We start from the raw sequence: 56,978 nt of genomic DNA on the forward strand, positions 1-56,978 counted from the left end.
CAGCGGCCGCTCGCGCCACGGCGGCCCCGCCGAGGGCGGCCCGGAAGGCGGCACCCCGGTAGCCGGATGAACGCGTCCGCCTGGCAGGTGGCCTGGGTGGGACTGGGCGCCAACCTGGGCGATCCGGCCGCCACCCTGCGCGAGGCCCTGGCCGCGCTGGCCGCCCATCCCGAGGTGCGGCAGGACGCGCTCTCGCGCTTCTACCGCACCGGGCCGATCGACTCCAGCGGCCCGGACTACGTCAATGCCGTAGTGCGCCTGCGCACCACGCTGCCCCCCATGGGGCTGCTGGACCTGCTGCAGGACATCGAACAGCGCCACGGCCGCGAACGCCCCTATCGCAACGCTCCCCGCACGCTGGACCTGGACCTGTTGCTGTACGACGGCCAGCGCCTGGACTCACCCCGGCTGACCCTGCCCCATCCCCGCATGCACCAGCGCGCCTTCGTGCTGCGCCCCCTTGCCGACATCGATCCCGGCATGGTGTTGCCGCAGGGCCGGATCGACGACCTGCTGCGGGCGTGCGCCGACCAGGACGTCGTCCCGCTGGCGGACTAGCGCCTGTTCGCCCTGAAAGCAGCCTCACAAGGCTGCAACGCTTTTTTACCGCCTTTCCGCGCCACCGCCGCCCGCGTGGCCGCCGGGACGCGCTATTCTGGCGTCAAGGGCAACCACCCGACATTCCCGCCATGATTTCGACGCCGCTCTTCCCCCTCAGCCGGGCGCTCTATCCAGAGGGCATCCTGCACCTGCGCATCTTCGAGATACGCTACCTCGACATGATCAAGCAGTGCATCGCCGAGCAGAGTGAATTCGGGGTCGTGCCGCTCCTGGCCGGCAACGAAGTCCGCACGCCGGAAGGCAAGGAGGTCCTGGCCGACTTCGGCACCATGGCGAAGATCGAGCAATGGCAGGCCCCCATGCCGGGCCTCCTGCAGTTGCGCTGCGTGGGAACGACGCGCTTTCGCCTGGCATCCAGCGAACAGCGCAAATACGGGCTGTGGGTGGGGCAGATCGAGCCGCAGGCCGAGGACCCGGCGATTCCCGTGCCGGACTCCCTGCAACCAAGCGCCAACACGCTGGGACGCCTGATTGCCGACATGCAGCATGAACGGGTTCCGACGGCCGAGATGCCGATCGCGCCGCCGTTCCGCCTGGACGAATGCGGCTGGGTCGCCAACCGCTGGGCCGAGTTGCTGCCGCTGCTTCCTCCCCAGCAGCGGCACCTGCTGGCCGACGGCGACCCGCAGAGCCGGCTGGGCCAGATCCAGGACATCCTGAGGCGCCGCAAACTGCTGGTGGAGTGAGCTTCCCCGGGGCTCAGCCCGCCGCCAGCTCCATGGCGGGCTCGACGCCCCGCTGACGCATCGCGGCTTCGAGCCTCGCGCGCACCTGCGGCCATTCCTCGTCGACGATGCTGTACATGGCCGAATGCCGCCTGCGCCCATCGGGCATGATGCGGTCATTGCGCAAGATGCCTTCCAGCCGGGCACCCAGCCGTTCGATGGCGCGGCGGGACTGCTGGTTCAGCTCATCGGTCTGCAACTGCACGCGCTGGCAACCCTGCCCTTCGAACGCGTGGCGCAGCATGAGGTACTTGGCCTCGGTATTGACGAAGGTCCGCTGCCATGAACCGCCTATCCAGGTGTAGCCGATTTCCCGCTTGCGATGCGCGGGTTCGATGCGGCAGTAGCGGGTCGAACCGACCACCCGGCCATCCTCGCGCAGCGTAGTGGCAAAAGGCATGGATTCGCCGGTGTCGCGGGCACGCAGCGCGGCCTCGATGTACGCCTCGGCCGCGGAGAGCTCGGCGGGGATCTGGGTATAGACGGTGCGCCACGCGTCGCCGTCTCGCGCCGCGGCCACGAGCGCCGCGGCGTCCTCGCGCGCCAGGGGCCGGAGCGCGACCAGGTTGCCGATCAACGAATACTGCGACGCCGCCATGTCCGCCCTTGCGTGAACCCTCGACCCCGCATTGTAGACAGGATGCCGGACCGGGCACTCAGCGGAACCTTCGTCGCCCGGCCTTGCCGTTCACCCTCCACGGACCCCGACGGGCGCGCCCGCCAGGTAGGCCTGCACGCCCGCCACGCTGGCCTGGTAGAAGCCCGCGATCGTCTCTCGCGTCGCATAGCCCAGGTGCGGCGTCAGGACCACGTTGTCCAGACGGGTCAGCGGATGACCGGCCGGCAGCGGCTCGGTCTCGAAAACGTCCAATCCCGCGCCGCCCAGCCGGCCTTGCGCCAGCGCCTCGACCAGCGCCGCCTCGTCCACGATCGGCCCCCGGGCGGTGTTGATCAGCAGCGCATCGCGCTTCATCAGCGCGAGTTCGCGCCGTCCGACCAGATGGCGGGACCGCTCGCTCAGGACCACGTGGATGCTGAGCACGTCCGACTGCTCGAACAGCGCGTCCTTGTCCACGCGCTGGACGCGGAAGGCGGCCGCCGCCTCGTCGGTCAGGTTGGGACTCCAGGCCACGACCCGCATGCCGAAGACCTGGCCGATGGCGGCCATGCGCTGGCCCACCCGCCCTAGCCCGAGCAGCCCCAGGGTCTTGCCATCCAGCAGCATCCCGGCAGTACGCTGCCAGGCCCCCTCGCGCACGCCGCGATCCTCGTAGGCGATGTGGCGGGCGGTAGCCAGGATCAGCCCCCAGGCCAGTTCGGGCGTCGCGTTGGATCCGTGGACCGCCGAGGACACATGGGACACGACGACGCCGCGCTCGGTCGCCGCCTGCAGGTCCAGCGTACGATGCGCCTTGCCCGTCACGGTCATGAACTCGAGGTTGGGCAGCCGCTCCAGCAGCGCGCGCGGCATGGGCGTGCGTTCACGCAGGTGGCACAGGATGTGATAGGGCTCGAGCACGGCCGCCGCCTCGTCCGGCACCTGCAGCTTGCGGTCGATCACGTCGATGCGGCACTGCCCTTCCAGCACCGACCAGTCGGCCGAACGCAGCGCCAGGTGCAGGTAGTCGTCCAGGATGGCCAGGCGCTTCATGGCAGGCGCAGGACGCCCACGTCCCCCTCGATGTCCAGGCGGGTGCCGAAGGGGCGGGACAGCCGGGCGACGCGGTCCAGGATGCGCCGTGCGTCGTTCCCTCTGGCCAGCATGGGCCGGCCGCGTTGGCCTCGTGGCCGGCCGAACCCCATGTCGACGGGGTACAGGGTGACCGACACCAGCTTCCCGGCATCGAACTGGCAGGTGGCCAGGCAGCCTTCCCAGAACTCGCGCGTGGCCGGGAAACCCCGGCTGTCGTTGCCGGTGCGCGCGTCCAGGAACTCGGACGGCGTGGCGGCGGCGTCCAGGCCGAAGCGGTCATAGGCCTCGGCGGGGAAAGCGTTGATGGTCTCGTTCTGAAAAATGAAGTTGCCCAGGCTGTGGAAGATCGGCGCGCCCTTGTAGATATCGATGCCCATCGTCAGGTGCGGACCATGGCCCGCCACCACGTGCGCGCCGGCGTCCACGGCCGCACGGGCGAACTCGATGGCGAACTGCGCGGATTCCTCCAATTCCACGTCGGTGGCCGCGGTGCGCCGGCCGGCGCTGCCGAACTCGTGACAGTGGAACGAAAACACCACCCAGTCCGCCTGCTTGCGCGCCTCGCGGATGAAGCGCAGGTTGGCCTCGGCGTCCCTGGCGTCGACCTTGGTCGACATGGCGAAGCCCTTGCCGCGGCGAAACTTGGCGCCCAGAAACGCCACGCTGTCGTCGTCGTTCTTCGGCACCTCGTGCGGCGCGTAGAACTGCGAGCGATGCCGCACCTGCTCCTGCGCCAGGCCCAGTTCCTCGCTGATGCGCCGCAGCGTCGCCAGCGATTCGTCGTCCACCGTATAGGACGTGGAGAACCCCAGGGGATTGATGCCCGGGCGGCCGGCGCTGTCCGAGCGCGCGTCGGCCGCGCGGTTCCAGGGCCGGAAGAACGACGTGGCCGAGACCAGGCCGACACGGCCGGCATTCGTGTCCAGGTAACCCGGCCGGCGCGCCTCGGCCAGCGTGCGGCCCGCGCCGGAGTACGGAATGCCGGCGCGGTCCAGGTGCGCCAGGCTGGCCAGCACGCCCGACACGCCGTAGTCGGTGGCATGGTTGTTGGCGATGGACACGATGTCCATGCCCATCCACTTCAGGTCCTCCAGCAAGGCCGGCGGGGTGCTCATGGGCGTGCCCTGCGTGAAGTTGGGCACGCCTTCGCCGGCCTCGCGTACGGTGGTCTCCAGGTTGCCGAAACTGGCATCGGCGTCCCGCAACAGATCCACCAGCGCCAGGTAGTCGTCTTCGGCGTAGGGCTTCAGGGCCCTGGACAACATCATGTCGCCGACCAACGCCAGCTTGATACGGCCCCGCTCAGCTTCGTACGACATAGGCCCTCCGCCTTACTCGATGCTGCCCACGGTCTCGTAGATCAGCTTGCCCGTGCGCGACGGGAAGCCGCCCCGAACCGCGCCCGCGCGCTGGTCGCGGTAGATGGTGCCGAGGGCCGGGCTCAATGCGCGGCTGTTCGGCACCGACAGCCACATGCGCAGCAGGTGGCGCTTCTTCTCCGGCTCGTCGAAATCCTCGAACGCGGTGCGCGAATGCAGCATCATGTGATTGTTCAGAAATTGCAGGTCGCCCGGCTGGAACATCATCGAGAAATGAAAGTCGGTGCTGCCCGCCAGGCTGTCGAGGAAGTCCAGCGCTTCCTCCTGGATCGGCGTCAGGCGCGGCACGTCGGGAAAGCGCTGGGCAGAACGGATGTGCGTGCGCACGTAGCGGCACGAGAACTTGCCCTCGTGCATCGAGAAGATGGGCTGCTGGTAGTACGGCAGCTGCCCGGGTTCTTCCTGCCCCTGCCAGCTCCAGTAGAAGGGCTGGTACAGGACCTCGAGCAGGTCGGGACGCTGCTTCAGGATCTCGTTGTGGATGGCCTGCGAGCTGGCGATCATGCTCAGGCCGCCGCTGCGGGCAGTACGCAGCACGAACAGCGCCACGACATCGCAGGAATCGGTGTGATAGGTCAGCTTCTGGTTCGAGGTATAGCCCCGGCCCTGCGGGCTGTTGATGTCGATGCCGAGGTTGCGCACGTCGCCCAGGATGTCGCCTTTGGCGCTCTGCGAGACGGCCGTGCCCATGTGCTGGCCGATGCCCCAGTAGATGATGCGCAGGTCGTCCTTGCTGTAGCGCTCGGCCTGGATGCCGCGCAGCAGCTGCAGGCCCAGGCCGTTCTCGATCTGCTCGCGGGTATGGTCTATTACCTTCGACACCGTCGGCAGCGGGAAGTCCTCGCGAGTCATGGTCGAGATGAGCTTGCCTCGTGCGCGCACGTTGCGCAGCGCGGCGTCGATTTCCTCGATCTCGGCGGGGGCGAATTCGTAGATCCAGTCCTTGCTGTCCTTGATTTCAGGGCCGCGCCAGGTGGCCGGTCCCGTGATGGCTGCACGCATGTAAAGCTCCTGAAATGACCGGCGTCAGTCGAGGCTGATGCCGGTCGAATGGATGACCTTGCCCCAGCGGGCCACTTCTTCCTTGATGAAGCGTTCCGCCTCGGCCGGGCTGCTGGCGATCAGGTCGCGCGCGTCCAGGCCCTTGATGTCCTTGCCCGCGCCGTTGACCATCAGTTCCTCTCGTATCGCGGCCGACACCTTGGCGGCGATGTCGGCGGGCGTGCCCGGAGGCGCCACCATGCCGGTCCACGACACCGAGATGAAGCCCGGCATGGTCTCGTTCAGCGTCGGCACGTCCGGCAGCGCGGGATGGCGCTTCTCGCTGCCGATGGCCAGCACGCGCAGCTTGCCCTCGCGGATCTGCGGCAAGGCGGTGGCCAGTCCCTGGAACATCACCTCCACCTGGCCGGCGATCAGGTCCGCATAGGCGGGCGGGCCGCCCTTGTAGGGAATGTGGACCATGTCGATGCCGGTCATCATCTTCAGCAGCTCGCCCGCCAGATGGGGCGTGGACCCCGTGCCGCCCGAGGCGAAGTTGAGCTTGCCAGGGTGAGCCTTGGCATAGGCGATCAGTTCCTGCAGCGTCTTCGCCGGCACCTTGGGATTGACCAGCAGCACGTTCGGATTGGCGGCGATGATCGACACCGGCACGAAGCGGTTGGGGTCGTAGGCGAGCTTCTTGTAGAAGCTCTGGTTGATCGCGATCGCCGTGGGCGGGGAAACCAGGAAGGTGTAGCCGTCGGGCTCGGCGCGGTAGACCGCCTCGCCGCCGATGTTGCCGTTCGCGCCGGAGCGGTTCTCCACCACGACCGGCTGGCCCCATTTCTTCTGGATGCCTTCGCCGGCCAGGCGGGCCAGCGTGTCGGCCGCGCCGCCGGCAGGCACCGGCACGATGATCTTGATCACCCGGTCGGGATAGCCGGCCGCCATCGCGGCACAGGGCAGGACCAGCGATGCGGCCGCCAGCAGCCGTCGCACGATGTGCTTGAACATGAGTGTCGTCTCCTTGTGTGTCGGCGCGTTCATGCGCCACGTTCGTTTTCGGCTGGCGTCAGCCGCCCAGCACCTGTCCGCGCAGCCCGCCGCCGCCCAGCACCAGCGGCGCGCTGTGGTACCAATGGCCGCCGCCATCCAGCGCCGCGTGAGCGGAAAACACCGCCAGGCTGCCCGGCGGCAGATGCACGAATTCCTGCTCGTGGGTGCGGGCCAGCGTCAAGGGCTGCACGCCCACGCACGACTCCAGCGACCAGCGCGACTGGCGGGCCGGCATGGCGGCCAACCCGTCGGCGCCGGTTTCGGCCAGCCGCGACAGGCTTTCGCCGACCCAGGCCTCCACCGCGTCCCAGCCCGCCGGTCGTGCGCCCCGCGCATGGCTGCCGCCCAGGCGGACCCAGTGGCCCTTGTAGGCCACCGACAGCTCCAGCGCATAGGTCGGGCCGAGCGGGAACTCGCCCTCCAGCCGCCGCAAGGCGCCGGCGCGCGAGAGGTCGGGCGCCACGCGATGAAGCACCTCCTCGGCGCCGGCGGCGCGCGCGCTGGCCTCGATGGCGGCCGCGAGTTCCGACGTATTCCGGACATCGCCGGGCACCCCGGCCACGGCGGCCAGGCCGATGGCCAGCGCGCGATTCGCCAGCGCCAGCTCTTCCTTGCCGCAAGGCTGGCGCAGCGCGGTGAACAAAGGCCCGGCATCGACAACCGACGCGGTTCCCCAACCCTTCATCAGAGGCCCGGCTACCGCCGCCGGCAGGCTGTCCAGTCCCACCACGCCGATGCGCGATCCGGACCGCACGCCCTTGCCGGCCAACATCTCCAGCGCGCCCTGCGCGAGCCTGGGCGCGGACACGACCTCGCCCAGGTGCGAGACCTCGCGTATCCAGCCGTGCACGCGCGGCGTAAGCGATGCCAGCAGGATCGGCGCCTCGGCCGGCAGCACCAGGAGCATGGCCTCGCTCCAATAGGGCGTGAAGTTACTCAGCCAATGCACGGCGGCCGGCTCGGCGAACGAGGTATAGACCAGCACCGCCGCCAGGCCATCCCGTTCCATCCCGGCCCGAAGGCGGGCGACACGCTCGTCCAGCACCGAGGCCGGCAGTTCTTCCCGCGACCAGCTCATGAGTCCGCGACGCATAGAACGAATCCTTCTGTGGAATACCGATACCGGATCAGGCCGAGACGGCCGGGGCGCTGCGCAGTTCGCGCGGCGTGCGGGTCAGCACCTTGCAGCCGCCGGCGGTCACGCGCACGGTGTCGCCCAGCACGATGTAGCCGGCCACCGGATGGTAGGTGTTGGGATGGACCACCAGGGTCATGTCGGGCTCCAGCACCAGATCGACATCCTCCAGGACATGTGGGCCGTCGACGTAGAGCCCCATGCCATGGCCGCGCACGCGGGTGTACTTGGAGGTCACGTATTCCCCCAGGCCATGGCGGCGGAATACGTCGTTCTGCGCGCGCGCCACGTCGCCATGGGTATTGCCCGGCTTCACAGCGGCGATGCCGGCCTCCAGCGCGTCCAGGTACACCTGGTAGGCATCGAGCTGCTCGCGCGTGGGATCGCCCAGCACCAGGGTGCGGCAGATCTGCGCGTAGTATCCGTCCAGGCAGGGCGTGAGTTCGGTGGTGACCAGATCGCCCGCGGCCAGGCGGCGTTCGCCCGGCGGGCGCATGGTACGGACTTCCTTGCCGCCCGACCCCATGATCATGAAATTCTCGGGACAGCCCTGGGTCCGCAGCCAGGCCTCGAGCTCGCCCACCAGCTCGAATTCCTTCCTGCCCACCCTGGCGGCCGCGCGAAAGATTTCGTAGCCCTCGTCGGCCAGGCGCACCGCCTCTTCGACCCGGTCCGCCTCGGCGGCGGTCTTGCGCACCATCAGGTCGTCCAGCAGGGCGGTAGACGCCCGCATGCCCGCGCCCGCGGCGCTGCACGCCAGCAGGGCCGGCGTCGAATGCGCGGGCGCCAGGCCGGTGCGTTCGGGCCGCGCGGCATCCAGTGCCTTCCGTACGCGAGCCAGCAGGTCGGCGTGCCACGCCACATTCAAGCCGGGTTGCTCGGCCGCGATTCGCTCGGCCTCGGCCGGCGTCTCGACCATCAGCCAGGCGTCGTTCGCGGTGACGAAGGCCACGGCCTGGCCTTCCATCGGCGTCACGTCCAGCACGTAACGCAGATAGTCGCTGCGCCAGGCATTGCCCGTTACCACCATCAGGTCCAGGCCCGCCTGTTCCATGGCGGCTCGCAAGCGGGCGCCCCGCTCCTGCCCGAGCTTCGTACTCATGCTGTCTCTCCACCGGCCGGGCGGCGGACCGGCCTTTCATGTTCTGGTGCCCACTCCCGCGGGCTCTCGTCATGGCGACAGAATACGTAGGCTAGCTATAGGCAACAAATACAATTTTCTCTACCAGATATCGGAAATATTGATATGCTGGCGCCATGAACCTGCGCGCACTCAAACGCTTCCTGGCGATCGCCGAACTCGGCAGCATCAACAAGGCCGCCACCCACCTGAACGTTTCGCAGCCGTCGCTGACGAAAGACCTGCAAGACCTGGAAGAAGCGCTGGGGGTAGAACTATTCACCCGCAACGCGCGGGGCGTGAGCCTGACCTCTTTCGGCGAAACCATCTATACCCGCGCCAAGCTGGTCGACGCCGAGTTCCGCAAGCTGGAAAGCGAGGCGCGCGCCCTGCGCGACGTCTCGATGGGCGAGGTGAACGTGGGCGTGGTCCCGGGCCTGCTGCAGAACCAGATCCTGCCCAAGGCCACCTTGAACCTGACGCAGCGCGCCCGGCGGCTGACGGTGAACTACCGATTCGGCCATCGCAGCAGCATGCTGGGTCCGCTGCTGCGCGGCGACCTGGATTTCGTCATCGTCGGCATCGAAGACGACGAATACGCCGACGAACTGGTGTCCGAACCGCTCTTTCCCGACCGTACCGCCCTGTTCGTGCGCGCCGACCATCCGATACTGGAAACCTTCGATGGCATCGGCGCCCACCTCGCCGACTACCCTTGGCTGGTGCTGTCGGAATGTTCGCAACTGGAAGTCATGCTCAGGCAGATGATGCGGGCGCAGGGCACGCCCTTCGCCAACAGCGTGATCCGTACCGATTCGTTCTATTTCTTCCGCTCGACGCTGGTGGCGAGCGATTGCATCGGCCTGGCCCGCTACGACTCCGCGCGGCTGGAGAAACATACCGGGAACATCGTGGAACTGCCGCTCCAGCCGGCGGTGCGCAAGAAGCTCTTGAGCACGCACATGATCGGCGTCGCCTACCGGCGCGATACCATGCTGTCGACCGCGAGCAAGGCCTTGATCCAGGAGATTCGCCACCTGACGGACGATTTGCTGCAGCAGGAAATCACGACCGACATGCGAACAGGGGCCGCCATTGCTCCAGCTTCTGCTCGAAGCTATACATCGCTGCCGCCGGCGACGAAGAAGCCAACCGGAACACGCGGTAGCCGTAGTCGGCCAGATGATGGCCCAGCTTCCAGGACAGGCCACCGTTGAAGCCTATGCGTTCGAGCCGCGGCGCGTGTTCCTTCAGGTAGGCGGCAAGCGGATTGACCTCGGCCTTGGTCACGGCGGCATCGAGGCTGCCCTGGCGCCGGCAAGTGGCGACGACGTCCCAGATGCCCACGCGGTGCCGGATGGCAACGCGCAGTCGTTCCTCGTAAGGCATCTGGTGCAGAGCCTCGACATCCAGGCAAGCGCCCAGCAGGCGCCAGAACTGGTTGCGCGGATGGGCATAGTACTGGCCCATGTTCAGCGACGCCACGCCCGGGAAGCTGCCGAGCACCAGCACCGTGGCATCGGGCGCCAGGACCGGCGGAAAGCCGCTGAGCTGGGGCCGGACGGCGGCGCTCACAATCGCCCCAGGCCCGGCACCAGCGAACGCGCCCATCTGCGCGCCGGCAGGCCGTAGCGCTGTTCCACCTCGTCGGCCCGCGCCAGCAGCGTCCTGGCATCGATGCGCAGGGGCGGGCCGGCCAGCGCGATCGCCACGCGATTGCCCTCCTCGATCTCGGGCAGCACCAGTACGCGGCCATCGAATGCCTCGTCGAGATGGCGCCGGTTCAATTCGAAACTCTCGTGCGCGCCGAACAGGTTGACGGTCACCACGCCGGCCTGGTGCGCGTGGGCGCTGACGACCTGGCGGCAGCCCCGGTAGAACGCCACGGAATCGCGCACCGGGCCGCGCGCCTGGTGGTCGTACAAATCCACCATGAGCGCGCGGCAACTGCCGCGATGGGCGATGTCCTGCACCCACTCCCCCGCATCCGCGTGCGTCACGATGAAGCGGTCGCTCTCGGCCGGCAACCGGAAATAGGCGCGGCACGCGGCCGTGACTCGGGGATTCCACTCCACGGCGTGCACCAGGCTGTCCGTATGCTTGAGGCAGAACCGCACCAGCGAGCCGGCGCCCAGGCCCAGCGTGCCGATGGCCTCTTGCCCTTCCGGCGGGTCCAGGAACAGCAGCCACGCCATCATCTGGCGCGTGTATTCGAGCACCAGCGAGAACGGGCTGCGCACTTTCATCGCGCCCTGTATCCAGGGGCTGCCGAAGTGCAGGTAGCGCACGCCCTGCTCTTCGGAGAACGTGGGGTCGTCGAACTCGCTGGGGCCCGCCGCGACAGGCCGGCCCCGCTCGGCAGGACGGCGGCCGCGGCTCAAGACCGGCCCAGGAGCAGGCTGTTCATGCGGCGCACGAAAGCCGCCGGGTCCTCGAGCGTCGCTCCTTCGGCCAGCAGGGCCTGGTCCAGCAGCAGCTTGGCCCATTGTTCGAAGTCGGCGTCCCCGGCTTCTTTGATGCGTTCGATCAATGCGTGATGCGGATTGACCTCGAGGATGGGCCGCGACTCCGGCGCGGCCTGCCCCGCCGCCTTGAGCAGTCGCTGCAGGTGCTGGCTCATATCCTGGCTGTCGACCACCACGCAAGCGGGCGAATCGACCAGGCGGAAGGTCACGCGCACTTCCTTGACCGCATCGCCCAGCGCGTTCTTCAGTCGCTCGACCACCGGCTTGAAGGCCTCGGAGACTTCCTCCTGCTGCTTCTTCTCTTCCTCGTCGGCCATTGCGCCGAGGTCCAGCCCGCCCTTGGCGATGGACGCCAGGGGCTTGCCGTCGAATTCGCGGACGAAAGAGAGCATCCATTCGTCGACACGGTCGCTCAAGAGCAGCACCTCGATGCCTTTCTTGCGGAAGATTTCCAGGTGCGGGCTGCTGCTGGCGGCGGCGAACGTCTCGGCCGTCACGTAATAGATCTTGTCCTGCCCTTCCTTCATGCGCGACACGTAGTCGGCCAGGGAGACGGCCTGGTCGGCGACGCCCTCGTGGGTCGACGCAAAGCGCAACAGCTTGAGGATGCGCTCCATGTTGGCTGCGTCCTCGCCCACGCCTTCCTTGAGCACCTGGCCGAATTCGTTCCAGAAGGCCGCATAGTCTTCCTTGCGGTTCTCGGCCAGGTCTTCCAGCAGGCTCAGCACGCGCTTGGCGCTGCCCTCGCGGATCGCGCGCACGTCGCGGCTTTCCTGCAGGATCTCGCGCGACACGTTCAGCGGCAGGTCGGCCGAATCGATCACGCCCCGCACGAAACGCAGGTAGGCCGGCAGCAATTGCTCGGCATCGTCCATGATGAAGACGCGCTTGACGTACAGCTTCACCCCGTGCTTTTTGGTCCGGTCCCACAAGTCGAACGGCGCACGCCTGGGCACGTACAGCAACTGGGTATATTCGCTGCGGCCCTCGACCCGGTTGTGGGTCCAGGCCAGCGGCGCCTCGAAATCGTGCGCCACGTGCTTGTAGAACTCGACGTATTGCTCGTCGGTAATGTCGGACTTGCTTCGCGTCCACAGGGCGCTCGCCTGGTTGACGGTCTCTTCCTCGTCCTTGGTCACGTACTCCGACTTCTCGGCGTCCCACTCCTCCTTCTTCATCCGGATCGGGATGGAGATGTGATCGGAATAGCGGCGCAGGATGTCGCGCAGCTTCCACGACGACAGGAATTCGTCTTCCCCTTCGCGCAGCGTCAGGATGATGTCCGTGCCGCGCCCCGCCTTCTCGGCCGCGGAGATCGTGAATTCCCCGTCGCCGGCCGACTCCCAGCGGATCGCCTGATCGGCCGGCACCCCGGCACGGCGGCTGATGACCGTGACGTTCCTGGCGACGATGAACGACGAATAGAATCCCACCCCGAACTGGCCGATCAGCTGCGCATCCTTCTGCTTGTCGCCGGTCAGTTGCTGGAAGAATTCGCGGGTACCCGAACGGGCGATGGTCCCGAGGTTGGCGATGGCCTCGTCCCGGGTCATGCCTATCCCGTTGTCGGAAATCGTGATGGTGCGCGCGGCCTTGTCGTACCCCACGTGTATCGCCAACTCCCCGCCGCCTTCCAGCAGCTCGGGCCGGTCGATGGCCTCGAAGCGCAGCTTGTCGCAGGCGTCGGATGCATTGGAGACGAGCTCGCGCAGGAAGATTTCCTTGTTGCTGTACAGCGAATGGATCATCAAGTGCAGCAACTGCTTGACTTCGGTCTGGAAGCCCAGGGTCTCGGAGGTGTGTGCGGTCTGGCTCATGGCAATGGGAAGGCCTCCTGCCCCGCCCCGGAGGACAAACCGCGGCCCGGCAGAACCGGCCACGCGGCGCCCGCCAGGGGCGGCGCAGAAAATGGCACTGTGATGAAAACGGAAGTTCTTGCTAGCGGACAAAACGCCCTGGCGCCCAAGTGGGGATGCCATGGCATTTTTCAAGTGTAGGCGATAAGGGGAGACCACCCCCTACGCCCTTCGGGCGCCCCCTCAAGGGGGCGGCGCTGGAAGGAGAGGCCACCCCACGCGGCTTACGCCGCGCCCCTCAAGGGGCGGCGCTGGCGGACCGGCAAAGCCGGATCCGCGGCGCCCTGGGTCTAGTGAGAATTTCTTAAGTTGTCACACCGCTGCTACCGCTGGCAGCCAGCGAAGCACCAGCGCCACACTTCAAGAAAGCGGCCCTAGACCCAGGATGCGGCGGATCTGGCTTTGCCTGTCCGCTCGCATCGCCCCCTGGGGGGCGCGCGTCAGCGCGTAGGGGGGGCCTCTACCCCGCCAACCGGCTCGTAGTCGGGACGCCGGCCATGAGGAACTCCATCTGGTCGGCCAGGATGCGGCGATTGCGCAGGATCATGCCTTCCCAGCGATTGGGCCGGTACGGCAGGTAGAGCAGCGGCATGCCGGCCTGTTCGGGCGTACGGTTGCCCTTGCGCTGGTTGCACGAGCGACACGCCGTGACGACGTTCTCCCAGGTGTTGGCGCCGCCGCGGGACTCGGGCCGGACGTGTTCGATCGTCAGTTCGGCCTCGGGAAAACAGCCGCCGCAATAGCCGCAGATATGTTTGTCGCGCGCGAACAATCGTTCGCGGCTGATGCTGATGGACGCCGAGCGGTCGCCCCGGAACTCGCGGCCGCGCACGGCGATGATGCTGGCGGTGCTGACCGTGGAGACGAGCCCGGTCAACCGACTGGTGCCGCCCCGATAGGTGACGGTGTTCTCCCCCAGTTCCCAAGCCACCCGGCCCGCGACATGCAGGCAGATGGCCTTTTCGATATCCACCCAGTGCACCGGCGTGCCGGCGACATCGAGCGCGAGAACCAGATGAGCCACAGTTTTCTCCTATGTGGATTGCCTATCGCTATCTTTCACTGGGTTTTTATACAGCGCATCAATGACCAAATCAAGACAAACGCTGATTCCGCATTACGGGAACCCCTAGCGGGAATTTCCTAAATTGCAACACCGTAGCTACCGCTGTCAGCCAGCGAAGCACCAGCACCCCAGACGGAGAAAATCGTACTAGACCCAGGGCGCTGCGGATCCGGCTTTGCCGGTCCGCCAGCGCCGCCCCCTCGAGGGGGAGCGGCCAAAGGCCGCCAGGGGGTGGGCTCCCCTCGCGCGCCAGCGCGTAGGGGAGTCAATTCCCCGGCGCCCGCACCAGCCACCTCTCGTCGCGCCACACCCGGCTCTCGCCGTGGCGCATGACGAAGAATTCGTCCGGCCCCATCCCGGCGTAGCGCCGGGCACGCGCCAGCTCGCGCGGCGGCTGGTCCAGGGCCTCGTCGGTCAGCTCGAAGGTGCCCCAATGGATGGCCACCGAAGCCTTGGCCCGCAGCTCCTGGTGCGCCTGGACTGCCTCGGTCGGATTCATGTGGTGGCCACGCATGAACCAGCGCGGCGCGTAGCCGCCTATGGGCAGCGCGGCCAGGTCGAAGGGGCCCATGCGCTCGCCGATGGTGGCGATGTCGCGCGAGTACCCGAAATCGCCGCCGAACAGAAAGTTGAAGGCCGGCTCGCGGGTCTGGACGGCCCAGGCGCCCCATAGCGTCGCGCTGCGGTCGAATGGCGTGCGCGCGCTCCAGTGCTGGACCGGCAGCAGGGTCAGGATCGCGTCGCCCACGATGGTCTGGCCCCACCAGTCCAGGGGCCTCAGGTCGGTGGCCTCGGGCACGTTCTGGCGGAACCAGACGTCCACGCCCAGCGGCACCATGAAGACCGGCGGACCGCCGCGCTGCGCCGCCAGCGCCTTGACCGAATCGAGGTCCAGGTGATCGTAATGATTGTGGGAAATGACGACCGCGTCGATGTGCGGCAAGTCGGCCAGCGCGATGCCCGGCGGCTGGTGGCGCTTGGGTCCGGCGAAGGTAAACGGCGAGGCCCGCTCCGAAAACATCGGATCGGTCAGCAGGTTGAACCGGCCCAGTTGCACCAGCAGCGTCGAATGTCCGATCCAGCTTACGCGGACTTCGGACGACGGCTCCTTGAGCCACGCCGCGTCGGCCACGACGGGCGCCAGCAGTTCCGTGGGCGCCGGCGGCAGATCCTGCATCCAGCGGTCGAACTGCCAGCGCCAGAAGTCCAGCGTCCCGGGCGTGGAATACGAGTAGAGGTTGCGGAAACCGTGCTCGGTATGATGCGGCTGGGCGGGGTCATAGTACGGGTTGACCGGAGAGCACCCCGACAACGCACCCGCCGCCAAGACCGCCGCCAGCCACTTGCGCATCATGGGCTACAACACAGGCGAAAGCACGGGTTGCTTGGCCTTGGCGTCGAGCAGCCGGCCCTTGCGGGCTCGCTTGCCGACGTAGGCGGCCAACGCTTCGCCGGCGAGGATCTCCTCGTGCGGTTTGTTGCGGTAGATGCCGCTCACGCGCAACCCCGCCGCCCCGACCGGCACGACCTGCGCCAGGCTGTCCTTGGCGTCGACATCCATCAGCGTCGTGCCGCGGCCGCCGGAAGACAGTGCCTTGACCTCGCCCAGGCCGAATACCAGGAAGCGCCCCTTGGCAGACAGCAGCGCGATCGACGCCGCGCCCTCGAATACCGGCACCGGCCGCAGCGGTCGATCGCCTTCGTCGAGCGTCATGAACTGCTTGCCGCCGCGCTGGCGCGTGGCCATGTCGCCCAACCGGGTGACGAAGCCCATGCCGCGCTCCGTGGTCAGCAGCCAACGGCTGTCGGACGCCGCGGCAATCATGTGGAGGATGTGGGTTCCCGCTTCCAGGTCGATGAGCGTGGTCACCGGCACGCCATCGCCGCGCGCCGAGGGCAGCGCGCTGACCGCCACGGAATAGACGCGCCCATTGCTGCCAAGGGCGACCAGCGTATCGGTGGTGCGGCATTCGAAGGCGCCGTAGAGCGCATCGCCTGCCTTGAAGGTGAACAGGCTGGCATCGTGGCCGTGGCCCTGGCGCGCGCGCAGCCAGCCCTTCTGGGACACGATGACGGTGACCGGCTCGTCGATGATCTTGGCCTCGACCGTGGCGCGTTCGGCGGCCTCGATCAGCGTGCGGCGATCGTCGCCGTACTGCTTGGCGTCGGCCTCGATTTCCTTGACGATGAGGCGCTTGAGCGACGACGGGTTGGCCAGCAGCTCTTCCAGCTTGGCCCGCTCGTCCTTCAGGTCCTTCAATTCCTGCTCGATCTTGAAGCCTTCCAGGCGCGCCAGCTGGCGCAGGCGCATCTCGAGGATGTCCTCGGCCTGCCGTTCGGACAGGTTGAAGGCCTGCATCAGCGCGGGCTTGGGCTCGTCCGACTCGCGAATGACCTTGATCACGGCATCCACGTTCAGGTAGACCACCATGCGGCCTTCCAGCACGTGGATGCGGTCCAGCACCTTGTCCAGGCGGTGGCGCGAGCGGCGGGTGACGGTCTGGGTGCGGAAGGCCAGCCATTCGTCGAGGATCTCGCGCATCGATTTCTGGCGCGGCCGGCCGTCGTTGCCCACCGCCACCAGGTTGATGGGCGCGCTGCTTTCCATCGACGTATGGGCCAGCAGCGTATTGACGAACTCCTCGCGATCCACGCGCGAGGTCTTGGGCTCGAACACCAGCCGCACGGCGGCATCCTTGCCCGACTCGTCGCGGACCGCGTCCAGCAGGCTGAGCAGGGCAGCCTTGGTCTGTTGCTGCTCGTTGGTCAGGCTCTTCTTGCCTGCCTTGACCTTGGGATTGGTGAGCTCCTCGATTTCCTCGAGCACCTTCTGGCCGGACGTGGAAGGCGGCAGTTCGGTCACCACCAGCTGCCACTGGCCGCGCGCCATTTCCTCGAACTTCCAGCGCGCGCGCACCTTGATCGAGCCGCGACCGGCGCTGAAGATCTGCGCGATCTCGGGCTGCGGCGTGATGATCTGGCCGCCGCCCGGATAGTCGGGCCCCGGCAGCAGCGCGTAGAGCTCCTCGTCGGCGATCTTCGGATTCTTCAGCAGCGCGACCGCGGCCTGGGCCACTTCGCGCAGGTTATGGGGCGGGATCTCGGTGGCCATGCCCACCGCGATGCCGGAGGCGCCGTTGAGCAGCACCACGGGAAGGCGCGCCGGCAACTGCTTGGGCTCCTGGTAGGAGCCGTCGTAGTTGGGGATGAAATCGACCGTGCCTTCGTCCAGTTCGTCCAGCAGGAGGCGGGCGATGGGGGTGAGCCGCGCCTCGGTGTACCGCATGGCCGCCGCGCCGTCGCCGTCGCGCGAGCCGAAGTTGCCCTGTCCGTCGATGAGCGGATAGCGCAGCGAGAACGACTGCGCCATGCGCACCAGCGCGTCGTAGGCGGCCTGGTCGCCGTGCGGATGGTACTTGCCCAGTACGTCACCCACCACCCGCGCCGACTTCACGGGCTTGGCGTTGGCGCCCAGCCCCATGGCCTGCATCGCGTACAGGATGCGGCGCTGCACCGGCTTCTGGCCGTCGCTCACGTCGGGCAGCGCGCGCCCCTTGACCACCGATACCGCGTAATCCAGATAAGCCTGTTCGGCATAGCGCGCCAGCGTGATCGCGGCGTCGCCGCCCGGCGTCTCGAACAAGCCGGGTTGTCGTTCGTCCGTCATTAAATATCCACCTCGGCCAGATCGCCTTTTTCTTCCAGCCACGAGCGCCGCTGCGCGGCCTCACCCTTGCCCATCAGCATGTCGAACATGCGCGTGGTCTCGTCCGCCCCGAGTTCGCCGTAGGCGACCGGCAGCAGGCGGCGGGTATCGGGGTTCATCGTGGTTTCCCAGAGCTGTTCGGGGCTCATTTCGCCCAGGCCCTTGAAGCGGCTGATGCTCCAGGAGCCCTCGCGCACGCCCTCCTTGCGCAGCTTGTCTTCCACCGCGGTGAGCTCGCCCTGGTCCAGGCAGTAGAGCTTGCGCGGCGGGCGTTTGCCCTGCGCCGGCACGTCCACGCGGAACAGCGGCGGCCGCGCCACGTACACGTGTCCGGCCTCGACCAGCCGGGGGAAATGCCGGTAGAACAGCGTCAGCAGCAATACCTGGATGTGCGAACCGTCCACATCGGCATCGGACAGGATGCAGATGCGGCCGTAGCGCAGGCCGGATAGGTCGGGATCGTCGCCCGGCCCATGCGGATCGACGCCGATCGCCACCGCGATGTCGTGGATCTCGTTGTTGGCGAACAGGCGGTCGCGCTCGACCTCCCAGGCGTTGAGCACCTTGCCGCGCAGCGGCAGGATGGCCTGGAACTCCTTGTCGCGCCCCATCTTGGCCGAACCGCCGGCCGAGTCGCCCTCGACCAGGAATACCTCGGTGCGCGAGGCATCGTTGCTTTCGCAGTCGGTCAGCTTGCCGGGCAGCACCGCCACGCCGGAGCTCTTGCGCTTCTCGACCTTCTGCGTCGCCCGCACGCGCGACTGCGCCTGGCGGATGACCAGCTCGGCCAGCTTCTTCCCGTATTCCACGTGGGAATTGAGCCAGAGCTCCAGCGCCGGCTTGGAGAAGCCTCCCACCAGCCGCACCGCGTCGCGGCTGTTCAGCCTTTCCTTGATCTGCCCCTGGAACTGCGGATCGAGCACCTTGGCCGACAGCACGAAGCTTGCACGGGCGAAGACGTCCTCGGGCAATAGCTTGACGCCCTTGGGGCTGAGGTTGTGCAGCTCGACAAAACTCTTGACCGCGTTGAACAGGCCATCGCGCAGCCCGGCCTCGTGCGTGCCGCCGGCCGGCGTCGGGATCAGGTTGACGTAGGACTCGCGCACCACGTTGCCGTCCTCGGTCCAGGCCACCACCCATTGGGCGCCTTCGCCCTCGGCGAAGTTCTCGTTGTCGGCGCCGGCATACTGCTCGCCTTCGAACAACGGGATCAGCAGCTCGGCGCCGGCCAGGGCCTCGGTCAGGTAGCCGCGCAGCCCCTGTTCGTAGAGCCAGGTCTGGGTCTCGCCCGTCTTCTCGACCCGCAGCGTGACTTTCACGCCGGGCAGCAGCACGGCTTTGCTGCGCAGGAGGCGGGACAGCTCGCCCATCGGAATGGCGCCGCTGTCGAAATACTTGGGATCGGGCCAGCAGCGCACACGGGTGCCGGTCTTCTTGCGGGTGGGCTCGGAAACCTGCGCGAGTTCCTCGACCACGTCGCCATGCTGGAAGACCAGCCGGTGGGCGACGCCGTCGCGCCAGACCGTGACTTCCAGCCGCGATGACAACGCGTTGGTGACCGACACGCCCACGCCGTGCAGGCCGCCGGAAAAGGAATAGGCGCCGCCGCCCTGCTTGTCGAACTTGCCGCCGGCGTGCAGGCGCGTGAAGACCAGCTCGACCACCGGCGCGTTTTCTTCGGGATGCAGGCCGACGGGTATGCCGCGGCCTTCGTCCTCCACCGTCACGCTGCCGTCGGTGTGCAGCGTGACCTGCAGGTGCTTGCCGTAGCCGGCGAGGGCCTCGTCGGCCGAGTTGTCGACGACCTCCTGCACGATGTGCAGGGGGTTTTCGGTTCGGGTGTACATGCCCGGGCGCTGCTTGACGGGTTCCAACCCTTTCAGCACCCGGATGGAAGCTTCGTTGTAGCGAGTGGCCAAGTTATCCCCAGCAACTGTGAAAAATGAAGGCTATTGTACGGATGGAGCGACGATCCATGCCCGCCGGGCCGGACACGTCCGCCTCAGAAGCCGCACAAGGCCATGAGCGCATCCCAGCCGACGACCAGCTCGGGACGCAAATAGCCCAGGAAGGCTACAGCAAGCACGGCGGCAAGCAAAGCGTAGGCCGGCAACGCGCGCCACCGCCGGCGCCTTCCGGGCGGCCGCGCGTTCATGCTGCCCCCGCCGGCGCCAGCGCCCGTTCGCGCACGGGCAGGCACAGCGCAGCAGCGGCCAGGCCCAGGGCTACGGACAGCCACCACACGACGTCGTAGCTCCCGGTGGCGACGTACAGCTTGCCCCCGAGCCAGACGCCGACGAAGCTGCCGATCTGGTGCCCGAAGAATACGATGCCCGTGAGCGTGGCGGCATAGCGCATGCCGTAGATGTGGCCGACCAGCGCGGTGGTCAGCGGGACCGTGCCCAGCCAGACCAGTCCCATCAGCGCCGAAAACGCATACAGCACGGCCGGCGTGAGCGGCAGGAAGATCAGCAGCAGGATCGCCGCCGAGCGCGTGGCGTACAGCAGCGCGAGGAGATGCTTCTTGCTGTGGCGCCCGCCCATCCTGCCGGCCCAGTACGAGCCGAACACGTTGAACAGGCCGATCAGCGCGATCGCCAGCGCGCCGTTGGACGCCTTCAGGCCGCCGTCGACGACGAAGGCCGGCAGGTGCAGCGTGATGAAGGCGGTGTGGAACCCGCACACCGCATAGCTCCAGAACAGGAAATGATAGGAGCCGTCGCCCACGGCCTGGCGCACGGCGGCGCCCAGCGATTGCGCGCCGGCCGCGTGCTCCGGCTTGCCGGTCAGCCTCGTCGCCAGCGGCAGCGCGAGCAGCATCAGCGCGGACAAGGCCCACAATGCGCCGGTCCAGTCGAAATGGTCGATCAGCAACTGGCCCGCCGGCACCACGACGAATTGCCCCATCGACCCGCCCGCGCTGGCGATGCCCATCGCGGCGCTGCGCCGCTCCGGGGGCACCGACCGCGCCACTACGGGGAGCAGCACGGCAAACGTGGTGCCGGCCTGGCCCAGCCCCACCAGCACGCCGGCACAGAGGTACAGCATGAGTTCGGACCCGGCGTAGCGCGTCCCGATCAGACCCAGCGCGCACAGCAGCGCCGACACGACGATGGTGCGTCCCGAGCCCCATTTGTCGGCCACCGATCCCATCAGGATCGCCGCGACGCCCCACACCAGGTTCTGGATGGCGAAGGCCAGCGAGAAAACGTCGCGTCCCCAGCCATGGACGAGCCCCATGGGCTGCATGAACAGGCCGAAGGTGGCGCGCACGCCCATGGCGAAAAGCAGCACCAGCGAAGCGCAGACGACGATGCGGTCGGCGTGGGACGAAGACGGGGAAGAAACTCGCGACAACGGCATGGGGATGATGACCTCGACGCCAAGGCGGCGCGCCGGATGCTCGCGCCCACGGCCGTGGCCCGGGCATTGTAGTCGCCGGGCCCGGTCGCAGCGCGGCAACCGGCGCGTGCGCCTTCAGTCCTGTTCCGCCGCGTGGTCCAGCAGGCGTCCGACGATGGACAGTATCTGCTGTGCCGCATCCGCGATGTGGCGCTCCAGGACGGCCTGGGCCTCGCCGGCCCGGCGGGAGCGGCACAGGTCGATCAAGGCCATGTGCTCGTCGTGGGCTTGCTGCCGTATCGGGGCGTTGACCACCTGGAAGCGGAAATAGCGTTCGGACTTCTCATGCAGCGCGCGCACGATATTCAGTGCGGCGGGCCGCTGCGCCGCCTTGTAGAGCCGCTCGTGCAACTGCCAGTTCAACTGGCCCCATTGCTGCGGTCCCGCGGTATCCATGCGCGCCACGCATTGCTCGGCCTGCGCCAGTTCGTCCGGGGAAATCAGCAAGGCCGATTCGTGCAGCAGCCAGGGCTCGAGGCGCAGCCGGATATCGAACAGCTCCTGCACTTCGGCCCGCGACAGCATGGAGACGAAGGCGCCGCGATGGGGAATGGCGTCCACGAATCCTTCGGCGCTGAGTTGCCGGATGGCTTCCCGCACCGGTATCCGGCTCACCCCCAGTTCGTCGGCGAGCACTTCCTGGCGCAGCGGGGAACCGGGCGGGAGGTCGCCGGACAGGATGCGATCGCGCACGGCTTCGGCCACCAGTTCGGAAGTGGTCCTGCGCACGAGCCGGGTACCGGCGGCTTGCCCGGAAGCCGGGCGGGAGGGCGAAGATGAATCGTTTTTGGGCATGGGCTGAAGATCGCATGGCGTCGGGGACGGCGCATCGGGAATTCCGGTGCGTACGTCCGGCATCCAGGTAAACCCGGACAGACGCGCTAAAGGGGAAACGATTTAATAGCAGTATATTGGATCCACTATCCAACCGCATATTCCGCTTCTGAAAGCATCCGGTTCATCCGGTTTTTTAATGGCCCAAGAAATTGGATCCAATATACATTAATCAATATCCGAAATTTGGATGCGGCAACCAGGAGTTCCAATCATGACGATCCGATGGCAAGGCGTATTCCCCGCCGTCACCACCAAGCTCAAACCCGATCACTCGCTGGACGCCGAGGCCATGCGTGCCGGACTGGAGCGCCTGATCGCCAGCGGCGTGAGCGGCGTGCTGATGATGGGCATGGTAGGCGAAAACGCGCAGTTGTCGCCGCAGGAAAAAATGGAGGTACTGCGCATTGCGCTGGAAACGGTGCGCGGACGCATACCCGTGCTCTCGGGCGTGGCCGAGACGAGCACGGACCGCGCCGCGGCGTTCGCCCGGGACGCGCAGGCGCTCGGCATCGACGGATTGATGGTCTTCCCCGGCCTGACCTACAAGTCGGACGACGAGGAAACCGTCGCCTTCTACCGCACCGTCGCCCAGGCATCGCGCCTGCCCATCCTGCTGTACAACAATCCGCGCGGCTACGGCGTGGACCTCACGCCCGACGTGGTCGCCCGGCTGCTGGAAGAACCGACCATCGTGGCGATCAAGGAGGAATCGTACGACACCACCCGCGTCACCGATCTCATCTCGCGTTTCGGCGATCGCCTGTCGGTCGTCTGCGGCGTGGACGATCTGGTGCTCGAAAGCGCCGCGCTGGGAGTCAAGGCCTGGGTATCCGGCATGGCCAACGCGGTGCCACGCGAATCCGTCGACCTGCTCGACATGGCCGTGGCCGGAGACTTCGTCCGGGCGCGGGCCCTGTATGCGGTGCTGACGCCGCTCTATCACCTCGACACGGTGGTCAAGCTGGTGCAGCACATCAAGCTCGCCGAACACCTGATCAGCGGTAGCGCGGAAACCGTCAAGCCGCCCCGGCTGAAGCTATCGGGCGCCGAACGGGAACGCACCATCGCCATCGTCCGCGACACGCTGGCCGGCCTGCGCCGGCTGGGCTACGACTACTGACCTCCCCGCCCCGCCGTGCGACGCGCACGCCGGGGCCCACACGACGGAAGGACCGCACCATGAACCTCGCCCGCCTTCTTTGCGCCTCACTCGCCAGCCTCTGCGCGCTGGCATCGTCCTGGGCCGCCGGCTATCCCGCCAAGCCCATGGAACTGGTCGTCGCCTACCAACCCGGTGGCGGCAGCGACAACACGGCCCGCGCCATCGCCGAAGCCGTACGGCCGCTGCTTCCGCAGACGGTCTTCGTCGTCAACAAGCCGGGAGCCAGCGGATCCATCGGCTGGTCCTACGTCGCCACGGGTCCGGCCGACGGCTATCGTCTCGTGCTCATGACGCCCGAGATGCTGGTCGTGCCCCTGATGGGCATAGGCAAGACGACGGCGGACGACTTCCAGCCCATCGCCCGCTTCACCGACGACCCGTCCTCGATCACGGTGCGGGCCGATGCTCCCTGGCGCACCATCGAGGAGTTCCTGGCGCATGCCAAGGCCAATCCCGGCCGCGTGGCGATCTCGAACGCCGGCAACGGCACGGTGCCCCACATGGCGGCCGCGGCACTGGGAGACGCCGCGGGCATTGAATTCGTCCACGTCCCCTACCAGGGCTCCGCGCCGGCCATCATGGGCTTGCTGTCGGGCGACGTGCAGGCCACCACGGTGGCCTATGCCGAATTGCGCCAGCACGTGGAAGCCGGCAAGCTGCGCACGCTCGCGGTCATGTCCGACAAGCGGATCGAAACATTGGCCCAGACGCCCACGTTCAAGGAACTGGGCCATAACCTGTTGTTCAGCGTCTGGCGCGGCATAGGCGTACCCAAGGGCACGCCGGCCGAAGCGGTCGAGAAATGGCGGGTGGCCTCCCGCGCGCTGGCCCAGTCCGCCGAGTTCCAGGCCACCATGCGCAAGCAGAACCTGACTCCCGCCTATGCCGACCTGCCCGAGTTCGCGTCCGACGTGGGGCGCCAGGGCCAGGCGTTCAAGGCGCTGGTGCCGAAGCTGAATCTCAAGCAGTAGCAGGAGAAGCCGGCGCGTGGCCCGCGCCGGCAGCCTGCGATCAGTCGATGATGATGTTGGCCTTCTGGATGACCGGCCGCCACAGCTGGATCTGGTCCTTGATGTACTGGGCGAACTCCTCGGGCGTGTTGTACATCGGCTCCAGCCCTTCCTTGCGGAACTGCTCCAGCGTCTCCGGGTTCTTCAGCGCGGCGACGATCTCCTTGTTCAGGCGATCGACGATGGGCTTGGGCGTGCCGGCGATCGTCAACAGGCCATACCACTGGCTTGCCTCGAAGCCCTCCAGCCCCTTGGTCTCGCTGATGGTGGGCACATTGGGCAATTGCGGCAGGCGCTTGGCGGTGGCGACGGCGATCGGGCGCAAGCGGCCTGCCTGCAGGAACGGCGCGAGCGGCGGATAGCCGGTCAGCACCATCGAGGTCACGCCGCCGACCAGGTCGTTCAGCGCCGGCGCCGTTCCCTTGTAGGGCACGTGCTGGATCTGGATGTTGGCCTTGAGCTTGAAGTACTCGGTCGCGAGATGGGCCGCGCTGCCGTTGCCGCCCGAGGCATAGTCGTAGCCATTGGGCTTGGCGCGGGCCGCCTTGATCAGCTCATCCACGTTGTGCACGTCGAGCTTGGCCGGGTTGACCGCCAGCACGTTGGGCACCCCTGCGACCAGCGAAATGGGCGCGAAGTCCTTCACGGGGTCGTAGGGCAGCCGGCGATAAAGCGTGGCGTTGGCGCCGAAGGTGCCGATGGCGCCCATGATCAAGGTGTAGCCGTCGGCAGGCTGCGACTTGGCATATTGCGTGCCGACGATGCCCCCCGCGCCTGGCTTGTTCTCCACCACGATGGGTTGCCCCAGCGCCGCGCCGAGCTGCTTGCTCATGACGCGGGCGATGATGTCGGTGCTGCCGCCGGGCGTGAACGGCACCACCAGCGTAATGGGCCTGGACGGATAGTTGTCGGCCGCGTGCAGCGGTCCTCCCGCGATACCGGCGCTGGCGAGCGCCGAGGCAACGACGACTTTCTTGAACATGATGGCAGGTCTCCTTGGTATGTGCTTGTGTGATGTCCATCGGGGCTCGCGCCCGCTTGCCTGGCGGCCTAGGGCCTATTCACCCTACGTACGGGCGGCCCGCGCCTCGATGCGCCGCTGGCGCGCGAGCAGCCGGCGGGCGCGTTCGACGACCGGGATGTCGATCATCTTGCCGTCCAGTTGAAACGACGCGCGCCCTTGGGCTTGCGCCTGATCCGCGGCCTCGATGACGCGCACGGCATGCGCCACCTCCTCTGGCCGCGGCCCGTACTCCTCGTTGACGATGGCGACCTGCCCCGGGTGGATGCAGCTCGCTCCGTCGAAACCGAACTGCCTCGACCGCCGCACCATGGCGCGAAAACGGTCCCAGTCGGAAAAATCGGCAACCGTGCCGATATAGCCCAGCGGCATCACGCCGGCGGCCCGCGCCGCCAGGATCATGCGCTGCTTGGGCATCAGCAAGGCTTCGTCGGTCGGCTCGAAACCGCCGTTCAAGGCGAAATCCTCGCCCCCTATGTTGATCGCCGCCACGCGCGGCGATGCGCGGGCGATGTCGGTCATCTGCTCGAACGCCTCCGGCGTCTCGATCATGAGCAGGAAGCGCGTCTTTCCCAGGGCCAGGCCGCGCGCGGCCTCCAGGTCCGTCACCAGTTCGTCGAGCAGCCTGACGTGCGACGGGCCGTCGACCTTGGTAATGGCGATCGCATCGACCTCGCCGCACACGCTGGCCTCGATATCGCGCACGCACGACGCAAGCGGACGGTTCACGCGCACCAGCACGTCGGCGCCGCCGCGCCGCACCTGGGCCGCGGCACTCGCCACGGCGGCGCGGGCGGCGTCCTTCTCGGCCGCCGGCACGCTGTCTTCCAGGTCCAGCATGATGGCGTCCGCCCCGCGGGTGTGCGCCTTCTCGATGAAGCGCGGCACGTTCGCCGGCACGTAAAGCAGCGAGCGCCACACCGGCAGATCGCGTTGTTTGGCCAGCTCGGCCATGCTCGTGGTCATGTTTCCTCCGCTCGTCAGGCGGCCGCGCGGGGCGAGGCATGGTCCACGGTCGCTCCGCTCGCCACCATGGCGTCGATGGCCCGGTCGTCGACGCCGACGCTGCGCAACAGCTCGATGCTGTGCTCGCCGATGTGGGGGGCCGGCCACTTGAGCGCCGGCTCGTAGGTCGAGAACCGGACCGGGTTGCGCAGGTTGGTGATCGTGCCTTCCGTGGGATGCTCGATCTTCTGGAACAGCCCCGTCTCGGCCAGATGCGGGTCCTCCAGTACGGAATCCAGCGTATGCAGCGGCATCGCGGGAATGTCGGCCGCCTCCAGGATCTCCAGCCATTGCGCGGTGGTCTTGGTGGCGAACACCTCGTTGCGGATCCGGAACATCTCGCCGATGTTCTCGAAGCGCGCGCGCTTCTCGGCAAAACGCGGATCGGTCCGCAGCTCGGGGCGTCCCATGGCGTCGAACATGGCAAAGACCTGGGCGTCGGTATTGGCCGTTACGCAGATATAGCCGTCGGCGGTGCGTATGGGCCGCGAGTTGGGATCGAGCAGGCGGGAATCGCCGGCCGCGCCCAGCGGCGGGTCGAAGGTCTTGAGGAACATGTGCTCGGCCAGCACGAAGGCCGTCATGCTCTCGAACATGGGCACCTCCACCACCTGCGGGCCGCCGTGCCGCAACCGCTGCACCACGGCCATCAGGATGCTGTTGGCCACCATCACGCCGACCGTCCGGTCGGCGATGACCATGGGCACGAAGCGCGGCTGGCCATCCCCGCCGTTGTTGATGGCGGCGAGCCCGGAAGCCCCCTGGATGATGGAATCGTAGGCGGGCTTGTCGCGATACCGGCCCTCCTGTCCGAAGCCCACCACGCTGCAATAGATCAGGTCGGGCTTGAGCGCGATCAGGTCTTCCGCGGCGAGTCCCAGCCGCGCTGCGGCCGGGGGCCGCATGTTGTGCACCACCACGTCGGCGGTGGCAATCAGTTTCCTGAGCGCATCGAGCGCGCCGGGCTTCTTCAGGTCCAGCGCCAGGCTTTTCTTGTTGCGGTTCAGGTGCAGGTACTTGGCGGCCATGCCCGGCGTCGGCGAACGGCCGCCGATCCAGCGAGCCAGGTCGCCCGAAGGATGTTCGATCTTGATGACCTCGGCGCCGAAATCGGCCAGGAACTGCGTCGCATAGGGGCCGACCACCACTTGCGTCAGGTCGACCACCCTCAGCCCTTCCAGCGGAGCGCGGGCGCCAGCCTGGCCGCCGTTCTGCATGCCTGTATTCATGCCGCCTCCCGCTGGGCCGATCCCTGCAGGGTGGTCTTGCCGGCCTCGGTCACGACGCGAAACTCGATCGTGCCCGGTTCGTCTCCCGTCCGGCTTTCGATGCGGAACGGGTCTCCCTCGAACAGGGGGGCGGTATTGCGCGTGGTCACGCGGGCCAGGCGCGGGCCGCCCCAGGCCTGGTGCAGGTGCTCGGTGGCACACAGCGCGGACAGGCCGCCGTTGACCACCAGGCCCGGATATCCCTCTACCTGCGTGGCATAGGGAAAGTCGTAATGGATGCGGTGGCCGTTGAAGCACAGCGCGCTGTAGCGAAAGATCATCACGGCATCGGCCACGATGGGGTCGGACCTGCGCTGCGCCTCGAAGGCAGGCGCCGTCGCGGCCTTGGCCGAACCGCTTCCCTTGCCGAGCGTACTGTTGCGGTACACGACGTCCTGCTCCTCGATCACCGCCGTGCCGGCCGCACCGCCGATGGTGTGGCGCACGGTAACGAACACCAGAGGCCCGGAGCTGCCCTCCTTGGGGGTGATCGACGCGATGGTGGATACCCGCTCCAGCTCGTCGCCGACACGGATGGGCGCGACGAACTGGATGCGCTTGCCGGCGAACATGCGCTTGGGCAACGGCACCGGCGGCAGGAAGTCCCCCAGCGCAGGATGGCCGTCGCGGCCGAGCTGCGAACGCGGTACGACACGCGGGAAGAGCACGCTGTACCACATCTGGGGAAACTCCGAGCCACGCGCGAACGTGGCGCCGCGGGCGGACTCCAGGGTGGCGGACAGGCGCTCGGCCAGTTGCGGGGTGACGACGTCGGTGGAGGTTTCGCTGCGGCCCACCCAGGCTTGCAGGTCTTCCAGGGCCGCGGGCGTGGTATCGGGAGTCACGATGCTGTCTCGCTGATGTTCTCGTCTATGTAGCCATCGTAGTGCGGCGCGGGTTTTCCAGGAAATGATAAATTGCGGAGGTCTATTCTAAAATGGAATACCCGGATGAAATTGCAGCAGATACGGGCGTTCTGCGCCGTGGTGGACCACGACATGAGCGTGTCGCGGGCGGCACGGGCGCTGCATACGACGCAGTCGGCGGTCAGCAAGCAGGTGGGGCAGCTGGAAGACAGCCTGGGCGCGGCGCTGCTGATCCGGTCCAAGAGCCGGATACTGGGATTGACCGACGTGGGACGCCAGGTGCTGCGCTGCATGCGCAGCATGCTGGCTTCTACCGAGGACATCGCCCATATCGTGGCGGATCACCGGCGCGAGGCGGGCGGACGGCTGGCGATCGCCACCACCCATACCCACGCGCGCTACGCCCTGCAGGACATCGTGCCGGGATTCGCCAAGCGCCATCCGGGGGTGGGCCTGCACCTGGTGCAGGCCACGCCCTCGGAAATCGCCAATCTGGTCGCCACGGGCGAAGTGGACCTCGGCCTGTCGACCGCGCCGCAGATCCTGCCGCCCTCGCTCGCCACCATTCCCTGCTACGAACTCAAGCACGTCCTGATCGGCGAGCGCGGCCACCCGGTGTTCGCCGCCCAGGCGCTGACCCTGCCCGTCATCGCCCGCTATCCGCTCATCACGTATAGCGAGCAGCACGCCATCGGCCGTCGCGTCAACGAAGCCTTCGCCGCGACAGGCCTGGCCCCCAAGATCGCAATGCGCGGCACCGACGTGGAGATCATGAAAAGCTATGCCGCCACCGGCGTGGGCCTGGCCGTGATCCCGCTGATCGCCTATTCCCGGTCGCGCGACCGCAAGCTCGATGCGCGGCCCGTGGACCACCTGTTCCCGACCAGCACGGTCTACGCCCTGGCGCGGCGAGGCGCCTACTGGCCGCGCCACCTGTACGAATTCGTCGGCAAGCTGGCCCCCGGGCTGACCCGGGCGGCGATCGAAGAGGCGCTCCTGAGCACCGAACCGCCCGCGTGAACCCGGCCCGCGCATCGGCCGGCGCCCCTCCCCGGGCGGCCCCAAGACGGGCGTAAAAGCGCAAAAATGAAAATGGTTTTTGAAAACGGTTGTCTTCGCGAACAGGCGCTCCTAGAGTGAGCTTCGACGGCGGACACTCCGGTCCGCCCCGCCGGATACCGCCAACACGATGCGACGCCGCTCCAAGCCGCCCGCCAACGTCACCGCCCTCGAGCGAGGCTTCGCCGTGCTCGACTGCTTTGCCCGCGCCCGTGGCCCGCTGGGCAACGGCGAGGTTGCCGAAGCGACGGGCATACCCCGCCCCACTGCCTATCGCCTGATTTCCACCCTGGTTGCGCTGGGGCAATTGCGCCCCTGCCCGGACTCGGACAAGTACGAACTCGCGGCCGGCGTGGTACGCCTGGCGCAGTCCTTCCTCGGGGCCATCGACGCCCGCCGGATGGTCCGGCCGCACCTGGTGGCCCTGGCCGAAGCCTGTGGCGCCTCGGCCTTCCTCGGACTGCGCGACGGGATCGACATACTGGTGGTGGAGGCGGCGCGGGCGCGTTCGGCGGTTGCCTTCCTCGGCGCCGACGTCGGTACGCGCATGTCGCTGGCCAGTTCGGCGCTGGGCCGGGCGTGGCTGGCGGGCGTGGATCCCGTGACACGGGCCACGGTAAGCGCCGACACACTGCGCGCCGGCAGCGCCGTGCCCGGGTCGCGGCTGGAGGCCGCGCTGCGCAAGGCGCAACGGCTCGGCTATGCGGCCTCGCTGGGCGAGTGGCACACCCAGATCAACGCCGTCGCCACGCCGGTACAGGCCCCCAGCGGCGAAGTGTTTGCCATCAATTGCGGCGGCCCCTCGTTCCTCATCACGCCCGACAAGCTGCAGGACCTCGTCATTCCCCGGCTGCTGCGGGCGGCGGCCGACTTCGCCGCCGAAATCGGCGGCGTATCGGGCGCGGCCTTGACCTCGTCCACCGCGGCCGCGCCGCCCGCGGCGACCGCCGCCCCCCCACGCCGGCGAACCGCGCCCGCCTGAGCGTTCCGCCGGCTCTTCACGATAAAGAAAGGAGACAACCATGCCCGACTTCCTGCCCCATCCCCGGCGGCGCACGGCCCTCGCGGCCCTGCTCGCCGCCGCGGCCGGCCCGCGCCTGGCAGGCGCGCAGCCCGATCCGGCCTGGCCCAGCCGGCCGGTCAAGCTCATCGTGCCCTTCGCCCCGGGCGGCCCCACGGACACCATCGCCCGCATGCTGGCCGAAAAGATGCAGGCCGCCTGGCAGCAGCCGGTCGTGGTGGACTACAAGCCCGGCGGCGGCACCATTACCGGCACCAACACGGTCGCCAAGGCGCCTCCGGACGGCTACACCCTGGGCATGGCCATCAGCGCGCTGATGATCAATCCGAGCATGCAGGCCTCGTTGCCCTACGACACGCGCAAGGACCTGGCTGCCGTCTCCCAGGTGGCACTGACGCACTTCGGCCTGTTCGCGCATCCCTCGCTGCCGGTCGACACCGTGCCCGAGCTCATCGCCTACGCCAAGCGCAACCCCGGCAAGCTCAGCTACGCCACGCCCGGGGTGGGGACGGGCACGCATCTGGCCGGCGAACTGCTCGCCCACATGGCGGGCATCGAGTTGGTGCACGTGCCGTACAAGGGCAGCAGCCCCGCGCAGCAGGACGTGATCGGCGGCCGTGTGCCGCTCCTGTTCGACGTCATGTTCTCGGCCATGCCCTACGTCGAGGACAAGCGCCTCAAGCTGATCGCCCTGGCCAGCCCCAAGCGCGCCGCGAGCCAACCCGACGTGCCGCTGATCGCCGAGACGGTGCCGGGGTTCTCGGCCATGAGCACCATAGGAATCATCGAACCGGCCGGCGTGCCCGCCGAACTGCGGCGGCGAGTGGGCGCCGACATCGCGCGCATCGTCAAGGCGCCCGACCTGTCGGCGCGCATGGGGCAACTGGGCATGGAACCGGTGGGCTCCACGCCCGAGCAATACGCCGCGCTGATCGACGCGGAAATCGACAAATGGGCCAAGGTGGTCAAGACCGCCGGCATCAAGATCGAGTGACTTTCAAGGAGCGACTCTCATCATGGCACTCTCGCTTACCCCCCTGACGCCAGGCTTCGTCGCCGAGGCATCCGGCCTGGACATCAGCCGCCCGCTGGACGAGGTCTCGGTCCGCGCCATCGAAAAGGCGATGGACGACTATGCCGTGCTGGTATTCCGCGACCAGCCCCTGGACCAGGACCAGCAGATCCGCTTCGCGAAGTATTTCGGCCCGCTCGATCTTGGCCTGCGCAAGGTCAAGGGCGGCGCCCACCGGTTCGACTACGCGGAGCTGGCCGACATTTCCAACGTCACGGCCGACGGCGCCGTCGCTGGCCGCGAACATGCGAAGATCGTCGGCAACATCGCGAACCAGCTCTGGCACAGCGACAGCTCGTTCCAGCGGCCCCGCGCGAAATATTCGATGCTGTCCGCGGTAGTAGTGCCCGGCCACGGCGGCGAAACCGAGTTCGCCGACCTGCGCGCCGCCTACGACCACCTGCCCGCGGACATGAAAGCGACCATCCGCGACCTGAAGGCCGTGCACTACGCGCTGCATTCGCGCTTCCTGCTCGGCGATACCGACTACACCGAGGCCCAGCGCCAGGCCATTCCCGCAGTGCAATGGCCGCTGGTGCAGACCGACCCGCGTTCGGGGCGCAAGATCCTGTTCGTCGGCATCCATGCCTGCGAGGTGGTCGGCATGACGGTGGCCGAAGGCCGCATGCTGCTGCTCGACCTGCTCGAGCACGCCACCCAACGCGAGTTCGTCTACCGCCACCACTGGCGCGTGGGAGACCTGGTCATGTGGGACAACACCGCCACGCTGCACCGCGGGCGGCGCTTCGACTTCGGCCAGCGGCGCGAGCTGCGGCGCGCCACGACGGAAGAGGTGCAGACCTCCATCGAAGCCGCGGCCTAGGGCCTGTGGGCGGCCCGGGCCTCCGGTTGCCAGAGCGCATCCTGCGCGCCCGTTTGCGCGGGAATGCCATGGGCGCGCAGGATCTCGGCCAGGATGTGGGGAATCTCGAAAACGGCCTGGTTGTCGATGCTCGCCACGTTTGCGCGGAAGGTGGCCAGCGAGCGGATCATCTCGGCCGCCGCCGGGCGGATCGAGCGGAAACTGTCCAGCACCATGCCCGCCCCCGCCTCGCGCACCCACTGCGCGTTGTAGCGCTCCTGCGGCATGGTGGCCCGGTTGCTGACCACGATGACGGGCAACCCCCGGCGTACCGCTTCGCTGATGCTCCCGGGCCCCGGCTTGCCGATGAAAAAGTCGCCCAGCGTCATGAAGTACGGGATTTCCGAGGTGAAATCCTGCACCAGCCGCGGGGCGCGGGCTGGCTGCGCGCGCAGCCGCTCGGCCAGCGCCCGGTTGCGCCCGCACAGCAGGATGAGCTGCGTGTCGGCCAGTTCCTGGGCGATGCGCAGCATGGCCCTGGACCCTTCCCCGCCGAACATCACCACGCCGGTGGGCTGTGCCGGATCGAGTCCGTGCCGGCGCCGCTCCTGCGCCCGGTCAGCCACGGCCTGCCTGTAGAAGTCCGGCCGGATGACCATGCCCGACGTGGCATGGATCTGGCGCTCGGCATACCCCATCGCGCGTGCCTGCTCGACTGCCTTCGGCGTGCCGCATATCACGTGCTGCTGCAGGCCGCGCTCCATCCAGAACCGCGGCGGATAGTCGGCGAGGTCGGTCAGGATGGTCACATAGGGCGCGCCCGGCCGCGCCTCGGCCAGGCTTTCATACATCACGCGGTTGAAGTTCGGCACCATCGACACGACGGCATCCGGAAGGGTCTCGCTCCAGTGCCTGCGCAGCTTGCGCGCCATCAGCCGGTGCCCGAGGCGGATGCCGCCTTGCAGCAATCTCAGCTCGTGCCGCATGGCGAGCGTCCAGCCGCGTGCCAGGCGCTTGTTGTAGATGTCTTCGGGGCGCATGCCGACCACTTTGCGGAAAATATCGCGCGAATCGAGGACTTCGAAGAGATTGACCAGCCGTACGGTCCATGGCCAGCCCAATTCGCCGATGGCGGCTTCGATCGCCAGCGCGGAAGCGCGATGGCCGCCTCCGGCATTGAAGTAAACGAGATCTATGGTGGTCATCGTCGCGTCGTGTAGCCAGTTCGCCGAGAGACAAAACAGTGACGAGAATGCGGCAATAGTGTGAACGGACCATGACAACCCCTATCCGCCGCGGTCCGGCGCACCGCGGGGCCCGCCGGCCGGCGCGCGGCCGGCGGGCGATGCTAGAATGCGGGGTTTGCCGGACCTGCATCGCGGATCCCGGCAAGGCTCGCCATAGTTCAATGGATAGAACAGGGTCCTCCTAAGACTCAGATGCAGGTTCGATTCCTGCTGGCGAGGCCACCATCGAGCATGCCGCAGCGCCGGTCCCGGCGCCCTATACCGCAGCGGAGGCGACCATGGACCTGTTCCGAGTCAAGAGCATCGACAGCATGATGGAACAGCGCCAGGCGGCCGGCCTGCGCAAGAGCCTTTCCACCTTCGACCTCGTCATGCTGGGCGTGGGCGCCGTCGTGGGATCGGGCATCTTCATCCTTACCGGCACGGGCAGCCTCATCGCCGGCCCCGCCCTGTCGCTCTCCTTCGTCCTCGCCGCCGTCGCGTGCTTCTTCTCGGCCCTGTCGTATGCCGAGTTCTCGTCCTCGCTCCCTGTCTCGGGCTCCGTCTACACCTACGTCTATGCCACCCTGGGCGAACTGCCCGCCTGGCTCATAGGCTGGATACTGATACTCGAGTTCGGCCTGGCCGCCTCCGCCGTGGCGGCCGGCTGGTCAGGCTACCTCCAGTCGCTGGTCGTGAGCCTGGGCATACAGTTGCCCGAGGCGCTGCGCGCCGCGCCGGGCGCGATGCCTGACCGCGCCACGCTGTTCAACCTGCCGGCCTTCCTGGTCATCGCCGCCGTCACCGCCCTGCTCTCGGTCGGCATACGCGAGTCCAAGCGCGTCAACAACATCATGGTCGTGATCAAGATCCTGGTGGTCGTCCTGTTCATCGCCGCCGGGGCGATGCACGTGCGCACCGAGAACTGGACGCCCTTCATGCCCTACGGGATGAGCGGCGTCTATGCCGGCGCAGCCCTGATGTTCTATGCCTTCATCGGCTTCGACGCCGTGGCCTCGTCGGCCGAGGAAGTCAGGAACCCGCAGCGCTCGCTGCCGCTCGGCATCCTCGGCTCGCTGCTGATCTGCACCGTGCTGTACGTGCTGGTGACGCTGGTCATGACCGGCATCGTGCCCTACGGGGACTTCGCGGCCAACTCAGACCATCCGGTTTCGCTGGCGCTGCAACGCACCGGCCAGATGGGCCTGGCCGGCGTCATCGACCTGGGGGCCATCCTGGGCATGACGACCGTCATCCTGGTCATGAGCTACGGCCTGACCCGCATCCTCTACGCCATGGCGCGAGACGGCCTGCTGCCTCGCAAGCTGGCCGCCCTGCATCCGCGCTATGCGACGCCCTTTTCCCTAACCTGGTCGGTGGGTCTCATCTTCGCGCTGATCGCCGGCCTCGTGCCGCTGGCCGTGCTGGCCGAGCTCATCAACATCGGCACCCTCACCGCATTCTCGCTGATCTCGCTGGCGGTCATCGTGCTGCGCAGGACCCACCCAGACCTGCCGCGCGGCTTCCGCTGCCCCGGCGTGCCCTATGTCCCGCTCGCCGCCGTCGCCTGCTGCGTCTTCCTCATCGCGCATCTGGGCAGCTTCACCTGGCTGGCCTTTTGCCTGTGGATCCTCGCGGGTCTGGCGGTGTATTTCCTCTACTCGCGCCGCAAGGCCGTTCTGGGCGCGTCCGTGGCTGCTACAGAGTCTGGGCGCTGATCCGCGACGCGAGTCGCGCCCAGACGGGGCATACGTTCGGACACAGGCAAGTCCACGCCACCGGCGAGCGCGCAAGGCCAGCGTTGCGCTCAAATCGACAAAACCCTCTTCTGTTCGTGCAACCCGGACCGCCATTCGCGCCGCTAGCATCTTGCACAGTCCGACGCCCAGAGCGGCAACGCCTATAACGATACGAGGAGACAGCCGATGCCACGGTCCAGTCATCGAAGGCAGATCTTGGGATTAATGGCCGGCCTCGGCATTGCGCCCTTCGCCCGGGGGCAGCCCACGCGTCGGCCCTTGAAGATCGGCATGGGCATGGGACTGACAGGCAGCGTGGCCGCCAACGGCAAGGCCGCCCTTCTGGCCATGCAGATATGGGCCGAGGACGTCAACGCGCGCGGCGGGTTGCTGAACCGGCAGGTCAAACTGGTCTACTACGATGACCAATCCAACGGATCGTTGGTGCCAGGCATCTATACCAAGCTGCTCGACGTCGACAAGGTCGACCTCATCGTATCGGGGTACGGCACGAATTTCATCGCGCCCGCGCTGCCGGTGGCGATGCGCAGGCGCATGGTCCTGATGTCGCTGTTCGGCACCAACTCGAATGCCCAGTTCAAGTACGACCGGTACTTCGAGATCAAGCCCAATGGGGCAGATCCCGCGGTGGACCTGACCGCCGGATTCTTCGATGTAGTGGCAAGCGCCAAGCCGCGACCCACGTCCATCGCGCTGGTGGGCGTGGATAACGAGTACGGAGCGATGGTGCTGCAAGGCGCCCGGGCCAACGCGAGGAAACACGGATTCAAGGTTGTCTACGACAAGACCTATCCTCCCAACACGACTAATTTCTCGCCCATGCTCGGGTCGGTCGCCGCGACCGCGCCGGACGCCGTGTTCGTCGCGTCATTCCCTCCCGATACCGTTGGCATAGTGCGGGCAGCCCATGAGGTCAACCTGCGCACCACCGTATTCGGCGGCGGCATGGTCGGACTGCAATATGCCGCCGTCAAACAGCAGCTCGGCAATCTGATGAATGGCCTCGTCTCTCCGGAAATGTACGTTCCGGAGCCGACACTGTCCTTCAAGGGAATAGAAGCTTTTCTGTCGAAATACCAACCCAGGGCGGAGAAACTGGGCGTGGATCCCCTGGGATATTACGTGCCGCCCTTCGCCTACGCCATGATGGAGATCCTTGGTCAGGCCGTAGAGAAGACCGGCGGTACGGATCAAAAGATGCTGGCGGACTACATCCATGCGACCCGGTTCGACACGGTTGTCGGCTCGGTGAAGTTCGGCGCCAACGGCGAGTGGGAAAAGGGTCGTACGTTATGGTCCCAGTACCACAGCGTCCAAGGCAACAGCATCGACCAATTCAAGCGTGCGGGCCGCGTCCATATCCTGGCTCCCGCTGAATTCAAATCCGGCGATCTCCGCTATCCGTATCCGCCCTCGGTCAGCTGACCCTCGCGCGCTTGCGCGATGAAAAACGTCTTTCCCACAATGGCATGGACTTTCCATGGACGATACCTTGAGCCTGACGGTCAACACGCTATTTGCCGGCATCATGCTGGGGGGCTTCTTCGCAGCCACCGCCCTGGGGGTGACCATCGCCTTCGGCATGCTGAACATTGTGAACATCGCTCACCCCGCGTTCGTGCTGCTAGGCGCTTACCTCGCCATCTTGCTCAATCGATGGTTGAGTATGGATCCGTTCGTGGCGGGCCTGGCGCTGGCACCGCTGTTTTTCCTTGCCGGATACGCGGTCTATCGGATCTATTACCTGTGCTTCGAGCGCTCAGGGCAGGATGCGCTGCGAGGGCTGGTATTCTTCTTCGGCCTCCTGTTCCTGATCGAAGCCTTCCTGATCGTGGCGTTCGGCGTCGACTACCAATCGGTGCACGCCAGTTACACCGACGAGATCCTCCGATGGGGCTCTCTGGCCGTACCGCTGAGAATCCTCGTTCCCTTCGGCGTGTCCCTGGCAATGATCGTCCTGCTTCGCCAGTTCCTGAAACGAACGTTCTTCGGACGCGCCGTGATGGCCGTGGCGCAGGACCCCGTCGCGCTGAGGCTGATGGGAACCAGCCCGACGGGCATCAAGAGCTGCGCGCTCGGCCTGGCTACCGCCACCGCCGCGATCAGTGGAGCAATGCTCGTCGTGATCCAGCCGATCCAGCCGGCCCTTGGCCGGGAGTACATCGGCATGGTGTTTGCGGTATGCATCCTCGGCGGCATGGGCAGCCTGTACGGCGCGCTTGCCGGTGCAGTGATCCTCGGCATAGCCGAGACAACGACGGCTACGTTCTTCGGCCCGTCCTGGGCTCCTGCCACAGCCTTCGGCCTGCTGCTGTTGACCCTGGCCTTCCGCCCTTCAGGACTCTTCAGCCGATGAATTCGAGCCGTTTTTTTTACCTCGCCGCCACGGGCATGTTCTTGCTGGCCGCCCTCGCTCCCTTCGTGTACAGCGGCGAGTATTTCTACTTCGCCGCCTACTCGGTGCTGCAGCTCATTCTGATGGCCACCGCCTGGAACCTGCTGGGAGGATTCACCGGCTATGTCAATTTCGGCGCATCCGCATTCTTCGCAACCGGCACCTACACTTCGATCGTCATGGTCAAGCTCATGGCCGCGCCGCTGCTGGCCTGCATGCTCGCCGCCGCAGCCGCGGCTGCCCTGCTGGGCGCCATGGTCGGGTACCTCACGCTGCGATTGCGCGGCGTCTATTTCTCCATCGCCACCCTCGCGCTGTCCGTCGTCCTGTTCACGCTGGTCATCAATTGGGAATTCGTAGGCGGAGCGCGAGGGGCCTACGTCATCATGGTCGACGCCCTTCCCCCCGGCTATGCGACGCCTATCCAACTGCTGTGCGCCGTCCTGGCCTTGCAGGCCCTCGCCGGCGTCGCGCTGGCGAGAGCTGTCCAACGATCGCCCCTGGGCAGCGGGCTAGCCGCCATCCGGGACGACGAAGTCGCCTCCGAGGCGCTCGGCGTGCCTACGCTGAAAATGAAGATTATCGTGACGAGCTTGAGCGGCGGGCTGATGGGACTGGCAGGCTCGACTTTCCCCCATTTTCTGAATTATGTCGAACCCACCGCGGCGTTCAGTCTCACACTCTCGATCAACAGCATCGCGGTGCCGCTCATCGGCGGCATGCATTCCTGGCTAGGGCCGGTAGTAGGCGGGCTCTTGCTGGGCAGCCTGCTCCAATACACCACGGTGGCCTTGTCGCCGGACTGGAATCTGATCATTGTCGGCGCGGCGCTGCTCGTATGCGTCACGGTGGCCCCGCAAGGCATCCTGGGCGCAGTGGAAGTCCTGCTCCGCAGGAAAAGGAACCGGTCATGAATGCCCCCATCCTGCTGCAGGCAAGCGGCATCGTCAAGCGCTTCGGTGGCTTCGTTGCGCTGGAAGGCGTCGATCTGGACATCCGACCAGGCGAGCGGCTGGGCCTGATCGGGCCCAATGGCTCCGGCAAGAGCACGCTCGTCAACTGCATCGCTGGCGCGCTGCTGGCGGATGAAGGAAGCATTATTTTTGACAACGAGGATGTCACCCGGTTTGCGCCCCACGCGAGGGCACGACGCGGCATCGCGCGCAGCTTCCAGATTCCTCGGCCATTGACCAGCATGACCGTAGCGCAGAACCTGCACGTGCCGCTGCGCTACGCCCGGCGTCCACCGCTATCGGCGGCCGAGCTCGCCGACGCTGCGAACGAGATCCTGCGGTCCGTCGGCCTGCTGCACAAATCTGCCCATCCCGCTCGCGGACTCACCCAGGTCGAACTGAGGAAGCTCGAACTGGCGCGAGCCATCGCCATGCAGCCTCGTCTGCTGGTGGCGGACGAGGCCCTCGCCGGGCTCTCGGGATCCGAGATTGAAGAAATTCTGGCCCTGTTGCTTGGCCTGAAGGAGCACGGTGTGGCCGTGCTGATGATCGAACACATCATGCACGCCATGATGAAGTTCTCGGAGCGCATCGTCGTCCTGATGGCGGGCAGGAAGATCGCGGACGGCGACCCGCGGCAGGTGGTGCAAATGTCCGCGGTCGTCAAGGCATATCTTGGAGAATAGGCGTGGGGGCGATTGCAATCAGGAACGTATGCGCAGGCTACGGCTCGGTGCAGGTTCTTCACGGTCTGTCGTTGGACGTCGGCGACGGCGAGACGGTGGCCCTGCTTGGAACCAACGGCAACGGCAAGAGCACCTTGATCAAACTGGTCGCAGGACTCATCAAGCCCGCGTCGGGCGAAGTGACGGCGACGATCGACGGGGTCTGTCACGACTTGGCGGAATATTCAGTCGAACAGATCGTGAACCTCGGGATTTCAGTCGTCCCGGAAGGCCGGCACCTGTTCCCCCAGTTGAGCGTAGAAGAAAATCTGTTGCTGGGCGGCTCTCGCCCTGCCGTCCGCGGCCGCGTCAAGGAAGGCCTGGAACTGTGCTTCGAGGTTTTTCCCCGCCTGGCCGAACGCCGCGGACAAATAGCCGGCAGGATGAGCGGCGGCGAACAGCAGATGGTGGCCCTGGGACGTGCCATCATGTCCTGGCCGCGTATTATGCTGATCGACGAGCCTTCGGTCGGACTCGCCCCCATCCTGGTCCAGCAGATGATCGAGAAGATTGCAGAACTCAAGGCGCGGCGCGGCTTGACGGTGTTGATGGCAGAGCAGAATTTCACCCAGGCGATGCGCATCGCCGATCGCGGCTATGTCATTGTCCATGGCGAAATCCGCTTCTCGGGAAATCGAGCCAGTCTCCACGAGAATGCCCTGGTCAGGGAGCTCTACATGGGCGTCTAGCCCCGCGCCATTTCCTCGAGCACTGCGAACACGGCCGCCGTATCGTGGTCGCGATGGCCACGCGCCATAAGCGCTCGATAGACGGGCACGCTGGCATCCAGCAATGGCGTCTGAATGCCCAGCGTCCGCACCGCCTCGCCTATCAGCGCAAGATCCTTGTCGAACACGGATGCCTTCACCGTCGGCACATCCCATGCCCGGGCGATCATCAGCGGCCCGCGGATTTCCAGCATCCGCGATTGGCCGCCGCCGTCGGCCAGGATCTCCACCATCGTTTCCGGCGCGAGTCCCGCCCGCATGCCCACCAGGATCGCTTCGGCGGCTGCGACATTATGGATGGCAACCAGCAGATTCGAGGCAAGTTTCATCGACATGCCGTTGCCGAATGTGCCCAGGTCGTAGTGATTGCGCGCGAACCCGGCGAATATGGGCCCATAGGCTGCAATGGCGTCGGTATCGCCGCTCGCATACACCACGATGTCCTTCCTGCGCGCTTGCGCCCCGGTGCCTGACACAGGCGTATCCAGGAGCACCATTCCGGCGGCATTCAGAATGCCGCGTGCCGCTTGCTTGGCGCCATGCGCCAACGTGCTGGCATCGGCGACGATGCTGCCCGGGGCCGCGTGTCCCGCCAGTTCGCGCGCGGTGTCCAGCAACGCTTCGGCAGTGGGCAGGGAAAGCAGGAATCGATCGGACGAGGCGGCCAGCGACCGGATGGAGGCTACCGCTTCCCCGCCGGCCTGCGCCAATGCGAGACGGGCGTCCTCCACGGGGTCATAGCCGATGACTCGAAATCCGGCGGCAAGAAGATTAGCGCTCATGGCCGAGCCCATGATGCCCAGCCCGGCGACTGCGACAGTGCAACGAGTCCCGGAGGACGAATTCGATTCGAACGGTGCCATATGAACCTGCATAGTGGACGGATAAGGGGTGAGGCGAGAAGCGGCATGGGCACTGTAGGACGGCGCCATTCGCCGAAGGCGGAGAAATATGCGGAAAACTTGCACATTCGCAGTGTTCCCTGCCCGCCGGGCACATATTGGAAAACGCCAATAGCGCATCGGAAACAGACATAACCGGCAGGGGCGATCGGCTTACCATGGTCGCCATAAAGAAAGACCGGAGACACCGCATGAAATCCGCTTCCTGCGCCGGATTGCGCCGAGGACTGCCTTTCGCCCTGTTCCTCGTCGGGTTCGCCTGCCGTCCGGCTCTCGCCGCAGAGGCCTTCCCCTCCAAGCCCATCACCGTGATCGTCTCGCTGCAGGCGGGAAGCGCCTCGGACATCGCGACCCGGGTGGTCGCCAATGATTTGTCGAAGAAGCTGGGCGTGAAAGTGATCGTCGAGAACCTGCCCGGCGCGGGCGGCGTACTGGGCGCAGCCCGGCTGCACAGCGCCAAGCCCGACGGCTACACGCTGGCGGCGCTGAACAATGGCCTGATCACCTTCGTTCCGAACCTGCCCGACCGGCCGTCTTTCGACATCGGCACGCTGTCGGCGGTCAGCATGATTGCCGAACTCCCGAGCGTGCTGGTCGTGCCCGCAGCCCTGCCCGTATCGACGCTGCAAGCGTTCGTGGACTATTCCAGGCGGCATCCCGGCAAGCTCTCCTACGGCTCGGTCGGGATGGGCAGCCCCCAGCATATCGCCATGGAGATGCTGAAGTCGGCCACCGGCGCCGACCTCTTGCACGTCCCGTATCGGGGCGGCCCCCAGGCCGTCGCGGACGTGGTCTCCGGCCAGATCCAGGCCACCTGGATCGCGGTATCGGTCGCGGTCCCGTTCATCAAGACGGACCAATTGCGCGCATTGGCGGTCGGCGGCGGCGAGCGGTCGCCCCAGTTGCCCGATACGCCGACCTTGAAAGAAGCCGGTGTCGCCGAATTCGAGTACGTCCCCTGGGTGGGAATGTATGCGCCACCCGATACGCCCGCCCCTGTACTGCACAAGCTGAGCGAGGCGGTCCGCGAGGTGCTGGGCCGCAAGGCCAGCCGCGACCAGATCGCCGGCTATGGGTTGCGAGCGAAGGGCAGTACGCCCGCCGAGCTGCAGCAGCTGGGGGAGTCCGAACGCAGGGAAATGGCGGCAGTCATCGAAGGGTTGCGCCTGCGGTGACGCAAGGCATACCCACCACCAACGACTAGCGAACTTGGATCATGCCCAATTCCATCGAGCAGGAACTCGTCCGGTGCGCGACAGCGCGAGCGTGGCTGGCAGGCGACGTGGGGCACGCGCCGCCGACGCGGCCGGGCCCAGCCGCGGTCATGCGGGTCAGTGCCCATCCCGCGGACGACGCCTTCGTCGTCCAACAGGTATTCCAGCCCGCGTTCTCGGTCCTGCGGCGCATGTCCGGGGGACGGCTCGCGGCCGAGGGTCACTGGGCGGAACGCGCCCATCCCGCCATCGAGGGCTTCGAGGCGCTGGCGGATGGACGGACCGACCTTGCGCCCTGCTACACGAACTGGCGGGCCGACGACTACCCCATGACCCAGCTCCTCGCGCTGCCCGGCCTCTTTCCGAACAGCGAGATCGGCACCGAAGTCGCGGAGCGGCTCTACTCGAAATACCTGAGGGCCGAGTTCGAGAAACCTGGACTGCTGATGGGTCGGTTGAAGGCCACCGGCGCCTATCATCTCTTCTCCCATAAGCCGGTGAAGCGCCTTGCCGATCTGCGCGGCATGTCGATCGGCGTCAATGCCGGCCTGGACAGCCGGATCGCGGTCGCGCTCGACGCCGCTCCCGTGGCGCTGAGTTCGGTCGAACTGCTTCCGGCTTTCCTTGCCGGAAGTATCGACGCGGTGTCGCTCGCCGACGGGTCGGCCGACGTCTTCGGCGTGGGTGTGAAAGCACCGTATCGAATCGAGGTGGGGGTCTCCATGATGAACATGGAATTCGGCCTGAGCGAGGCGTTCGTGCGACGGCTGCCTCCTGATCTCCAATCCGTCCTGAACGACTGGCTGCGAGCCGAGGCCCAGGCCGAAACCCAGATCCTGTACGGCCTGGGCGGCGCCCTGGCGCGGGAAAAATTCGCCGCCGCGGGCTGCGCGTTCCTGGAGCTGGAGACCCGCGACCGCCGCGAGCTCGACGAGAGAATGGCGGACCTGGCCGATCGGGCCACGCGCGAGCTCGACCGCCGGTCCCTGCCTGCATCGGATTTCGTCGCCGAGGCAAGAGCGCTTGCCCGCAGCCTGATGGTCAAGGATGCCAACCAGTTGATGCGCGACGCCATCGAACGACCGATACGCCTGCTGCCCGCGTCCGGCGCAGTCCCCGCCTGATCCCTTTCCTGTCGAGGTATCCCATGAGCGCCTATTGGCTGGCACGAAGCCGGGTCATCGATCCGGTGCGCTACCTGAAGTATGCGGAGCAGGTTCCCGCGATCATCGAAAAGTATGGCGCGCGGGTGCTGTCCCGCGGCGCGCCATTCGTGCACGTCGAAGGCGCGAGCCATTTCACGCGCTTCGTCGTGCTGGAGTTCCCCTCCCTCCAGCACGCGCTCGATTGCTACCACTCGCCGGAATACCAGCGTGCCCGGCAACACCGGCTCGACGGGGCCGGCGAAGCGGAGATCACGCTTCTCGAGGCGGGCGAATTCACTTCGGCAATGACCCTGGAGCACGCGTCGAACGCGTGATCGATCCCGAACGCCACCGCCCCATGGAGGCCGCAACGATGCCCCTGCAATACATCGAGCACTATCTCGTCCAGACCACGGATTTCGAAGGCACCATCCGCTGGTACCAGCACGTCCTCGGGCTCGCGCCGGGGCCGACGCCGAATTTCGGGTTTCCCGTCCAGTGGATGTACCTGGGCGACCGCGACGTCCTGCATATCACCCATGGCGGCCGCAAAGCCACCGACAATCGCAAGCGCTACCTCGGCCAGCAGTCCGAGCAGACCAGCGGCTCCGGCGTCATCGACCATATCGGCTTTCGCTGCAGCGGCCTGCGCGACACGGTATCCGACCTGAAGGCCAAGCGCATCGATTTCCGGCAGCGGCGGGTCAACGACCAGGGGCTCTACCAGCTTTTCCTGTTCGACCCGAACGGCGTGAAGATCGAGCTCAACTTTCCCGCGGCCGAGGCCGCCGGCATGGAGCCGGAGATCGACGCGAGCACATTCACCTACCAGCACGTAAAGGACTGAGCGATAGTCATCGCCCTGAGGACGCTCCATGAAACCAGGCTTTTGCATCCATCCCGCCCCGCCCGCCCCCGCATCCGGGATCCTCGACGCGATACGGGGCATACCGACCCCGAATATCTCGGACAGCCTGGGCAAGCTCTTGCCTGCCGGGACCGCGCTCAAGCCGCTGCACCGGGGCGGCGGCATGATCGGGCCGGCCGTCACGGTCAGGACGCCTCCCGGCGACAACCTGATGGTCTACAAAGCCATCGCCAGCGCGAGGCCCGGCGACGTCCTGGTCGTGGACGCGGGAGGCGTGCTGGAGCAGGCCATCGTCGGTGAAATCATGACCGCCTGGGCGTGCAAGCGCGGGCTGGCCGGGATCGTCATCCATGGCGCCGTGCGCGACATCGATTGCATCGCCGAATCGGAGTTCCCGGTCTATGCATGCGGCTATACCCATCGGGGCCCTTACCGGGACGGTCCCGGCGAGCTCAACGTCGCGGTATCGCTGGGCGGCATGGTGGTGCAGCCGGGAGACCTGGTGGTGGGCGACCGCAACGGCGTCGTCGCGATTCCACGGCAGCAGCTGGAGTACGTCGCCCGCACCGCGCGCGCCATCCAGCAACGGGAGGAACAAGTGGTCGCGCAGATCGAGGCCGGCGCCTACGATCACACATGGATAGACGAGGCCCTGATCCAGCGGGGCTACGAGCTATGAGGCCGCCATGCGCACACTGGTGATCGGCGCCGGCCCCATCGGCACCTACCTGGCGGCGAAGCTTGCCGCTGCGGGCGTCGACGTCATGCTGCACGGACGCGGCCCCATCTTTCGCGACATCGAGGCCCATGGCGCGCGGCTCGCGCGGCAGTCCGGCACGCAGACGCAGACGATAGCCCTGCGGTGCAGCGCCGTGCCGCCGGACGCGCGCAACTGGGAGATGGTGGTGTTCGCCGTCAAGGCCCAGGACCTGCCGGCCGCGGCGCGCCAGTTCGCCCGCCACGTCGAGGATGCTCGCATCGTGCTGCCCCAGAATGGACTCCCCTGGTGGCAGTTCCTGGGCACGGCCGGTCATCCCTTGCGATTGCGCTCGGTCGACCCCGATGGCGATGCCGAACGCGCCCTGCCCCTGGAACGCATCGTGGGCTGCACCGTCACCAAGGGCTTATCGTTCCGTCCGGATGCAACGCTGGTGGAAGCCGTCGTCGCCACCGACCAGTTTGCCGTGGGCGATGTGCTGGAAGGCTCGCTGGCGGCGGAGCGGCCGGCCGACTTGCTGGCCCACTGCGGACTTCCGGTCAAGCTCGCCGCCGATATCCGCCTCGAGAAGTGGCGCAAGCTGCTGATCAACGTCGCCTTCAATCCGCTGGGCGCCATCTCTCATCTCGGCTTCGGACAGGTCCTGGACGACGAGCAGGGAGAATGGCTGGCCGGCCAACTGATGGGCGAGGCTTTGCAGATAGCGCGGGCCTGCGGCCTGTCGGCGGCTGTCGACGTCGAGGCCGCCTTTGCGCGGGCACGCAGCAGCCGCCTGCACAAGACCTCCATGCTGCAGGACGTGGAAGCCGGACGCCCCCTGGAGCTGGATCCCATCCTGGGCGTCCTGCTGGAACTGGCCGCCCATCATCAACTGCCGGCCCCCACCCTGCGCGTCGTCTACGCCTGCCTGCGGCTGATCGGCCTGGCCCTCGTAGAAGGCCCTATTCAACGCCGCCCGCGAAAGGCATAAGCTGAGGCGATTCCTTCTCGGAGTTGCTCTCGATGGGGACGAAGACGATACCCACCTTCTCGCTTGCCCAGAAGCGCTTCTGCTGGGAAGGAGTCGGCATCCGCAGCACCGAATCCGCCGAGCGCAACATGCCCGCGCACCGCCACAGCTTCTTCCAGATTTTCTTCGTCGCGTCGGGCAGCGCCGTCCACGACATCGCGGGAAGAATCGTCCAGGCCAGCGCCGGCCACATTTTCTTCGTCAGCCCCTACACGATCCACCAGGTCGTCTTTCCCGAAGACGCCGAATGCTACGTCCTGTACTTCGACGCCCCCTTCCTGCGGCGAGGATTCTCCGTTTCCGAAATAGCCGCCCAGGACTCCCAGCTGTATGCGCTCCCCGAACTGGCTCCGTTCGTGTACCAGCGTTTCTGCACCTACGAGCTCGACGCCGAGGCAACACAGCAGATGCGCGAGCGCTGCGAGCGGATCCGTGCCGCCTGCGAGCGCAAGGGCATCCTGGACCAGGCGGAGGTCAGGGCCGAACTGACCCTGCTGCTGACGACCGTGGCCAGGCGCTACAGCGATGAATTCAAGCGGATCGACAAGTCCAATGCCGTCGCGCCTTGCCTCGACAAGCGTGCCCGCGCCGCGCTGAGCTTCCTTCAAGAGAACTTCGACAGGCCCTTGACGCTCTCGGACGTCGCCGAGAAAGTACACCTGACCGGCACCTATCTCACTCACCTGCTCAAGCACGAGACGGGGAAGTCGTTCAAGCCGCTGCTCGACCAGATCCGCCTGGAAAACTCGAAGAACCTGCTGGCCTACACCGACATGCCCTTGCAGAAGATCGCGATCTCTTCAGGCTTCCTCGATCACGCGCATTTCGCCAAGCGATTCAAGGCCTATACCCGCCTGACCCCGGCCCAGTTCCGCCGGCAGAAGCGCCGCCTCGAGCCGCCGCCCGAGGTGGGCGCGTGACCGGCGTCATGCTTGCGCCGCCAGCTCGGGCACCTCGAACGCCCGCACCGCCGGCGCCTCGCCTTCCCACTTGCGGATGTCCACGAGCGCCGACAGCGCGCTGGGAGCCTGGGCCAGGCGCGAAGTGCCGACGTCGACGGTCAGCACGTTGGGATTGCCGTGCCGCTCCAGGTCGACGCCCTCGGGATCGAACCATGCGCCGGTGGACATGATCGCCACGCCGGGCATCACGCCGGCGCTGACCACGGCCGCCGCGACGCAGGCCCCGCGGTCGTTGTACACCTTGACCAGGTCGCCATGCGCAATGCCGCGGCTGGCGGCATCCACCTCGGACATGTGCACGCGTTCGCGTCCGTGGATCTTGCCCGCTACCGAGACCGAGCCCGCATCCAGCTGCGAATGAAGCTTGTCCCCGGGCTGCGAGGTCACCAGGTGCAGCGGAAAGCGGACGGCCGCCTCGGCACCCAGCCATTCCACCGGCTCGACCCAGGACGGGTGCGGCGGGCAGTCGTCGTAGCCGAAACCGGCGATGCGCTCGGAATAGATCTCGATCTTCCCCGAGGGAGTTTGCAGCGGATGGGCCTCAGGGTCGCGGCGGAAGTCCTCGAACAGGACGAATTCGCGCGAAGGCTCGGGCAGCTCCAGGTAGCCGGCCTCCCAGAATGCGTCGAATGCCGGCGCGTCGAAGCCGCCGTCGCGCCAATTCCTGGCCAGGTTGTCGTAGATATGGCGCAGCCACTGGAACTCGTCGCGGCCTTCGGTGAAGGCGGCTTCGTGGCCTGCCATGGCGGACAGTTCACGGTAGATGTCGAAGTCGTTCCGGCTTTGCGCATGCGGCGCCAGTGCCCGGTGCATGGCCAGCACGAAGCGGTCGCGCGACGAGCCGCCGATGTCGTTGCGTTCGAGCGTGGTGGTGGCGGGCAGCACGATGTCGCCGCGCCTCGCGGTCGGCGTCCACCAGCTGTCGTGCACGATGATGGTTTCGGGCCGGCTCCATGCGCGCATCAGCCGGTTCAGGTCCTGGTGGTGGTGGAAAGGGTTGCCGCCGGCCCAGTACACCAGCCGGATGTCCGGATAGGTATCGCGTTTGCCGTTGAACTCGAAGGGCTCGCCGGGTTGCAGCAGCATGTCGGCGATGCGCGCGACGGGGATGGAGCGGCCGGTCGGATTGCGGCCCGCGCTCATCTCGGGCGCGGCGACGCCGGGCCGGGGATTGCCCACCCCGTTCATGGACCCGTGGCCGAACGCGAACCCGCCGCCGGGCAGGCCGATCTGGCCCAGCGCCGCCGCCAGCGCGATGACCGCCCAGTACGGCTGCTCGCCGCGATGGGCGCGCTGCAGCGACCACGTGCAGCTGAGCAGCGTGCGCGTCCCCGCCGCCCGGCGGGCGAGATCGCGGATCTCGCCCGCCGGGACGCCGCACACGCGTTCGGCCCATTCCGCATTCTTGGCGATGCCGTCGGTCTTGCCCAGTACGTAGTCGGCAAAGCGGTCGAAACCGGCGCAGTGGGTGCGGACGAAATCGGCGGCGTGGCGCTGCTCGGACACCAGCGTGTGCACCATCGCCAGCATCATGGCGGTATCGGTGTTGGGCCGGATGGGTATCCAGCGCGCCGCCACGCCTTCCGGCACGTCCGCGCGCGTGGGACTGACCACGACGAACTCGATGCCGGCGCGGCGGGCGCGCTCGAGCCACTTCGGCGCCGAATGCTCGCCCGCGCCGCCGGAGGTGATCTGCGTATTTCGCAGCGGCAGGCCGCCGAAGGCGAGGAACAGCCGGGTATGCGCCTCGACGCTCTTCCAGTCGGTGACGCGGCCGGTCACCGGCGCATACGTGCCGATGACGTGCGGCAGCAGGAACTGCGCCGCGCCCCAGCTGTAGTTGCCGGCCTGGTTCACGCACCCGCCGCCGGCATTCAGGAAGCGGTGCGTGAGGGTACGCGCGTGATGCAGCCGGCCCGCCGACGACCAGCCATAGGATCCGCCGAAGATGGCGGCATCGCCGTGCTGCGCGCGCACGCGCGCCAGTTCGTCGGCGACCAGCCTGAGGGCGACGTCCCACTCCACCTCGACGAAGGGCTCCGTGCCGCGGGCCGAGCCGTCGGCCGCGCCGCGGTCGCGCAGCCAGCTCCGGCGCACCGCCGGCCGGGCGATGCGCAACGGAGAATGCACCATGCCCGGCATGGATTGCAGGATCGCCGAAGGCGCGGGGTCATGGGGAAACGGCTCGCAGGCGCGCAGCCGGCCGTCTTCGACCACGGCGGTAAAGGCTCCCCAGTGCGACAGCGAGGGATAACGTTTGGTCTCTGCAGGCATGGCACAGCTCTTGGTTGATAGGCAAGGTCACGCGTAGTCCAACGGCAGCGCCGTCGTGTACTTCAGTTCTTCCATCGCGAAACTCGAACTCACGTCGAACAGTTCCACGACCTGTATCAGCTTCTTGTACACCATATCGAAGCCCTGGATGTCGGGCACCACGACCTTGAGCAGGTAGTCGATCTCGCCGCTCATCCGGTAGAACTCCACCACCTCGGGCATGTCGCGCACGCCGGCGGCGAATTTCTGCAACCACTGCAGATCGTGATGATTGGTCTTGACCGCCACGAACACCGTCACGCCCACGCCCAGCTTGCGGTTGTCGAGCAGGCATACCTGCTTGCGGATCACTCCTTCCTGGGTCAGGCGCTGGATGCGCTTCCAGCACGCGGTAGGCGACAGGCTGACCCGCTCGGCGATCTCGTTGACCGAAAGCGTGGCATCCTCCTGGAGGATAGAAAGAATATTGCTGTCTTTTTTATCCATGGGAAATTGATCACTATTCTAGACATTGAACGATAAATAATTTTCCCATTTTCTGACAAAAGCGAGTCCATTAAGAAAAAAAATTAATGCGCCTCGCCCCTACACTTTCCCTACGCTCGCGCCGCATCCGACGATGCCGCGCACGGCCGACGAGGCGCGGCGCGAAAGGCCGCTCGCCACATGAATTCGAGGACAGCAGCAGCAATGAAAGAAAAGACCAGACTGGTCACCGCCGGCAGGCACCCCGAGCGTTTCGCCGGGCTCGTGAACACCCCCGTCTTCCGAGGATCGACGATTCTTCACGGATCCATGGCCGAATGGGAAGACAAGAAGAAACGGCGGGCCGCCGACGAAGCCGGGGCCAGCACCTATGGCCGCTTCGGCACGCCTACCCACCATGCGCTGGAGGAGGCCATTGCCGAACTGGAGGGCGGATACCGCTCGCAGGTGTACCCCTCGGGCCTGGCGGCCTGCGCCACGGCGCTGACCTCGCTGCTGGCCGCCGGCGATCACGTGCTGCTGACCGACAGCGCCTATTCCCCGACACGCACCTTCCTGACGCGCGTGCTGGGACGGTTCGGCGTGGAAGCCACGATTTACGACCCCACCGCGGGCGCCGGCATCGAAGCCTGCATGCGGCCCAATACCCGCGTGGTGTACGTGGAATCGCCGGGTTCCGAGACCTTCGAGATACAGGACATCCCCGCCATCGCGGCCGTGGCGCATCGTCACGGCGCCAAGGTCGTCATGGACAATACCTGGGGCACGCCGCTGTTCTTCAAGCCGTTCGAGCACGGCGTGGACGTTTCCATCCAGGCCGCCACGAAGTACATCGTCGGCCACTCCGACGCGATGCTCGGCATCGTCACCTGCACGCAGGAAACCTGGCCGCTGATCAAGCGCACCACGCAAGACCTCGGCCAGACCGCCGGTCCGGACGACGTATATCTGGCGCTGCGCGGACTGCGCACGATGAACGTGCGCCTTGCCCAGCACTGGAAGGCCGGCGTCGAGGTCGCCTCCTGGCTCGAAACACGGCCCGAGGTCGAGAAGGTCCTGCACCCCGCATTGCCCAGCCATCCCGGCCACGCGCTGTGGAAACGCGATTTCAAGGGTGCGAGCGGCCTGTTCGCCGTCGTTCTGAAACCGGCCTCGCCCGCCGCGGTGGAAGCCTTCATCGACAGCCTGCAGCTATTCGGCATCGGCGTCTCGTGGGGCGGCTACGAAAGCCTGGTCATCCCTTTCAACCCCTCGGGAGACCGCACGACGGCCGAATGGCCCTACACCGGCCAGGCGCTGCGCCTGCACATCGGCCTGGAGGATCCGGCGGACCTGATCGCGGACCTGGAACAGGGCTTTGCCATGCTGGCCGAGGTCGAATCGGCCCCCGTCGCCCGCCGGGCCTGATCGCGCCCGACCCACGGAGTATCATGTAACAGTTATTCAATTGGTGGAATCGCAATGGCTAAGATGAAAATCGAAGGGTCGTTCGTCGCCCTCATCACCCCCTTCAACAGCGACGGCAGCGTCGATTTCGAGGGCTTTCGCACGCTGCTGAAGTTCCATGAGGACAACGGCACCGCGGCCGTCCTGATCATGGGCTCGACCGGCGAGGTCTCGATGCTGTCGCAGCAGGAACGGCAGCAGATCATCGCCGAGACGGCGAAGATGAAGACCGGGAAGATGAAGTTCTTCTACGGCTGCACCGGCAACAACACGGCCACGACCATCGACTACCTGCGCTTTGCGCACGCCAACGGCGCCGACGGCGCTATCCTGGCCGCGCCGGCGTACATCTGCGGGTCGGAATCCGATATCGAGGACTACTTCCTGGAAGTGGCCGACGCCACCGACCTGCCGCTGGGCATCTACAACAACCCTCCCCGCGTGAAGACCGACCTGCACTGGGACAACCTGCTGCGCATCTTCAAGCATCCCAACTACGTGGTGCACAAGGAATCGACCACGCGCGTGGGACAGGTCGCGCAGGTGCTGCGCGCGCGTCCCGACGTGGCCGTGATGTGCTGCGACTCGCCCAACCTGGGCCTGGTCGTGCCCACCATGAGCCTGGGCGGCCACGGCACGGCCAACATGACCGGCAACATCGCGCCCGCCGAGATCGCCGTCATCTCCAAGCCCTGGAAGACGCCCGAAGTGTCTGAGAGCTTCCGCGACATGTATCTGCACATGCTGCCCATGCTGCACTTCTCGTACTCGGCCATCAATCCGGTCGCCATCAAGTCGCTCATGAAAGCGGTTGGCCTGCCCGCCGGCGAGCTGCGCAAGCCGCTCAAGGGCCTAGCGCCCGAGGCACTGCAGAAGGGCCTGCGCGTCGTGCGCGAGCTCGAGCTCGACAAGAAATACGGCTGGAGCTCGCCCGAGCTGAAGTCGCTCTGACCGGACGGGGACACGATCCATGGACCTCGGCATCCAAGGCAGGAAGGCGCTGGTGTTCGGCGGCAGCCGCGGCATGGGGCGCGCCTGCGCGCTCCAGCTGTCGCAGGAAGGCGTGCACGTGACGATCGCCGCGCGCACGCTCGCGACGCTCGAACAGGCAGCGGCCGAGATCACCGCGCAGACCGGCAATCCGGTGACGGTCGCCGTGGCCGACATCACCACCGAAGCGGGCAGGAATGCGGCCTTGGCCGCCTGCCCCGCGCCCGACATCCTGGTGAACAACGCCGACGGCCCGGCGCCCGGCGATTTTCGCAAGTGGACGCTGGATGACTGGCACCAGGCGCTGGATTCGATGATGCTCGGCCCCATCGAGATGATCCGCCGCACGGTGGACGGCATGATCGACCGCAAGTTCGGCCGTATCGTCAACATCGTCTCGCGCAGCGTGAAGACGCCGCAGATCGAGCTGGGCCTGTCCAACGGCGCGCGCTCGGGGCTGGTGGGTTTCGTGGCCGGGCTGGCGCGCCAGACGGTGCGCCACAACGTCACGATCAACAACCTCTTGCCCGGCGTGTTCGCCACCGACGCGCAGCGCCGGCACATCGAAGGCATGCTGGAGGATACCGGCAAGACCTTCGAGCAATTGTGGGAAGAGCGCGGCAGCAACAATCCCGCGGGACGCTACGGGCGGGCAGAAGAACTGGGCGCGCTGTGCGCGTTCGTCTGCTCGGCGCATGCGGGCTATATCACCGGCCAGAGCCTGTTGATCGATGGCGGGGGGTATCCGGGAACGTATTGAGCCCCCCCTACGCGCTTACGCGCGCCCCCCAGGGGGCGATGCGGGTGGACCGGCGGAGCCGGATGCACCGCATCCTGGGTCTAGTACCGCTCTCTTGGTTTGGGGCACCTGTGCTTCGCTGGCTGCCAGCGGCAGCAACGATGTGGCAATTGGAGAAAGCCGTGCTGGATCCAGGGCGCCGCGGATCCGGCTTTGCCGGTCCGCCAGCGCCGCCCCTTGAGGGGCGCGGCATGAGCCGCGCGGGGTGGGTTTCCCTTTGCCGGAGGAGACGAAAAACCGGCTTGGGCCAGTAGGAACCGGAGCATTTTCTAATAACCGAAAAATATATAGAAAACGGGGACAATTCTGTTTTCGCATATGGGGAAAATCATGAACCGCTACACTCGCCGTAATTTCCTGAATACCGCCCTGGCGGCCGCCGGTCTGGCCGGCGCTGCAGCCGTTGCCGCACCGGCCTTCGCGCAGGGGGACTATCCGACGCGTCCGATCACCATTGTCGTTCCGCATGCTCCGGGCGGCGCGGTCGACAGTACGGCCCGGCTGTTCGCCGACAAGCTCAAGGACGAGCTCAAGCAATCCGTCGTGGTCGAGAACCGCGCGGGCGCTTCGGGCATGATCGGGGCGGCCTATGTGGCGCGCGCCGAGCCCGATGGCTATACGCTCTACTTCAACGCTTCCATCCACGCCATCAACCCGCTGCTCTACAAGAAGAACATCAAGTTCGACGCGGTCAAGGATTTCGCGCCGGTCAGCATGCTGGCCCAGGGCGCGCTGATTTTCAGCGTGAACCCCCACGTCCCCGCGAACAGCGTGCAGGAGTTCGTTTCCAAGCTCAAGGCCGATCCGAACAAGTACACCTTCGTCACCAGCGGCTTCGGTTCGGCCGGCCACCTGGGCGCGGCCCAGTTCCTGCATGAAGCCAACCTGACCGGCGACATCCCCATCGTGCTGTACAAGGGCGCGGCGCCCGCGCTGCAGGACCTCGTGGGCGGGCAGGTCTCGGCCATGATGGATCCGATGCTGTCTTCGCTGCCGCACGTGAAGGCCGGCAAGCTGCGCGCATTAGCCGTCACGGGCCGCGAACGCAGCCCGCTGCTGCCCGACGTGCCGACCATGCGCGAATCAGGATTCAAGGACTTCGAGTTCTATTCCTGGTATGGCCTGTGGGCGCCCGCCAAGGTGCCGGCCGCCATCGTGAAGAAGCTCGACGCCGCGTCGGCCAAGATCATGGCCACGCCCGAGATCAAGGACCGCCTGGCCTCGCTCGGCTTCGAATCGGCCTACAAGAACTCGGCCGACTTCGCCAAGTACATCGACTCGGAAATGGCGCGCTACCAGAAGATCATCGACGCGGCCCACATCACCGTCGAATAAGTACGCATAGCACTCATGAAGGTACTCGTGCTGGGCGCCGGCGTGGTCGGCGTCGCTACCGCCTATTACCTCTGGAAGGACGGCCACGAAGTCACCGTGGTCGACCGCCAGTCCGGCCCGGGCCGGGAAACGAGCTATGGCAACGCCGGCGGACTGTGCCCCAGCTTCGCCGGCCCGTGGGCCGCGCCCGGCATGGTATCCAAGGTGCTCAAGCTTTCGTTGCAGCGCAATTCGCCCATCCGCTTTTCGCCGCTGCCCGAGCCGCGCAAGGTCGCATGGGTGCTGCAATGGATGCGCAATTGCAACGCCGATCGCTTCCGCGTCAACAAGCTGCGCATGCAGCGCGTGGCGCATTACAGCCTGCGTTGCCTGCGCGAGATCGCGGCGAACGAAGCGCTTCCTTCCTTCGACTTCCACGAAGGCGGCGTGCTGCAGCTCTTCCGCACGCCGGCCGAGCTCGAACTCGGCCGGCTGTCGGCCAAGGCGCTGGAGGAATATGGCGTGCCCTGGCGCATTCTTGCGCCGGACGAGATCGACTCGGTGGAACCGGCCATGCGCCGCAGCTCCGTTGAGATGTCGGGCGCCCTGCACCTGCCGGCGGACGCTTCGGGCGACAGCTATAAATTCGCGCAGGGACTGGCGGCCTTCCTGCAGCAGCGAGGCGTGGCGTTCCGCTACGGCGTGCGCATCGAATCGCTTGCGCGCGCGGGCGACGCCGTCGGCGCGGTCCGTACTTCGCAAGGCGACCTGCACGCCGATGCCTATGTCGTCGCACTGGGCAGCCATGCGCCGTTCCTGCTGCGCCCGCTGGGCCTGCGTCTGCCCGTCTATCCCCTCAAGGGCTATTCCATCACCGTGCCGGTGTCCGACCCTGCCGCCGCGCCGCGCATGGCGGTCATGGACGAACACAACAAGATCATGATCTCGCGGCTGGGCGACCGCATCCGCGCCGCCGGAATGGCCGAGCTCACCGGCTATGGGCTGGCCCTGGACCCGGCGCGCCGGGAGTTGCTGACGAACGTCGTACGCGAGCTGTTTCCGCAGGGCCTCGCATGGGACCAGGTGGAATTCTGGGCCGGGCTGCGGCCCATGACGCCCGACGGCCCGCCCATCCTCGGCCGTACGCGGTGGCGCAACCTGTTCCTGAACAGCGGCCATGGATCGAACGGCTGGACGCAGTCCTGCGGCACTTCCAAGGTCGTGGCCGATATCGTGGCCGGACGCGCGCCCGACATCGACCTGGACGGGTTGACGGCGGAACGCTTTCACGCATGACCGGGGCCGCGATGCGCGGCCTTGGCGCTCCTACCTTTTTCGCTTACTTTTTTTACCTCGCGTAGGAGACGCCCGCCGGCGGCTGTTGCATGCTATGGGCCGGGTCACTGCGGAAGAACCAGCATGGCAAACGGGCAATATCGGCTTGCCGAGGGTCACCCCTACCCTCTAGGCGCGACTTGGGACGGAAAGGGCACCAATTTCGCGCTGTTTTCCGCTCATGCCACCAAAGTCGAACTCTGTCTGTTCGATTCCGATGGCCGCGAAACAGAACGGATAGAGCTGCCGGAATTCACCGACGAAATCTGGCACGGGTATCTGCATGGCCTGCCGCCAGGCACGCTGTATGGCTACCGGGTGCATGGCCCCTACGCGCCGGACGAAGGCCACCGGTTCAATCCCAACAAACTCCTGCTCGACCCCTACGCCAAGGCACACGCCGGGCAGCTGCGCTGGGCGCCGGAAGTCTTCGGCTACCGCATCGGCGACCCGGATGCCGACCTGTCGTTCGACGAGCGGGACAGCGCCCCCTTCGTGCCCAAATGCCTCGTGGTCGACACGGCCACCGGCGAGCGGCCGGACCGGCTGCGCGTGCCCTGGGACCTGACCGTCATCTATGAACTGCACGCGGCCGGCTACACCAAGCTGCATCCGGCCGTACCGCCCGAATTGCGCGGCACCATCGCGGGACTGCAGCAGCAGGAGGTGGTCGACTACATACGCAGCCTGGGCGTCACCTCGGTCGAACTGCTGCCGGTGCACACCTTCGTCAACGACAACCACCTGCTCGAAAAAGGATTGACCAACTACTGGGGCTACAACACCCTGGGCTTCTTCGCCCCCGACCCGCGCTATTTCGCGGGCCATCCGGTGCAGGAATTCACGCGCATGGTGGACCGCTTCCACGACGCCGGGCTGGAGATCATCATGGACGTGGTCTACAACCACACCGCCGAAGGCAACGAACTCGGGCCGACGCTTTCGTTCAAGGGCATCGACAACGCGTCCTACTACCGGCTGCTGCCGGACCAGCCCCGGTACTACATCAACGACACCGGTACGGGCAATACGCTCAACCTCAGCCATCCGCGGACCTTGCAGATGGTCACCGACAGCCTGCGCTACTGGGCGACCGAAATGAAAGTCGACGGCTTTCGCTTCGACCTGGCCACCATCCTGGGACGCGAGGCGCACGGCTTCGACGAGGGGGGCGGTTTCCTCGACAGTTGCCGGCAGGACCCGGTGCTCTCCAGCGTCAAGCTGATTGCCGAGCCCTGGGATTGCGGCCCGGGCGGCTACCAGGTGGGCGGTTTTCCGCCGGGCTGGGCGGAATGGAACGACCGGTTCCGCGACACTGTCCGCGGTTTCTGGAAAGGCGATGCGGGCACGGCCGCCGACTTCGCCACGCGCATCACCGCATCGGGCGACAAATTCAACCGG

51 protein-coding genes, 1 tRNA gene and 1 pseudogene (1 of these 53 running past the window's edge) are annotated in these 56,978 nt (G+C 66.8%); 29 read left to right on the forward strand and 24 right to left on the reverse strand.

What is annotated here, in order from left to right; all coding sequences use genetic code 11:
• Positions 1–66: 66 nt before the first annotated feature.
• Both folK and CDO44_RS17015 read left to right on the forward strand, forming a co-directional pair.
• Positions 67–558 carry a 2-amino-4-hydroxy-6-hydroxymethyldihydropteridine diphosphokinase gene (gene folK / locus CDO44_RS17010; RefSeq protein WP_087781476.1) on the forward strand — a complete coding sequence of 164 codons (492 nt, stop codon included), beginning with the start codon at positions 67–69 and terminating at the stop codon, positions 556–558.
• A 131-nt stretch (positions 559–689) separates the two neighbouring features.
• Complete coding sequence (locus CDO44_RS17015) at positions 690–1,307, forward strand: LON peptidase substrate-binding domain-containing protein (RefSeq protein ID WP_087781477.1); 618 nt, start codon at positions 690–692, stop codon at positions 1,305–1,307.
• A 13-nt stretch (positions 1,308–1,320) separates the two neighbouring features.
• Here CDO44_RS17015 and CDO44_RS17020 read toward each other — a convergent pair whose 3' ends face one another.
• From CDO44_RS17020 to CDO44_RS17050, 7 genes are all read right to left on the reverse strand, one after another.
• Positions 1,321–1,944, reverse strand: a complete 624-nt coding sequence (locus CDO44_RS17020; protein ID WP_087781478.1) for a GNAT family N-acetyltransferase — start codon at positions 1,942–1,944, stop codon at positions 1,321–1,323.
• 90 nt (positions 1,945–2,034) lie between these two features.
• Complete coding sequence (locus CDO44_RS17025) at positions 2,035–2,997, reverse strand: D-2-hydroxyacid dehydrogenase family protein (protein ID WP_087781479.1); 963 nt, start codon at positions 2,995–2,997, stop codon at positions 2,035–2,037.
• Positions 2,994–4,358, reverse strand: coding sequence for a CapA family protein (locus CDO44_RS17030; RefSeq protein ID WP_087781480.1), 1,365 nt, complete (start codon positions 4,356–4,358; stop codon positions 2,994–2,996). The genes CDO44_RS17025 and CDO44_RS17030 overlap by 4 nt, the downstream gene beginning before the upstream one ends.
• Positions 4,359–4,370: 12 nt before the next feature.
• A complete protein-coding gene (locus CDO44_RS17035; protein ID WP_087781481.1) occupies positions 4,371–5,420 on the reverse strand; it encodes a TauD/TfdA family dioxygenase in 1,050 nt (349 codons plus the stop codon).
• Positions 5,421–5,444: 24 nt separating this feature from the next.
• Positions 5,445–6,413 (reverse strand): tripartite tricarboxylate transporter substrate binding protein, encoded by a 969-nt coding sequence (locus tag CDO44_RS17040; protein WP_158213318.1) that lies wholly within the window; start codon positions 6,411–6,413, stop codon positions 5,445–5,447.
• Between the two features lie 58 nt (positions 6,414–6,471).
• Complete coding sequence (locus CDO44_RS17045; protein WP_087781483.1) at positions 6,472–7,548, reverse strand: aminopeptidase P family N-terminal domain-containing protein; 1,077 nt, start codon at positions 7,546–7,548, stop codon at positions 6,472–6,474.
• Between the two features lie 34 nt (positions 7,549–7,582).
• Positions 7,583–8,692: a Xaa-Pro peptidase family protein gene (locus CDO44_RS17050; RefSeq protein WP_087781484.1), complete on the reverse strand. Its 1,110-nt coding sequence runs from the start codon at positions 8,690–8,692 to the stop codon at positions 7,583–7,585.
• Positions 8,693–8,847: 155 nt separating this feature from the next.
• On the opposite strand from CDO44_RS17050, the pseudogene CDO44_RS17055 reads away from it, so the two are divergent.
• Positions 8,848–9,735, forward strand: a pseudogene (locus tag CDO44_RS17055) (LysR family transcriptional regulator); the annotation flags it as partial.
• Positions 9,736–9,775: 40 nt separating this feature from the next.
• Here CDO44_RS17055 and CDO44_RS28135 read toward each other — a convergent pair.
• From CDO44_RS28135 to CDO44_RS17100, 9 genes are all read right to left on the reverse strand, one after another.
• Positions 9,776–10,285: a DNA-deoxyinosine glycosylase gene (locus CDO44_RS28135; RefSeq protein WP_233146237.1), complete on the reverse strand. Its 510-nt coding sequence runs from the start codon at positions 10,283–10,285 to the stop codon at positions 9,776–9,778.
• Positions 10,282–11,091: a spermidine synthase gene (locus CDO44_RS17065; RefSeq protein ID WP_087781487.1), complete on the reverse strand. Its 810-nt coding sequence runs from the start codon at positions 11,089–11,091 to the stop codon at positions 10,282–10,284. The genes CDO44_RS28135 and CDO44_RS17065 overlap by 4 nt, the downstream gene beginning before the upstream one ends.
• On the reverse strand, positions 11,088–12,992 hold the full coding sequence (gene htpG, locus CDO44_RS17070; protein WP_087781488.1) for a molecular chaperone HtpG: 1,905 nt from the start codon (positions 12,990–12,992) through the stop codon (positions 11,088–11,090). The genes CDO44_RS17065 and htpG overlap by 4 nt, the downstream gene beginning before the upstream one ends.
• Positions 12,993–13,491: 499 nt before the next feature.
• Complete coding sequence (locus tag CDO44_RS17075) at positions 13,492–14,055, reverse strand: HNH endonuclease (RefSeq protein WP_369824690.1); 564 nt, start codon at positions 14,053–14,055, stop codon at positions 13,492–13,494.
• Positions 14,056–14,362: 307 nt separating this feature from the next.
• Entirely contained in the window at positions 14,363–15,451 is a 1,089-nt protein-coding gene (locus CDO44_RS17080) for an MBL fold metallo-hydrolase (RefSeq protein ID WP_233146238.1), read from the reverse strand.
• Between the two features lie 3 nt (positions 15,452–15,454).
• Positions 15,455–17,764 carry a DNA topoisomerase IV subunit A gene (gene parC, locus CDO44_RS17085; RefSeq protein WP_087781489.1) on the reverse strand — a complete coding sequence of 770 codons (2,310 nt, stop codon included), beginning with the start codon at positions 17,762–17,764 and terminating at the stop codon, positions 15,455–15,457.
• The gene (parE, locus tag CDO44_RS17090; protein WP_087781490.1) at positions 17,764–19,722 is read right to left on the reverse strand and encodes a DNA topoisomerase IV subunit B; all 1,959 of its coding nucleotides are present in this window, start codon (positions 19,720–19,722) and stop codon (positions 17,764–17,766) included. The genes parC and parE overlap by 1 nt, the downstream gene beginning before the upstream one ends.
• 232 nt (positions 19,723–19,954) lie before the next feature.
• Positions 19,955–21,166 carry an MFS transporter gene (locus CDO44_RS17095; RefSeq protein ID WP_087781491.1) on the reverse strand — a complete coding sequence of 404 codons (1,212 nt, stop codon included), beginning with the start codon at positions 21,164–21,166 and terminating at the stop codon, positions 19,955–19,957.
• 114 nt (positions 21,167–21,280) lie between these two features.
• A complete protein-coding gene (locus tag CDO44_RS17100; protein ID WP_233146239.1) occupies positions 21,281–21,934 on the reverse strand; it encodes a GntR family transcriptional regulator in 654 nt (217 codons plus the stop codon).
• A 319-nt stretch (positions 21,935–22,253) separates the two neighbouring features.
• Here CDO44_RS17100 and CDO44_RS17105 point away from each other — a divergent pair, with 319 nt between their 5' ends.
• Positions 22,254–23,162, forward strand: a complete 909-nt coding sequence (locus CDO44_RS17105; RefSeq protein ID WP_087781493.1) for a dihydrodipicolinate synthase family protein — start codon at positions 22,254–22,256, stop codon at positions 23,160–23,162.
• A gap of 59 nt (positions 23,163–23,221) precedes the next feature.
• Entirely contained in the window at positions 23,222–24,175 is a 954-nt protein-coding gene (locus tag CDO44_RS17110) for a tripartite tricarboxylate transporter substrate binding protein (protein ID WP_087781494.1), read from the forward strand.
• A 40-nt stretch (positions 24,176–24,215) separates the two neighbouring features.
• Here the strand turns inward: CDO44_RS17110 and CDO44_RS17115 are convergent, their stop codons facing one another.
• From CDO44_RS17115 to CDO44_RS17130, 4 genes are all read right to left on the reverse strand, one after another.
• Positions 24,216–25,196: a tripartite tricarboxylate transporter substrate binding protein gene (locus CDO44_RS17115; protein WP_087781495.1), complete on the reverse strand. Its 981-nt coding sequence runs from the start codon at positions 25,194–25,196 to the stop codon at positions 24,216–24,218.
• A gap of 84 nt (positions 25,197–25,280) precedes the next feature.
• On the reverse strand, positions 25,281–26,201 hold the full coding sequence (locus CDO44_RS17120) for a CoA ester lyase (protein WP_233146240.1): 921 nt from the start codon (positions 26,199–26,201) through the stop codon (positions 25,281–25,283).
• A gap of 14 nt (positions 26,202–26,215) precedes the next feature.
• The gene (locus CDO44_RS17125; protein ID WP_087781496.1) at positions 26,216–27,469 is read right to left on the reverse strand and encodes a CaiB/BaiF CoA-transferase family protein; all 1,254 of its coding nucleotides are present in this window, start codon (positions 27,467–27,469) and stop codon (positions 26,216–26,218) included.
• On the reverse strand, positions 27,466–28,353 hold the full coding sequence (locus CDO44_RS17130; protein ID WP_087781497.1) for a MaoC family dehydratase N-terminal domain-containing protein: 888 nt from the start codon (positions 28,351–28,353) through the stop codon (positions 27,466–27,468). Before CDO44_RS17130 ends, CDO44_RS17125 begins: the two co-directional genes overlap by 4 nt.
• Positions 28,354–28,458: 105 nt before the next feature.
• On the opposite strand from CDO44_RS17130, the gene CDO44_RS17135 reads away from it, so the two are divergent.
• The 4 genes from CDO44_RS17135 (at position 28,459) to CDO44_RS17150 (ending at position 32,349) form a co-directional block, all read left to right on the forward strand.
• Complete coding sequence (locus CDO44_RS17135; RefSeq protein WP_087781498.1) at positions 28,459–29,394, forward strand: LysR substrate-binding domain-containing protein; 936 nt, start codon at positions 28,459–28,461, stop codon at positions 29,392–29,394.
• A 169-nt stretch (positions 29,395–29,563) separates the two neighbouring features.
• Complete coding sequence (locus CDO44_RS17140) at positions 29,564–30,415, forward strand: IclR family transcriptional regulator (protein WP_087781499.1); 852 nt, start codon at positions 29,564–29,566, stop codon at positions 30,413–30,415.
• Between the two features lie 40 nt (positions 30,416–30,455).
• Positions 30,456–31,448, forward strand: coding sequence for a tripartite tricarboxylate transporter substrate binding protein (locus CDO44_RS17145; protein WP_087781500.1), 993 nt, complete (start codon positions 30,456–30,458; stop codon positions 31,446–31,448).
• 22 nt (positions 31,449–31,470) lie between these two features.
• Entirely contained in the window at positions 31,471–32,349 is an 879-nt protein-coding gene (locus CDO44_RS17150; RefSeq protein ID WP_158213319.1) for a TauD/TfdA family dioxygenase, read from the forward strand.
• On the opposite strand, the gene CDO44_RS17155 is transcribed toward CDO44_RS17150, so the two are convergent.
• Positions 32,346–33,533: a glycosyltransferase gene (locus CDO44_RS17155; protein ID WP_087781502.1), complete on the reverse strand. Its 1,188-nt coding sequence runs from the start codon at positions 33,531–33,533 to the stop codon at positions 32,346–32,348. The two genes, CDO44_RS17150 and CDO44_RS17155, sit on opposite strands and share 4 nt — an antisense overlap.
• A 189-nt stretch (positions 33,534–33,722) precedes the next feature.
• Between CDO44_RS17155 and CDO44_RS17160 the strand changes: the two genes are divergently transcribed.
• The 7 genes from CDO44_RS17160 to CDO44_RS17190 all read left to right on the forward strand — a co-directional run bounded on the left by CDO44_RS17160 (position 33,723) and on the right by CDO44_RS17190 (position 40,076).
• Positions 33,723–33,797: transfer RNA gene (locus CDO44_RS17160), tRNA-Arg, on the forward strand.
• Between the two features lie 56 nt (positions 33,798–33,853).
• The gene (locus CDO44_RS17165) at positions 33,854–35,272 is read left to right on the forward strand and encodes an amino acid permease (protein ID WP_087781503.1); all 1,419 of its coding nucleotides are present in this window, start codon (positions 33,854–33,856) and stop codon (positions 35,270–35,272) included.
• A 207-nt stretch (positions 35,273–35,479) separates the two neighbouring features.
• The gene (locus CDO44_RS17170; RefSeq protein ID WP_198951379.1) at positions 35,480–36,739 is read left to right on the forward strand and encodes an amino acid ABC transporter substrate-binding protein; all 1,260 of its coding nucleotides are present in this window, start codon (positions 35,480–35,482) and stop codon (positions 36,737–36,739) included.
• Between the two features lie 55 nt (positions 36,740–36,794).
• Positions 36,795–37,670: a branched-chain amino acid ABC transporter permease gene (locus CDO44_RS17175; protein ID WP_087781505.1), complete on the forward strand. Its 876-nt coding sequence runs from the start codon at positions 36,795–36,797 to the stop codon at positions 37,668–37,670.
• The gene (locus tag CDO44_RS17180; RefSeq protein ID WP_087781506.1) at positions 37,667–38,623 is read left to right on the forward strand and encodes a branched-chain amino acid ABC transporter permease; all 957 of its coding nucleotides are present in this window, start codon (positions 37,667–37,669) and stop codon (positions 38,621–38,623) included. Before CDO44_RS17175 ends, CDO44_RS17180 begins: the two co-directional genes overlap by 4 nt.
• Entirely contained in the window at positions 38,620–39,348 is a 729-nt protein-coding gene (locus CDO44_RS17185) for an ABC transporter ATP-binding protein (RefSeq protein ID WP_087781507.1), read from the forward strand. The genes CDO44_RS17180 and CDO44_RS17185 overlap by 4 nt, the downstream gene beginning before the upstream one ends.
• 2 nt (positions 39,349–39,350) lie before the next feature.
• Positions 39,351–40,076: an ABC transporter ATP-binding protein gene (locus CDO44_RS17190; RefSeq protein ID WP_233146241.1), complete on the forward strand. Its 726-nt coding sequence runs from the start codon at positions 39,351–39,353 to the stop codon at positions 40,074–40,076.
• Here CDO44_RS17190 and CDO44_RS17195 read toward each other — a convergent pair.
• Positions 40,073–41,137 (reverse strand): NAD(P)-dependent oxidoreductase, encoded by a 1,065-nt coding sequence (locus tag CDO44_RS17195; RefSeq protein ID WP_087781508.1) that lies wholly within the window; start codon positions 41,135–41,137, stop codon positions 40,073–40,075. The two genes, CDO44_RS17190 and CDO44_RS17195, sit on opposite strands and share 4 nt — an antisense overlap.
• A gap of 71 nt (positions 41,138–41,208) precedes the next feature.
• On the opposite strand from CDO44_RS17195, the gene CDO44_RS17200 reads away from it, so the two are divergent.
• From CDO44_RS17200 to CDO44_RS17230, 7 genes are read left to right on the forward strand one after another with little or no spacing between them, the layout of a single operon-like run.
• Positions 41,209–42,192, forward strand: a complete 984-nt coding sequence (locus CDO44_RS17200; protein WP_087781509.1) for a tripartite tricarboxylate transporter substrate binding protein — start codon at positions 41,209–41,211, stop codon at positions 42,190–42,192.
• A gap of 41 nt (positions 42,193–42,233) precedes the next feature.
• Positions 42,234–43,355 (forward strand): TRAP transporter substrate-binding protein DctP, encoded by a 1,122-nt coding sequence (dctP, locus tag CDO44_RS17205; protein WP_087781510.1) that lies wholly within the window; start codon positions 42,234–42,236, stop codon positions 43,353–43,355.
• Positions 43,356–43,378: 23 nt separating this feature from the next.
• Positions 43,379–43,711, forward strand: coding sequence for a DUF1330 domain-containing protein (locus tag CDO44_RS17210; RefSeq protein WP_087781511.1), 333 nt, complete (start codon positions 43,379–43,381; stop codon positions 43,709–43,711).
• Entirely contained in the window at positions 43,708–44,223 is a 516-nt protein-coding gene (locus tag CDO44_RS17215) for a VOC family protein (protein ID WP_233146242.1), read from the forward strand. The genes CDO44_RS17210 and CDO44_RS17215 overlap by 4 nt, the downstream gene beginning before the upstream one ends.
• 28 nt (positions 44,224–44,251) lie before the next feature.
• Positions 44,252–44,923, forward strand: a complete 672-nt coding sequence (locus tag CDO44_RS17220) for an RraA family protein (protein ID WP_087781512.1) — start codon at positions 44,252–44,254, stop codon at positions 44,921–44,923.
• 7 nt (positions 44,924–44,930) lie between these two features.
• Positions 44,931–45,932, forward strand: a complete 1,002-nt coding sequence (locus tag CDO44_RS17225; protein ID WP_233146243.1) for a ketopantoate reductase family protein — start codon at positions 44,931–44,933, stop codon at positions 45,930–45,932.
• Positions 45,933–45,964: 32 nt separating this feature from the next.
• Positions 45,965–46,891, forward strand: a complete 927-nt coding sequence (locus CDO44_RS17230) for an AraC family transcriptional regulator (protein WP_087781513.1) — start codon at positions 45,965–45,967, stop codon at positions 46,889–46,891.
• Positions 46,892–46,897: 6 nt separating this feature from the next.
• Here CDO44_RS17230 and CDO44_RS17235 read toward each other — a convergent pair whose 3' ends face one another.
• A complete protein-coding gene (locus CDO44_RS17235) occupies positions 46,898–49,207 on the reverse strand; it encodes a molybdopterin-dependent oxidoreductase (protein ID WP_087781514.1) in 2,310 nt (769 codons plus the stop codon).
• Positions 49,208–49,234: 27 nt separating this feature from the next.
• Entirely contained in the window at positions 49,235–49,693 is a 459-nt protein-coding gene (locus CDO44_RS17240; protein WP_087781515.1) for an Lrp/AsnC family transcriptional regulator, read from the reverse strand.
• Positions 49,694–49,897: 204 nt separating this feature from the next.
• On the opposite strand from CDO44_RS17240, the gene metC reads away from it, so the two are divergent.
• The 6 genes from metC to glgX all read left to right on the forward strand — a co-directional run.
• Positions 49,898–51,100 (forward strand): cystathionine beta-lyase, encoded by a 1,203-nt coding sequence (metC, locus tag CDO44_RS17245; protein WP_087781516.1) that lies wholly within the window; start codon positions 49,898–49,900, stop codon positions 51,098–51,100.
• Positions 51,101–51,154: 54 nt separating this feature from the next.
• Entirely contained in the window at positions 51,155–52,090 is a 936-nt protein-coding gene (locus CDO44_RS17250; protein ID WP_087781517.1) for a 4-hydroxy-tetrahydrodipicolinate synthase, read from the forward strand.
• A gap of 19 nt (positions 52,091–52,109) precedes the next feature.
• Complete coding sequence (locus CDO44_RS17255; RefSeq protein WP_087781518.1) at positions 52,110–52,889, forward strand: SDR family oxidoreductase; 780 nt, start codon at positions 52,110–52,112, stop codon at positions 52,887–52,889.
• 369 nt (positions 52,890–53,258) lie between these two features.
• Positions 53,259–54,263 (forward strand): tripartite tricarboxylate transporter substrate binding protein, encoded by a 1,005-nt coding sequence (locus CDO44_RS17260; protein ID WP_087781519.1) that lies wholly within the window; start codon positions 53,259–53,261, stop codon positions 54,261–54,263.
• A gap of 15 nt (positions 54,264–54,278) precedes the next feature.
• Positions 54,279–55,538 (forward strand): D-amino acid dehydrogenase, encoded by a 1,260-nt coding sequence (locus CDO44_RS17265; protein WP_087781520.1) that lies wholly within the window; start codon positions 54,279–54,281, stop codon positions 55,536–55,538.
• 123 nt (positions 55,539–55,661) lie between these two features.
• A protein-coding gene (gene glgX, locus CDO44_RS17270) for a glycogen debranching protein GlgX (protein WP_087781521.1) crosses the window boundary here: on the forward strand, positions 55,662–56,978 show its 5' portion. Its footprint extends 858 nt past the window's final position; only the first 1,317 of its 2,175 coding nucleotides appear in the window; the start codon lies at positions 55,662–55,664; its stop codon lies beyond the right edge, outside the window.

It is taken from the genome of Pigmentiphaga sp. NML080357 (genome assembly GCF_002188465.1).
In the GTDB taxonomy this organism is placed as follows: Bacteria; Pseudomonadota; Gammaproteobacteria; order Burkholderiales; family Burkholderiaceae_B; genus Pigmentiphaga.

Bases quoted from the DNA above. Each gene is read 5' to 3' on its own strand.
- CDO44_RS17250 (WP_087781517.1), top strand. From the start codon at position 51,155: ATGGCTAAGATGAAAATCGAAGGGTCGTTCGTCGCCCTCATCACCCCC.
- CDO44_RS17240 (WP_087781515.1), bottom strand. From the start codon at position 49,693: ATGGATAAAAAAGACAGCAATATTCTTTCTATCCTCCAGGAGGATGCC.
- CDO44_RS17150 (WP_158213319.1), top strand. From the start codon at position 31,471: ATGGCACTCTCGCTTACCCCCCTGACGCCAGGCTTCGTCGCCGAGGCA.
- parC (WP_087781489.1), bottom strand. From the start codon at position 17,764: ATGACGGACGAACGACAACCCGGCTTGTTCGAGACGCCGGGCGGCGAC.
- CDO44_RS17125 (WP_087781496.1), bottom strand. From the start codon at position 27,469: ATGAATACAGGCATGCAGAACGGCGGCCAGGCTGGCGCCCGCGCTCCG.
- CDO44_RS17105 (WP_087781493.1), top strand. From the start codon at position 22,254: ATGACGATCCGATGGCAAGGCGTATTCCCCGCCGTCACCACCAAGCTC.
- CDO44_RS17045 (WP_087781483.1), bottom strand. From the start codon at position 7,548: ATGCGTCGCGGACTCATGAGCTGGTCGCGGGAAGAACTGCCGGCCTCG.
- CDO44_RS17225 (WP_233146243.1), top strand. From the start codon at position 44,931: ATGCGCACACTGGTGATCGGCGCCGGCCCCATCGGCACCTACCTGGCG.
- CDO44_RS17015 (WP_087781477.1), top strand. From the start codon at position 690: ATGATTTCGACGCCGCTCTTCCCCCTCAGCCGGGCGCTCTATCCAGAG.
- CDO44_RS17145 (WP_087781500.1), top strand. From the start codon at position 30,456: ATGCCCGACTTCCTGCCCCATCCCCGGCGGCGCACGGCCCTCGCGGCC.
- CDO44_RS17140 (WP_087781499.1), top strand. From the start codon at position 29,564: ATGCGACGCCGCTCCAAGCCGCCCGCCAACGTCACCGCCCTCGAGCGA.
- CDO44_RS17080 (WP_233146238.1), bottom strand. From the start codon at position 15,451: ATGATGCGCAAGTGGCTGGCGGCGGTCTTGGCGGCGGGTGCGTTGTCG.
- CDO44_RS17110 (WP_087781494.1), top strand. From the start codon at position 23,222: ATGAACCTCGCCCGCCTTCTTTGCGCCTCACTCGCCAGCCTCTGCGCG.
- CDO44_RS17210 (WP_087781511.1), top strand. From the start codon at position 43,379: ATGAGCGCCTATTGGCTGGCACGAAGCCGGGTCATCGATCCGGTGCGC.
- CDO44_RS17040 (WP_158213318.1), bottom strand. From the start codon at position 6,413: ATGTTCAAGCACATCGTGCGACGGCTGCTGGCGGCCGCATCGCTGGTC.
- CDO44_RS17050 (WP_087781484.1), bottom strand. From the start codon at position 8,692: ATGAGTACGAAGCTCGGGCAGGAGCGGGGCGCCCGCTTGCGAGCCGCC.
- CDO44_RS17235 (WP_087781514.1), bottom strand. From the start codon at position 49,207: ATGCCTGCAGAGACCAAACGTTATCCCTCGCTGTCGCACTGGGGAGCC.
- CDO44_RS17025 (WP_087781479.1), bottom strand. From the start codon at position 2,997: ATGAAGCGCCTGGCCATCCTGGACGACTACCTGCACCTGGCGCTGCGT.
- CDO44_RS17220 (WP_087781512.1), top strand. From the start codon at position 44,252: ATGAAACCAGGCTTTTGCATCCATCCCGCCCCGCCCGCCCCCGCATCC.
- CDO44_RS17260 (WP_087781519.1), top strand. From the start codon at position 53,259: ATGAACCGCTACACTCGCCGTAATTTCCTGAATACCGCCCTGGCGGCC.
- htpG (WP_087781488.1), bottom strand. From the start codon at position 12,992: ATGAGCCAGACCGCACACACCTCCGAGACCCTGGGCTTCCAGACCGAA.
- CDO44_RS17180 (WP_087781506.1), top strand. From the start codon at position 37,667: ATGAATTCGAGCCGTTTTTTTTACCTCGCCGCCACGGGCATGTTCTTG.
- CDO44_RS17170 (WP_198951379.1), top strand. From the start codon at position 35,480: ATGCCACGGTCCAGTCATCGAAGGCAGATCTTGGGATTAATGGCCGGC.
- CDO44_RS17035 (WP_087781481.1), bottom strand. From the start codon at position 5,420: ATGCGTGCAGCCATCACGGGACCGGCCACCTGGCGCGGCCCTGAAATC.
- CDO44_RS17165 (WP_087781503.1), top strand. From the start codon at position 33,854: ATGGACCTGTTCCGAGTCAAGAGCATCGACAGCATGATGGAACAGCGC.
- CDO44_RS17185 (WP_087781507.1), top strand. From the start codon at position 38,620: ATGAATGCCCCCATCCTGCTGCAGGCAAGCGGCATCGTCAAGCGCTTC.
- CDO44_RS17135 (WP_087781498.1), top strand. From the start codon at position 28,459: ATGAAATTGCAGCAGATACGGGCGTTCTGCGCCGTGGTGGACCACGAC.
- CDO44_RS17230 (WP_087781513.1), top strand. From the start codon at position 45,965: ATGGGGACGAAGACGATACCCACCTTCTCGCTTGCCCAGAAGCGCTTC.
- CDO44_RS17020 (WP_087781478.1), bottom strand. From the start codon at position 1,944: ATGGCGGCGTCGCAGTATTCGTTGATCGGCAACCTGGTCGCGCTCCGG.
- CDO44_RS17195 (WP_087781508.1), bottom strand. From the start codon at position 41,137: ATGCGCTATTGGCGTTTTCCAATATGTGCCCGGCGGGCAGGGAACACT.
- dctP (WP_087781510.1), top strand. From the start codon at position 42,234: ATGCCCAATTCCATCGAGCAGGAACTCGTCCGGTGCGCGACAGCGCGA.
- CDO44_RS17200 (WP_087781509.1), top strand. From the start codon at position 41,209: ATGAAATCCGCTTCCTGCGCCGGATTGCGCCGAGGACTGCCTTTCGCC.
- CDO44_RS17030 (WP_087781480.1), bottom strand. From the start codon at position 4,358: ATGTCGTACGAAGCTGAGCGGGGCCGTATCAAGCTGGCGTTGGTCGGC.
- metC (WP_087781516.1), top strand. From the start codon at position 49,898: ATGAAAGAAAAGACCAGACTGGTCACCGCCGGCAGGCACCCCGAGCGT.
- CDO44_RS17120 (WP_233146240.1), bottom strand. From the start codon at position 26,201: ATGACCACGAGCATGGCCGAGCTGGCCAAACAACGCGATCTGCCGGTG.
- CDO44_RS17175 (WP_087781505.1), top strand. From the start codon at position 36,795: ATGGACGATACCTTGAGCCTGACGGTCAACACGCTATTTGCCGGCATC.
- CDO44_RS17115 (WP_087781495.1), bottom strand. From the start codon at position 25,196: ATGTTCAAGAAAGTCGTCGTTGCCTCGGCGCTCGCCAGCGCCGGTATC.
- folK (WP_087781476.1), top strand. From the start codon at position 67: ATGAACGCGTCCGCCTGGCAGGTGGCCTGGGTGGGACTGGGCGCCAAC.
- CDO44_RS17255 (WP_087781518.1), top strand. From the start codon at position 52,110: ATGGACCTCGGCATCCAAGGCAGGAAGGCGCTGGTGTTCGGCGGCAGC.
- CDO44_RS17265 (WP_087781520.1), top strand. From the start codon at position 54,279: ATGAAGGTACTCGTGCTGGGCGCCGGCGTGGTCGGCGTCGCTACCGCC.
- CDO44_RS17095 (WP_087781491.1), bottom strand. From the start codon at position 21,166: ATGCCGTTGTCGCGAGTTTCTTCCCCGTCTTCGTCCCACGCCGACCGC.
- CDO44_RS17155 (WP_087781502.1), bottom strand. From the start codon at position 33,533: ATGACCACCATAGATCTCGTTTACTTCAATGCCGGAGGCGGCCATCGC.